Origin of the sequence: Parafrigoribacterium soli (assembly GCF_040227235.1) — a bacterium.
In the GTDB taxonomy this organism is placed as follows: Bacteria; Actinomycetota; Actinomycetes; order Actinomycetales; family Microbacteriaceae; genus Parafrigoribacterium_A; species Parafrigoribacterium_A soli.
On sequence record NZ_JBELNZ010000001.1, the window covers coordinates 565721 to 620571 of the forward strand.

The 54851-nt window shown below is 67.3% G+C and carries 59 protein-coding genes and 1 tRNA gene (2 of these 60 running past the window's edge); 30 read left to right on the forward strand and 30 right to left on the reverse strand.

What is annotated here, in order from left to right; genetic code table 11:
• From ABUA37_RS02690 to ABUA37_RS02705, 4 genes are all read left to right on the forward strand, one after another.
• On the forward strand, positions 1-344 hold the 3' portion of the coding sequence (locus tag ABUA37_RS02690) for an FAD-binding protein (protein WP_349897572.1). Its footprint begins 910 nt before the window's first position; 344 of the gene's 1254 nt are visible here — the last part of the coding sequence; its start codon lies off the left edge, out of view; it ends in the stop codon at positions 342-344.
• 319 nt (positions 345-663) lie between these two features.
• On the forward strand, positions 664-864 hold the full coding sequence (locus ABUA37_RS02695) for a hypothetical protein (protein WP_349897573.1): 201 nt from the start codon (positions 664-666) through the stop codon (positions 862-864).
• The gene (locus tag ABUA37_RS02700; RefSeq protein ID WP_349897574.1) at positions 843-1247 is read left to right on the forward strand and encodes a hypothetical protein; all 405 of its coding nucleotides are present in this window, start codon (positions 843-845) and stop codon (positions 1245-1247) included. The genes ABUA37_RS02695 and ABUA37_RS02700 overlap by 22 nt, the downstream gene beginning before the upstream one ends.
• A gap of 77 nt (positions 1248-1324) precedes the next feature.
• Positions 1325-1789 carry a hemerythrin domain-containing protein gene (locus tag ABUA37_RS02705; protein ID WP_349897575.1) on the forward strand — a complete coding sequence of 155 codons (465 nt, stop codon included), beginning with the start codon at positions 1325-1327 and terminating at the stop codon, positions 1787-1789.
• A 10-nt stretch (positions 1790-1799) separates the two neighbouring features.
• Here the strand turns inward: ABUA37_RS02705 and ABUA37_RS02710 are convergent, their stop codons facing one another.
• Genes ABUA37_RS02710 through ABUA37_RS02720 form a run of 3 tightly spaced genes read right to left on the reverse strand, consistent with a single transcriptional unit; the run spans position 1800 to position 3894 of the window.
• On the reverse strand, positions 1800-2993 hold the full coding sequence (locus ABUA37_RS02710; protein ID WP_349897576.1) for a low temperature requirement protein A: 1194 nt from the start codon (positions 2991-2993) through the stop codon (positions 1800-1802).
• Between the two features lie 38 nt (positions 2994-3031).
• Entirely contained in the window at positions 3032-3517 is a 486-nt protein-coding gene (locus ABUA37_RS02715) for an SRPBCC family protein (RefSeq protein WP_349897577.1), read from the reverse strand.
• Positions 3518-3561: 44 nt separating this feature from the next.
• Positions 3562-3894 carry an ArsR/SmtB family transcription factor gene (locus ABUA37_RS02720; protein WP_349897578.1) on the reverse strand — a complete coding sequence of 111 codons (333 nt, stop codon included), beginning with the start codon at positions 3892-3894 and terminating at the stop codon, positions 3562-3564.
• A 130-nt stretch (positions 3895-4024) separates the two neighbouring features.
• On the opposite strand from ABUA37_RS02720, the gene ABUA37_RS02725 reads away from it, so the two are divergent.
• Positions 4025-4273, forward strand: a complete 249-nt coding sequence (locus ABUA37_RS02725; protein WP_349897579.1) for a hypothetical protein — start codon at positions 4025-4027, stop codon at positions 4271-4273.
• Here the strand turns inward: ABUA37_RS02725 and ABUA37_RS02730 are convergent.
• Positions 4270-4755 carry a DUF2000 domain-containing protein gene (locus ABUA37_RS02730; RefSeq protein ID WP_349897580.1) on the reverse strand — a complete coding sequence of 162 codons (486 nt, stop codon included), beginning with the start codon at positions 4753-4755 and terminating at the stop codon, positions 4270-4272. The two genes, ABUA37_RS02725 and ABUA37_RS02730, sit on opposite strands and share 4 nt — an antisense overlap.
• A gap of 100 nt (positions 4756-4855) precedes the next feature.
• On the opposite strand from ABUA37_RS02730, the gene ABUA37_RS02735 reads away from it, so the two are divergent.
• Positions 4856-5305, forward strand: coding sequence for an Lrp/AsnC family transcriptional regulator (locus ABUA37_RS02735; RefSeq protein WP_349897581.1), 450 nt, complete (start codon positions 4856-4858; stop codon positions 5303-5305).
• A 21-nt stretch (positions 5306-5326) separates the two neighbouring features.
• Entirely contained in the window at positions 5327-6217 is an 891-nt protein-coding gene (locus tag ABUA37_RS02740) for a dihydrodipicolinate synthase family protein (protein ID WP_349897582.1), read from the forward strand.
• A gap of 8 nt (positions 6218-6225) precedes the next feature.
• Here ABUA37_RS02740 and ABUA37_RS02745 read toward each other — a convergent pair whose 3' ends face one another.
• The 10 genes from ABUA37_RS02745 to ABUA37_RS02790 all read right to left on the reverse strand — a co-directional run bounded on the left by ABUA37_RS02745 (position 6226) and on the right by ABUA37_RS02790 (position 16164).
• Entirely contained in the window at positions 6226-7284 is a 1059-nt protein-coding gene (locus ABUA37_RS02745) for a branched-chain amino acid ABC transporter permease (RefSeq protein ID WP_349897583.1), read from the reverse strand.
• On the reverse strand, positions 7281-8141 hold the full coding sequence (locus ABUA37_RS02750; RefSeq protein ID WP_349897584.1) for a branched-chain amino acid ABC transporter permease: 861 nt from the start codon (positions 8139-8141) through the stop codon (positions 7281-7283). The genes ABUA37_RS02745 and ABUA37_RS02750 overlap by 4 nt, the downstream gene beginning before the upstream one ends.
• Complete coding sequence (locus ABUA37_RS02755) at positions 8138-8818, reverse strand: ABC transporter ATP-binding protein (protein ID WP_349897585.1); 681 nt, start codon at positions 8816-8818, stop codon at positions 8138-8140. Before ABUA37_RS02755 ends, ABUA37_RS02750 begins: the two co-directional genes overlap by 4 nt.
• Positions 8802-9602 (reverse strand): ABC transporter ATP-binding protein, encoded by an 801-nt coding sequence (locus ABUA37_RS02760; protein ID WP_349897586.1) that lies wholly within the window; start codon positions 9600-9602, stop codon positions 8802-8804. Before ABUA37_RS02760 ends, ABUA37_RS02755 begins: the two co-directional genes overlap by 17 nt.
• 7 nt (positions 9603-9609) lie before the next feature.
• The gene (locus ABUA37_RS02765; RefSeq protein WP_349897587.1) at positions 9610-10839 is read right to left on the reverse strand and encodes an ABC transporter substrate-binding protein; all 1230 of its coding nucleotides are present in this window, start codon (positions 10837-10839) and stop codon (positions 9610-9612) included.
• Positions 10840-11095: 256 nt separating this feature from the next.
• Positions 11096-12277: an acyl-CoA dehydrogenase family protein gene (locus tag ABUA37_RS02770; RefSeq protein ID WP_349897588.1), complete on the reverse strand. Its 1182-nt coding sequence runs from the start codon at positions 12275-12277 to the stop codon at positions 11096-11098.
• Positions 12274-13164 (reverse strand): amidohydrolase family protein, encoded by an 891-nt coding sequence (locus ABUA37_RS02775; protein ID WP_349897880.1) that lies wholly within the window; start codon positions 13162-13164, stop codon positions 12274-12276. Before ABUA37_RS02775 ends, ABUA37_RS02770 begins: the two co-directional genes overlap by 4 nt.
• Positions 13155-14765 (reverse strand): AMP-binding protein, encoded by a 1611-nt coding sequence (locus ABUA37_RS02780; RefSeq protein WP_349897589.1) that lies wholly within the window; start codon positions 14763-14765, stop codon positions 13155-13157. Before ABUA37_RS02780 ends, ABUA37_RS02775 begins: the two co-directional genes overlap by 10 nt.
• Positions 14766-14770: 5 nt before the next feature.
• Positions 14771-15697, reverse strand: coding sequence for an SDR family NAD(P)-dependent oxidoreductase (locus ABUA37_RS02785; RefSeq protein ID WP_349897590.1), 927 nt, complete (start codon positions 15695-15697; stop codon positions 14771-14773).
• Entirely contained in the window at positions 15694-16164 is a 471-nt protein-coding gene (locus ABUA37_RS02790; protein WP_349897591.1) for a MaoC family dehydratase, read from the reverse strand. The genes ABUA37_RS02785 and ABUA37_RS02790 overlap by 4 nt, the downstream gene beginning before the upstream one ends.
• A gap of 110 nt (positions 16165-16274) precedes the next feature.
• On the opposite strand from ABUA37_RS02790, the gene ABUA37_RS02795 reads away from it, so the two are divergent.
• Positions 16275-16754 carry a MarR family winged helix-turn-helix transcriptional regulator gene (locus ABUA37_RS02795; protein WP_349897592.1) on the forward strand — a complete coding sequence of 160 codons (480 nt, stop codon included), beginning with the start codon at positions 16275-16277 and terminating at the stop codon, positions 16752-16754.
• Positions 16755-17046: 292 nt separating this feature from the next.
• Positions 17047-19173: a GMC family oxidoreductase gene (locus tag ABUA37_RS02800; protein ID WP_349897593.1), complete on the forward strand. Its 2127-nt coding sequence runs from the start codon at positions 17047-17049 to the stop codon at positions 19171-19173.
• Here the strand turns inward: ABUA37_RS02800 and ABUA37_RS02805 are convergent.
• From ABUA37_RS02805 to ABUA37_RS02825, 5 genes are all read right to left on the reverse strand, one after another.
• On the reverse strand, positions 19170-20708 hold the full coding sequence (locus tag ABUA37_RS02805; RefSeq protein WP_349897594.1) for a multicopper oxidase family protein: 1539 nt from the start codon (positions 20706-20708) through the stop codon (positions 19170-19172). The genes ABUA37_RS02800 and ABUA37_RS02805 overlap by 4 nt on opposite strands.
• Positions 20705-22357, reverse strand: a complete 1653-nt coding sequence (locus ABUA37_RS02810) for a SulP family inorganic anion transporter (protein WP_349897595.1) — start codon at positions 22355-22357, stop codon at positions 20705-20707. The genes ABUA37_RS02805 and ABUA37_RS02810 overlap by 4 nt, the downstream gene beginning before the upstream one ends.
• On the reverse strand, positions 22354-22722 hold the full coding sequence (locus ABUA37_RS02815) for an ArsR/SmtB family transcription factor (RefSeq protein ID WP_349897596.1): 369 nt from the start codon (positions 22720-22722) through the stop codon (positions 22354-22356). Before ABUA37_RS02815 ends, ABUA37_RS02810 begins: the two co-directional genes overlap by 4 nt.
• 189 nt (positions 22723-22911) lie before the next feature.
• Positions 22912-22984, reverse strand: a tRNA-Ala gene (locus ABUA37_RS02820).
• A gap of 51 nt (positions 22985-23035) precedes the next feature.
• Entirely contained in the window at positions 23036-23962 is a 927-nt protein-coding gene (locus tag ABUA37_RS02825) for a hypothetical protein (protein ID WP_349897597.1), read from the reverse strand.
• A gap of 180 nt (positions 23963-24142) precedes the next feature.
• Here ABUA37_RS02825 and ABUA37_RS02830 point away from each other — a divergent pair, with 180 nt between their 5' ends.
• The 4 genes from ABUA37_RS02830 to ABUA37_RS02845 all read left to right on the forward strand — a co-directional run bounded on the left by ABUA37_RS02830 (position 24143) and on the right by ABUA37_RS02845 (position 26753).
• A complete protein-coding gene (locus tag ABUA37_RS02830) occupies positions 24143-24772 on the forward strand; it encodes a hypothetical protein (protein WP_349897598.1) in 630 nt (209 codons plus the stop codon).
• Complete coding sequence (locus tag ABUA37_RS02835) at positions 24769-24972, forward strand: DUF6186 family protein (protein ID WP_349897599.1); 204 nt, start codon at positions 24769-24771, stop codon at positions 24970-24972. The genes ABUA37_RS02830 and ABUA37_RS02835 overlap by 4 nt, the downstream gene beginning before the upstream one ends.
• 138 nt (positions 24973-25110) lie before the next feature.
• The gene (locus tag ABUA37_RS02840) at positions 25111-26142 is read left to right on the forward strand and encodes an LLM class flavin-dependent oxidoreductase (protein ID WP_349897600.1); all 1032 of its coding nucleotides are present in this window, start codon (positions 25111-25113) and stop codon (positions 26140-26142) included.
• A gap of 314 nt (positions 26143-26456) precedes the next feature.
• The gene (locus ABUA37_RS02845) at positions 26457-26753 is read left to right on the forward strand and encodes a GNAT family N-acetyltransferase (RefSeq protein ID WP_349897601.1); all 297 of its coding nucleotides are present in this window, start codon (positions 26457-26459) and stop codon (positions 26751-26753) included.
• A 95-nt stretch (positions 26754-26848) separates the two neighbouring features.
• On the opposite strand, the gene ABUA37_RS02850 is transcribed toward ABUA37_RS02845, so the two are convergent.
• The 3 genes from ABUA37_RS02850 to galU all read right to left on the reverse strand — a co-directional run bounded on the left by ABUA37_RS02850 (position 26849) and on the right by galU (position 29002).
• On the reverse strand, positions 26849-27343 hold the full coding sequence (locus ABUA37_RS02850; protein WP_349897602.1) for a pyridoxamine 5'-phosphate oxidase family protein: 495 nt from the start codon (positions 27341-27343) through the stop codon (positions 26849-26851).
• A 104-nt stretch (positions 27344-27447) separates the two neighbouring features.
• Positions 27448-28104 (reverse strand): GNAT family N-acetyltransferase, encoded by a 657-nt coding sequence (locus tag ABUA37_RS02855; RefSeq protein WP_349897603.1) that lies wholly within the window; start codon positions 28102-28104, stop codon positions 27448-27450.
• Positions 28105-28108: 4 nt separating this feature from the next.
• Entirely contained in the window at positions 28109-29002 is an 894-nt protein-coding gene (galU, locus tag ABUA37_RS02860; RefSeq protein WP_349897604.1) for a UTP--glucose-1-phosphate uridylyltransferase GalU, read from the reverse strand.
• Between the two features lie 39 nt (positions 29003-29041).
• Here galU and ABUA37_RS02865 point away from each other — a divergent pair, with 39 nt between their 5' ends.
• From ABUA37_RS02865 to mscL, 3 genes are read left to right on the forward strand one after another with little or no spacing between them, the layout of a single operon-like run.
• Positions 29042-29617, forward strand: a complete 576-nt coding sequence (locus ABUA37_RS02865) for a 5-formyltetrahydrofolate cyclo-ligase (RefSeq protein WP_349897606.1) — start codon at positions 29042-29044, stop codon at positions 29615-29617.
• Between the two features lie 29 nt (positions 29618-29646).
• Positions 29647-29988 carry an FmdB family zinc ribbon protein gene (locus tag ABUA37_RS02870; protein WP_349897607.1) on the forward strand — a complete coding sequence of 114 codons (342 nt, stop codon included), beginning with the start codon at positions 29647-29649 and terminating at the stop codon, positions 29986-29988.
• Between the two features lie 56 nt (positions 29989-30044).
• On the forward strand, positions 30045-30494 hold the full coding sequence (gene mscL, locus ABUA37_RS02875; protein WP_349897608.1) for a large conductance mechanosensitive channel protein MscL: 450 nt from the start codon (positions 30045-30047) through the stop codon (positions 30492-30494).
• A 115-nt stretch (positions 30495-30609) separates the two neighbouring features.
• On the opposite strand, the gene ABUA37_RS02880 is transcribed toward mscL, so the two are convergent.
• Positions 30610-30828: a hypothetical protein gene (locus ABUA37_RS02880; protein WP_349897609.1), complete on the reverse strand. Its 219-nt coding sequence runs from the start codon at positions 30826-30828 to the stop codon at positions 30610-30612.
• Between the two features lie 3 nt (positions 30829-30831).
• Positions 30832-34590, reverse strand: coding sequence for an AAA family ATPase (locus tag ABUA37_RS02885; RefSeq protein ID WP_407075330.1), 3759 nt, complete (start codon positions 34588-34590; stop codon positions 30832-30834).
• 106 nt (positions 34591-34696) lie between these two features.
• Here ABUA37_RS02885 and ABUA37_RS02890 point away from each other — a divergent pair, with 106 nt between their 5' ends.
• Positions 34697-35986: a hypothetical protein gene (locus ABUA37_RS02890; RefSeq protein ID WP_349897611.1), complete on the forward strand. Its 1290-nt coding sequence runs from the start codon at positions 34697-34699 to the stop codon at positions 35984-35986.
• 21 nt (positions 35987-36007) lie between these two features.
• On the opposite strand, the gene ABUA37_RS02895 is transcribed toward ABUA37_RS02890, so the two are convergent.
• A complete protein-coding gene (locus tag ABUA37_RS02895) occupies positions 36008-36868 on the reverse strand; it encodes an SDR family oxidoreductase (protein WP_349897612.1) in 861 nt (286 codons plus the stop codon).
• Positions 36865-37305, reverse strand: a complete 441-nt coding sequence (locus ABUA37_RS02900; protein ID WP_349897613.1) for a nuclear transport factor 2 family protein — start codon at positions 37303-37305, stop codon at positions 36865-36867. The genes ABUA37_RS02895 and ABUA37_RS02900 overlap by 4 nt, the downstream gene beginning before the upstream one ends.
• A 36-nt stretch (positions 37306-37341) precedes the next feature.
• Between ABUA37_RS02900 and ABUA37_RS02905 the strand changes: the two genes are divergently transcribed.
• From ABUA37_RS02905 to ABUA37_RS02935, 7 genes are all read left to right on the forward strand, one after another.
• Entirely contained in the window at positions 37342-38025 is a 684-nt protein-coding gene (locus tag ABUA37_RS02905) for a TetR/AcrR family transcriptional regulator (protein WP_349897614.1), read from the forward strand.
• A gap of 4 nt (positions 38026-38029) precedes the next feature.
• The gene (locus tag ABUA37_RS02910; protein ID WP_349897615.1) at positions 38030-38899 is read left to right on the forward strand and encodes an alanyl-tRNA editing protein; all 870 of its coding nucleotides are present in this window, start codon (positions 38030-38032) and stop codon (positions 38897-38899) included.
• Positions 38900-38946: 47 nt separating this feature from the next.
• Complete coding sequence (locus ABUA37_RS02915; RefSeq protein WP_349897616.1) at positions 38947-39393, forward strand: nitroreductase/quinone reductase family protein; 447 nt, start codon at positions 38947-38949, stop codon at positions 39391-39393.
• Between the two features lie 122 nt (positions 39394-39515).
• Entirely contained in the window at positions 39516-40562 is a 1047-nt protein-coding gene (locus ABUA37_RS02920; protein WP_349897617.1) for an iron-containing redox enzyme family protein, read from the forward strand.
• Between the two features lie 3 nt (positions 40563-40565).
• Positions 40566-41561 (forward strand): glycosyltransferase, encoded by a 996-nt coding sequence (locus ABUA37_RS02925; protein WP_349897618.1) that lies wholly within the window; start codon positions 40566-40568, stop codon positions 41559-41561.
• The gene (locus ABUA37_RS02930; protein ID WP_349897619.1) at positions 41554-41781 is read left to right on the forward strand and encodes a CDGSH iron-sulfur domain-containing protein; all 228 of its coding nucleotides are present in this window, start codon (positions 41554-41556) and stop codon (positions 41779-41781) included. Before ABUA37_RS02925 ends, ABUA37_RS02930 begins: the two co-directional genes overlap by 8 nt.
• Positions 41782-41923: 142 nt before the next feature.
• A complete protein-coding gene (locus ABUA37_RS02935) occupies positions 41924-42370 on the forward strand; it encodes a hypothetical protein (RefSeq protein ID WP_349897620.1) in 447 nt (148 codons plus the stop codon).
• A 6-nt stretch (positions 42371-42376) separates the two neighbouring features.
• Here ABUA37_RS02935 and ABUA37_RS02940 read toward each other — a convergent pair whose 3' ends face one another.
• From ABUA37_RS02940 to ABUA37_RS02950, 3 genes are all read right to left on the reverse strand, one after another.
• Complete coding sequence (locus ABUA37_RS02940; protein WP_349897621.1) at positions 42377-44443, reverse strand: ABC transporter ATP-binding protein; 2067 nt, start codon at positions 44441-44443, stop codon at positions 42377-42379.
• Positions 44440-46173, reverse strand: coding sequence for an ABC transporter ATP-binding protein (locus tag ABUA37_RS02945; RefSeq protein ID WP_349897622.1), 1734 nt, complete (start codon positions 46171-46173; stop codon positions 44440-44442). Before ABUA37_RS02945 ends, ABUA37_RS02940 begins: the two co-directional genes overlap by 4 nt.
• Positions 46174-46434: 261 nt before the next feature.
• Entirely contained in the window at positions 46435-47301 is an 867-nt protein-coding gene (locus ABUA37_RS02950) for an aldo/keto reductase family oxidoreductase (protein WP_349897623.1), read from the reverse strand.
• A 134-nt stretch (positions 47302-47435) separates the two neighbouring features.
• On the opposite strand from ABUA37_RS02950, the gene ABUA37_RS02955 reads away from it, so the two are divergent.
• A complete protein-coding gene (locus ABUA37_RS02955) occupies positions 47436-48302 on the forward strand; it encodes a helix-turn-helix domain-containing protein (RefSeq protein ID WP_349897624.1) in 867 nt (288 codons plus the stop codon).
• A gap of 12 nt (positions 48303-48314) precedes the next feature.
• Here the strand turns inward: ABUA37_RS02955 and ABUA37_RS02960 are convergent, their stop codons facing one another.
• Positions 48315-49082: an SDR family NAD(P)-dependent oxidoreductase gene (locus ABUA37_RS02960; protein WP_349897625.1), complete on the reverse strand. Its 768-nt coding sequence runs from the start codon at positions 49080-49082 to the stop codon at positions 48315-48317.
• A 215-nt stretch (positions 49083-49297) separates the two neighbouring features.
• Here ABUA37_RS02960 and ABUA37_RS02965 point away from each other — a divergent pair, with 215 nt between their 5' ends.
• The 5 genes in view from ABUA37_RS02965 to ABUA37_RS02985 are tightly spaced (at most 14 nt apart) and all read left to right on the forward strand, a layout consistent with a single transcriptional unit that may run on beyond the window.
• Complete coding sequence (locus ABUA37_RS02965) at positions 49298-49756, forward strand: hypothetical protein (protein WP_349897626.1); 459 nt, start codon at positions 49298-49300, stop codon at positions 49754-49756.
• Positions 49753-50409 carry a gluconate 2-dehydrogenase subunit 3 family protein gene (locus tag ABUA37_RS02970; protein WP_349897627.1) on the forward strand — a complete coding sequence of 219 codons (657 nt, stop codon included), beginning with the start codon at positions 49753-49755 and terminating at the stop codon, positions 50407-50409. Before ABUA37_RS02965 ends, ABUA37_RS02970 begins: the two co-directional genes overlap by 4 nt.
• The gene (locus ABUA37_RS02975; protein WP_349897628.1) at positions 50406-52049 is read left to right on the forward strand and encodes a GMC family oxidoreductase; all 1644 of its coding nucleotides are present in this window, start codon (positions 50406-50408) and stop codon (positions 52047-52049) included. Before ABUA37_RS02970 ends, ABUA37_RS02975 begins: the two co-directional genes overlap by 4 nt.
• Entirely contained in the window at positions 52046-53881 is a 1836-nt protein-coding gene (locus ABUA37_RS02980) for a thiamine pyrophosphate-requiring protein (RefSeq protein WP_349897629.1), read from the forward strand. The genes ABUA37_RS02975 and ABUA37_RS02980 overlap by 4 nt, the downstream gene beginning before the upstream one ends.
• Before the next feature lie 14 nt (positions 53882-53895).
• On the forward strand, positions 53896-54851 hold the 5' portion of the coding sequence (locus ABUA37_RS02985; protein ID WP_349897630.1) for a sugar porter family MFS transporter. The gene runs 430 nt beyond the window's last position; only the first 956 of its 1386 coding nucleotides appear in the window; its start codon is at positions 53896-53898; its stop codon lies off the right edge, out of view.

Sequence of the window (54851 nt, forward strand, 5' to 3'; positions counted from 1 at the left end):
TCCGCGCACTGGGGCCGCGCATCGCCCCGCACCTCTATATCAGCGAGATCCGCACCATGAAGGCGGATTCGCTCTGGCTGAGCCCGAGCTTCGGTCGCGAGACCGTCGCCATCCATTTCACCTGGAAGCGCGAGGATGCGGTGCTCGCGCTGCTGCCACTCATCGACGCTGCACTCGCGCCGTTCGACGCGCGGCCGCACTGGGGCAAGGTGTTCGAGATCGATGCCACGCGCTTCGATTCGCTCTACCCGCTGCTGCCCGCATTCCGGCAGCTGGCCGATCGGCTCGATCCCTTCGGCAAGTTCCGCAACGACTTCCTGCGCCGCACGATCTTCGCCGACTGACCCTTCGGAACGCTGCTTCGGAACGCTGGCACGCGTTCTGTTTACGCGAGCGTTACCACGTGGGTCATTGCCCGTAACCCGCGCCCCCTAGGCTCGACGCAGGGCGCCGTGAACACATTGTTCTACCCAAGTTCTGAGGCGAAAGCAACCCCTTTCGGGGGACAAGCCGGCGCAGATAGGTTTGCGTCACAGTCGAAAACGGGGAGAAACGATTATGAAGGTTACGGCCAATCGGGTTTCCAACGAAAGCGCGCTGTCTCGAGAGGACCTCCTTGTCCATCCTCTCTCGGCCACCGAGTGGAGAATCAGCAACTCACGGTTGTCTCCGGAAGACGCGTTCAGCCTTCTGGGCTTCATCGAGAAAAAGGGCGACTACTTCGAGGCCATGCAACTGGGCCGCGGATTCGAGTGGTTCTCCTTCTCCAGCCTTCAGGATGCAATAAACCACTTCCTCGAGATCGATCGCAGCGACTGCGCACCCGACGAATACGTGCTCTCATGGATGCCGTCGTTCGCCTGAGCGATGGGGCGGCGGCCCGCAGACCCGCCGTCTCACCGGTGCCCGCGCAGGCCGAGGCCAAGTCGGAGGAGAAGGCCGGTGTCGTGCTGGTGTACCGTCCGCGCGCTGCCGTGCCGGCATCCGAGGCGGCCCCAGCGTTGCCGGACGCCGCTCGACGCAGCAGCCGAACGCGTGCTGCGGAGCCGTGTGTCGTCATCCATTTCGCGGGTCGCGAGTTCGTCACCCGGGAGAGCATGGCCGACCTCTTCCTGCGCAGCGCCGGTCGCGTCGTCGTCGACGGAGCATCTCAGTCGGTGCCGCTGCTGCACGAGGGCGGCATCGATCTGCTCTTCATCACGCCGAACGCCCGGGTGCAGGTCACCCGCGCGACGAACGAGGCCTAGCCACCCCTTCCTCTCCGCCTCATTGCGAGGAGAATGAGGCGGACCGGATCATTCGGTCACCAACGAGAGAAGAGGACATGAGCGAGACGCTGGGCGCAGCCCTGGAGCGCGAACACCGTGAGATCGACGGCGGCATCGAGGCATTCATCGGGAGCCTCCCGGATGGGCGCGGCACAACCGAACCGTTGCTACGGTCGATAAGCGGCCTGCGCCGCCACATCTACCTCGAGGAGGAGTTCCTGTTCCCGCCGCTGCGCGAGGCCGGCATGATGGTGCCGCTGTTCGTGATGCTGCGCCAGCACGGCGAGCTGTGGCAGTCGATGGACGCGCTCACCACGCTGCTCACGACGGACTCCGATGCCGAGGCGCTGCGCGCATCCTGTGCTTCGCTGCTCGACCTGCTCGATCAGCACAACTCCAAGGAAGAGCCGATCATCTATCCGCAGGCGGACAAGGTGCTGACCGCGGATGCGAGTGCCGAGCTCAGCGAATTCCTCGAGGCCGGCACCATGCCGGAGGACTGGACCTGCGCGAAGGCCTGAACCGCCGCGATCACTCCGCCGACATCGTCGCAGCGGGCAGGGCGCGAGCGCTCAGCACTGTGCTGACGAGTTCGAGCACGGCGAGCGCGAGGGCGACGAGACCGAGTGTCGCCCACGCTGCGAACCCACCGCTCAACAGGCACGCGAGCACCGGCAGCAGCACGCCGGGAACGAGGAGTGCGATCACCCCGTCGATGCGGCGGCCCAGCCGAACCCCGATGATCGCGTTGACGAGGTAGAGGACGGCCACGCCGCAGGCCAGCAGCACGCGAGCCTCCTGCGGAAGCGACGCATCCGGATGCCGCACGGCGATGCCGATGGAGGCCGCGACGAGCGTGAGCCCGGCGACGAGGAAGAACGGCAGGTACATGATCACGTCGCGCATCGCGCCGTAGGAGTGTGCGCGCTGGGCGATGCTGAGTCCCGCCTCCGTGGTGGGCAGGCCCCAGCGGAAGAAGGTGCGGGCAAGCAGCGCGCAGACGAGGAACCCGCAGAGAGCGGCCACTCCCCCGCCGAAGCTCGGGTGCTCGGTGAGACCGGTGATCGCGAGGTACACCGCCTCCCCGATGACGATGACGATGAACAGGCCGACCCGTTCGAGCGCGTGAGAGACGGATGCCCGCTCGTAGATCTCGAAGGCGAAGCGGCTCCGCACGGCGAGCAGCAGCACCTCGGCCACGACGGCGAGCGCCCAGACGAGATACTGCCAGGGCTGCGGGATGCCGAGAGAGACCAGCCAGACCGCGGCCGTTCCGAGGTTGTAGGCGAACGGTCGCCATAGCGGTGCGGAGGACGCGCCGCTTGCGCGGGAGACGAGCCACATCGCGAGCAGCACGAGGCGGATCCAGATCGCCCCCGCAACGTAGAGCCAGGCCTGTTCCGCGATGCCGCCGGCGATCGCGATCGCCATAGCGGCCGGACCTGGCATCGCCGCGATCACGAGTACCCCCATCGAGGCGAAGCGAGCGCCGAACAGGTTGTTTGTGACCATGAGGTTCACCCAGGCCCACCACAGCGGGAAGAGCAGGAGCAGAAAGCTGAGCACCGCGCCGAGGCTCGTGTCACCCTCGAGGATCTCCGCCGAGATTGCGATGACCACGACGAAGACGAGGTCGAAGAATAGCTCGTACCAGTCGGCGACGCGTCTGGGCGTCGAACCCTGGTCGTGCTCGGGAGCGATGGCGCCTGCGGACTCGGTCGTCATCCGACCATCATCCACCCGCGGCACTCGCTCGGTGAGCCCTACTCGGCGAGAATGGCCTCGATCTGGCCCATCGCGAGCTTCATGCCCTCCTCCATGCCCATCTGCAGCATCTGCTCGAGCTGTTCCGCGCTCTCGAAGATGGTGCGCAGGGTCATTCTGGTCTGCTCCCCCTCGGCTTCGAGCGTGAGGGTCATGTGTGATTCGCCCAGGTCACCCGTGGGATTGCCCTCCTCATCGGCGAATCCGTCGTCGAGCTTGAGGCCGTGCGGAGCATCGACCGAGGTGATCCTCCACCAACCGTGGCCCTTCTCACCTTCGGGACCGGTCATGTAATAGTGCGACATCGCGCCGGGCTCGAGAGCGTGTTCAACGAAGGTCGCCGGCCACTCCGGCGGGCCCCACCAGCGCTCGAGCTGCCGCGGGTCTTCCCAGATCTGCCAGACGCGCGGCACTCCGGCGTCGAAAGTGGCGGTCATCGTCATGGTGAGGGCGTCGAGATCTTTCTCGCTCGTGATTGTCGTCATCGTCTTTCCTTCCGTTGGGCCATTCTTCTTCGGTGTCGTGCGTTTCAGTCTTCGCTGAGGATGTCTGCGATGCGCCCCGCGCGTTCCCGCCAGAGCTGCTCGTACCGGTCGAGCAGGTCGCTCGCCCGTCGGATGGTGTCGAGATTTCCGCGCACGATCTGCTGCCGCCCGCGTCGTTCCTTGGTCACGAGTGCCGCCCTCTCGAGCACCGCGATGTGCTTTTGCACGGCAGCGAAGCTCATTGCATACGACTGTGCGAGCGCAGTGACCGACTGCTCGCGCTTGATCGCCCGCGTGACGATGTCACGACGGGTGCTGTCTGCCAGAGCGTGGAAGATCAGGTCCACCTCGGCGTCACTCAATTCATGTACAACCATTTGGTTGTACATTACCCTTATCATCCGCGTCCCACAACCCCGCGTGACATTTCGTGAGATGCCAGTTGTGGGGGTTACCTGTGCGGAATGAGCCCCACAAGTGGCATCTCGCGCACGTAGGCTACGGGGTGTGAGCACCGTGAACGACCCGGTCGACCTCATCCGGGAGTCCCCGCTCGGCACCCGGATGACCGTGCGGCGTCGCATCGAGGGCGGCCACACGGATGCCGTCGGCTACCTTCGCGAACGCAGCGACACCGAGTGCGTGGTCGAGACCCGTCGCGGCCTCGTGACCATCGCGCTCGCCGATGTCACCGCGACGAGGGCCGTGCCGCCCCCACCGCCGCGACGCGCACCACGCTTCCCGCCGCTCGGCTAGGGCATAAGGGGAAGCCGGTTCACGATCCTGTCGATGCGGTTGCGTGGCCCGACCAGGCTCACCGCGTAATACTCGAGAGCGTCGCTCGAGGTGTCCGCGACCGCGGCGAGGTACTCGTCGTAGACGCGGGTCGACTGCGCCTCGGCGGGCATGTCTGCCACCAGCACGGCCTCTGAGCCGCTCGCCTTCTCGCGGATCGCGGTGAGTTGCGCAGCGGTCGCGGTCAGGATCGTGCAGCCAGCCCAGGGCAGGCCGGAGTGAGTGGCGCCCGAAGCGTCCACAGCATCCGGCCCGAGTAGCCCGCGCGTGCGCGACGAGACGGATGCCGCCACGCACGCGACGGCGTTGGCCGCGCGCCCGGCCGGGAGTGCCTCATTCACGACGATGACCCACTTCAGCCGAGCGGATCGGGTGGGCGCTGCGGTGTCGATCTCCTCGGGCGCGAAGCCGAACGGCTCCTGGGACTCGTCGATCGTCTCCATGTCGAACTCCTCACGTGTGGATGCCCTCAGGCTAGGCTTTGATGCGACATCGCGGCGCCGCATCCGTACTTTGTACGCCAGAGGGAGCAGAGGGAGCACGATGGACGAACTTGACACGGCGATCCTGCGGGAACTGCAGCGAGATGCACGGCGCACCAATCGCGACATCGCCGCCGCCGTCGGGGTCTCCCCCACCACCGCGCTCGACCGCACGCGCGCCCTGTATCGAAGAGGCGTCATCCGGGGTGCCCGGCTCGACATCGACCTGCCATCGATTGGGCGCACCGTGCAGGCGCTCATCGCCGTGCGCATCCGACCGCCGTCGCGCGAGAACATCGACGCCTTTCGCAGTTGGACCATCACCCTGCCGGAGACCGTCGGCGTCTTCGTCGTCACCGGGAACGAGGACTTTCTGCTGCACGTGGCCGTCGCCGACAACGACGCCCTCTACTCCTTCGTGATCGACAAGCTGACCGAACGCGACGAGGTGGCGGATGTGCGCACGAGCGTCGTCTACGAACACGTGCGCGCGGCAGTGATCGAGCCCTGACCAGGCGCTAGTCTGACCCCTATGTTCACCGGCCTCAGCGCGTTTCCGCTCACTCCCATCACCGGGAACGGTGTCGACGAGGGCGCGTTCGCGAGGCTCATCGACCGGCTCGCCGCGGCGAAGGTCGATTCGATCGGGGCGCTCGGCTCGACCGGCAGCTACGCCTACCTGACCCGTGACGAGCGTGCGCGGGCCGTGGAGATTGCCGTCGAGCACGCGGGCGCCGTGCCCGTCATCGTCGGGGTCGGCGCGGTCTCCACCCGCCAGGTGCTCGCTCACGTGGCCGATGCCCAGGACCGCGGGGCGGCCGCCGTGCTGCTGCCCGCCGTCACCTACCAGGCGCTCAGCGATGACGAGGTCTACGGGCTGTATGCCGATGTCGCCGCCGCCGCGTCCATCCCGATCGTCGTCTACGACAACCCGGGTACGACGCACGTGACCTTCAGTGACGACCTCCACGCGCGCATCGCCCAGCTCGACGGCATCGCCTCGATCAAGATTCCGCCCGTCTCGTCGGACCTCGCAGAGACTCGCGACAGGGTCGCGCGCCTGCGCGAGCGCGTGCCCGAGCACGTGACCATCGGCATCAGCGGTGACACCGTCGCACCCGTGAGCCTTCTCGCCGGATGCGACGGCTGGTACAGCGTGCTCGGCGGCATCCTGCCCGAACTCTGCCTCGCCATCGCGCGCACGGCTCTCGCGGGCGACGCCGAGGAGACGCGCAGGATCACCGCATCACTCGACGCGATCTGGTCGCTGTTCCCGCGTTTTGGCAGCTATCGCACGGTGTCTGTGATCGCCGCACACCTCGGTCTCACCGCGCCGCGGAACCTGCCGCGACCCGTGCGGGAACTCGAGGGAGCAGACCGCGAAGCGGTCATCCGTGCGGTTGAAATCGTCGGCTGGCGCTGAGCGCGCGACTACTCCTCGGGCGTGCTCACCACGGCCGGCTCCTTGCGCGCCGCGGATCGCGCTGCCGAGCGAGCCGACCGCCTCTCCCAGGCCGCCGTGATGGTGGGCACCAGGCCCTTCGGCATGAAGACCAGCACGAGAACCAGCACGAGCCCGTAACCCGCGTACTGCAGGGTTGGGCCCATGACCGCGGGCATGTCGGGGAGGGTCGACAGCATGTTGAGCAGCTTGAGCAGGATTCCCACCGCGATGGCGCCGACCAGACCGCCCCACAGCGTGCCGACGCCTCCGACCACGGCCATGATCACGTACTCGAACGACTGATCGGGAGGAAACGATTCCGGGTTGATGAACGGAAAGTAGAACGCCCCGAGCGCCCCGACCAACCCCGCGAACACGGCGGCAAGCACGAAAACGCGCAGCTTGCTTCCGAGCACCGGGACACCGGCGGATGCGGCAGCGGACTCGCTACCCGCCAGCGCGCGGATGCCCCTGCCGAACCGGCTGGTGACGACGCGGTGCGAGAGTATGAGCGCCACGACGAGCAGGATCACGGCGATCACGACATAGATGAGCTTGAGCACGCTGTTCCGAGCCTGCGCGTCCTCGATCGGGAGCACGATCAATGGCGGGATGCCGTTGATGCCGATGCCGCGGCCGAACAGCGGGACGACTCCCATGAGCGCCTGCACCAGCAGGAGGATCGCGATCGTGCCGAACGCGAGGTAGTGACCCCGCAACCGAAGCAGTGGCCAGCCGATCAGCGCTGCGACGGCCGCGGTGAAGATCGGTGCGCACACCAGGGCCAGCAGGGGCGGCAGGTGCCACTGCACCGTGAAGACTCCGACGGTGAGAGCGCCCACCGCGACGAAGGCGCCCTGGCCAAGAGCGGCCTGGCCCGCATACCCCATGAACAGGGAGAGGCCGACGACGACTATCGCGGACATGAGCAGCTGCATATAGAAGGTGAGCTCCGGCAGCAGCAGCGGGATCACGAGGGCCACAATCGTGACCGCTGCAATCTCCGGATAAGGCGACCGTGCGCGCACTCGCGCTAGGACGTTCACTTGGCCTCCTCCTGAGCGTTGAGTGCTCGAGCTCGCACGATCAGAATCACCAGCATCAGGATGAGCGAAACCTGGGTCTGGAAGGACCCCACTCCGTAGCCCTGCAGCAGCTGCCCGACGACTCCGAGGAAGAGCCCACCCAGCAGGGTGAGCCACGGGCTCGACAGGTTTCCGAAAACTGCGGCCGTGAACCCGCTGATGGCGAGAGGGATGTCCTGGTACGGCGAGATCTGCTGGCTCGGCGCGATGAGCACGCCGGCGATGCCGCCGAGAAGGCCACCGATGGCGAAGGCGGCGAGTCCCATGCGCCTGTAGTTGATGCCGACGAGCTGTGCCGCGCGCCGGTTGCTTGCCGTCGCGGTCATCGCACGCCCGACATCCGTTCGCTCGAAGAACAGACCCAGGATGCCGAACACGACGAGCGCGATGGGCACGACGAGCAGACGCTGCCACTCGGTGTTCGCGCCGAGGATGTTCACGGACCCGGAGAGGATCGGCACGGAGGGCGCCGGGTTCTGGCCGAAGAGCAGAATGTTGATCGCGAGCCCGACGAAGACCAGCCCGAGGGTGATGAGCAGCGCGACGAAAGGTGGAGTGTCGCGCCGGGCGAGAACCACCGCGCCGACACCAAGACCGGCGGCTCCCGCCACCAGTACCGCGAGCAGCTCACCGACGCCGTGGGGCATGCCGCTCGTGATGAGTTTCGAGGCGAGCATGCCCGCGAGCACAGCGTAGGTGCCCTGCGCGAAGTTGACGACGTGCGTCACGCGATGGACGATGACGAACCCGGACCCGACCAGGGCATAGGCAGCACCCACGCCCAGTCCCGAGATGACGAAGGTGATGAAGAGGGTCACTGGGCGGTTCCTCGCTTCTCAAATCCGCCGAAGTACGCGGCAGTCAGCGCCGGGTCTTCGCGAAGGGTGGCTGTGTCACCGCTGGCGACGATCCGTCCCGCCTCGATCACGTACGCTCGCGCGCACAGGTCGAAGGCGAGGTCGACCTCCTGCTCGATCAGAAGCACGGTCGTTCCCCGCTCAGCATTGATGCGGCGCAGGTGCTCGACCAGCTTCTCTGAAATGAGCGGCGCCAGGCCGAGCGAGAGCTCGTCAATCAGCAGGAGGTCAGGGTTCGCCATGAGCGCGCGCCCGATTGCGACCATCTGCTGCTGCCCGCCAGAAAGCGAACCGGCGCGCTGCTTGCGGAGCGGCACGAGCTCGGGCAGCACGTCGTAGATGGCGTCGGTATCGCGCTTGCCTCGGCCGAGGCTCCACGCGCCCAACCGCAGGTTGTCGTCGACGCTCAGGTCGGGGAACATCTGCCGACCCTCCGGAACCTGTGCGGTGCGGCCGGCCAGTTCGATGGTGCCCGATGCCGGATGGATCATCCCGCTGATCGTATTGACCAGGCTCGACTTACCCGCGCCGTTGGGGCCGACGAGCGCCACCATCTCGCCTTCGGCGATGTCGAGGCTGACGCCGTCGACGGCGGTCGCCGCGCCGTAGCGCACGACGAGGTCAGCGATGTGCAGCATGACTCTCCTTGGTGCCCAGGTAGGCATCGATGACGCGCTGATTCTGTCGGATCTCCTCGGGCGAGCCATCCGCGATGACCGAGCCGAGATCGAGAACGGTGATGCGATCGGACAGCCGCATCACGAGTCCAACGTCGTGCTCGATGAGCAGCACGGTCATGCCCGTGGCGGCGAGTTCGCGGATCAGTTCCTCCAGCTCGCTTCGCTCCCCGGCACGAAGCCCGGATGCCGGCTCGTCGAGCAGCAGTAACTTCGGCTGCCCCACGAGAGCCCGAGCGAACTGCACCCGGCGCTGGACCCCGAGCGGCAGCTGGCCGGGATCGCGATCGGCCCAGGACTCGAGACCCACACGCCGCAGCGCCTCGTGGGAGTCATCGTAGATCTCCTGCTCCTCGCGTCGCTGTGCGGGCGTGCGCAGGGCCGCGGCAAAGATCCCCGCCCTCGTGCGTCCCGTTGCACCGACTGCGACGTTCTCCAGCACGCTCAGCTCGGGAAAGAGCCGGGCGCCCTGGAAGACGATCGCGATACCGCGCTTCGCCCTGCGATGGGGCGGAAGCCGGTCGATTCGATCGCCGTCCAGGTACACGTGGCCGGCATCCGGGCGAAGGTGTCCGCTGATCAGACCAAACAGTGTGGACTTGCCCGCACCGTTCGGCCCGATCACTCCTCGGAGTTCGCCTGGAGCAACCTCGAGGCTGACATCGTTGGTGGCCGCCACGCCGCCGAACGCCAACCGGAGATGATCGGCGACCAGCAGTGGGCGAGTGCCTTCTTCGCCTGCCACGGCGCAGCTACTTCAGGAGTTCTTTGAACTTGGCCACCGAGTAGTCCGTCGCGAGGAAGTTTCCATCCTTGATCGAGTCAATGGCGATCCAGTCCGGCGTGAGACCGACGTGATCCTTGGCCGAGTACTTGGTCTGGCCCGTGTAGGTCAGGATGTCGAGCCCCTCGATCGCGTCGCGCAGCTTCTTGTGATCGGTGGAACCCGCAGCCTTGACGCCGGCCGACAGAACCTGGATGGCCTTCGCTGCCTCGAACGCGAACTGGGGCGGGTACGAGTACTGATCGTTTCCGAGGGTCGACCAGCGCTTCGCGAAGTCGGCAACCATCGTCTTCAGGTCGCTGTCGGGCAGCTGAGGTCCGACGACGGCGATGTTGCTGCTCAAGTGCACGCCGTTCGTTGAAGCAACGGGCTTTCCGTCCTTGTACGAGTACAGGTTGGAGGCCTGCGACGCGGTCATGAACAGCTGCGTCTTGCTGTTTGCCGCCGCGGCTGCCCACTGGGCGGTGATGATCGACGGCGTCGGACCGGAGCCCCAGACCCAGAACGCGTCCGCACCACTGGCGAGAACATTCTGGATGAGCGGCGTGAAGTCGGTGGTCGCCGGGTCGAAGCCCTGCGAGAACACGGTGCTGATGCCGTACTTGGGACCGAACTTGGCCAGCGAGTCCTGGCCATCCTGTCCATAGGCGTCGCCATCAATGAAGGCGATCGCGACCTTCTTGAGACCCTCGTCCTTGAAGTACTTGATCTGCGCCTCGGCGTTCACTGCTCCCGTGGTGGGGATGACGAAGTCCCACGGGTTCGAGCCGTCAGCGAAGGCGTTGACGGGACCGAGAGCGAGCGTCGGGATCTCGTACTGGAGCGCCGAGGGGCCGACGGCCTGAGAGTTGGCGGTGCGAGACGACGAAATCATCGCGTCGTACTTGCCCGTCTCAGCGAGCTCGTTGTAGAGCTGCACCGAGACCGTCGGGTCGCTCGTGTCGTCGCGGAAGGTGAGCTTGATCTGGCGGCCATTGACGCCGCCCGCCTCGTTGACCTTGTCGACCTCGAGCTTGAGCGCTGCGGTCTGCGGAGCGCCGAGGATCGTGTACGGACCGGACTGGGGAAGGATGACTCCCACCTGAATCGGAGACTTATCTTTGGCTGAAGGCGCTGTGGCTCCGCCACCTCCGGTGACGCTGCATCCTGAGAGGACGAGCATGGCTGCGGCTGTGGCCGCTAGTGCGATCTTCTTCATGCAAAACACTCCACATTCTTCGTTGAACTATGGTGGCGGGAAACTCAGGGATACTGAATATCAGGATTCCTGTGTATTGAGATCATTGCCTCGACCTGGGGGCGGTGTCAAGGGCGGCGGCGAGCAGCTGATTCGATCCATTGCCCGCCTAACGTCTCTTCGTTGAGATGATGCAATTCGACGACGGAGCCGCCGAGGTGTGTCTCAGGTTACCTGAAACACCACGAAGCGGCAAGCCTTTTTGGAAAGCCCCGCGTCAGCGAACGAAAGCGCTCAGCCCGGTCACCGCGCGCCCCACTATCAGGGTGTTCATCTCGCGCGTTCCCTCGTAGGTGTAGATGGCCTCGGCGTCGGTGAAGAAGCGCGCGACGTCATGGTCGATAACGATTCCGTTGCCGCCGACGATCTCGCGCGCGAGCGCGACGGTCTCGCGCAGGCGGTCCGCGATCCACAGTTTTGCCATGGCGGAGTCCTCGTCGCGTTCCACGCCCTGCTGCCTTCGCTCGGCCAGCCGCACGGCCATTCCGAGCGATGCCGTGATGTTGCCCAGCATCCGGACGAGCTTGTCCTGCACGAGCTGGAAGCCGGCGATGGGACGCCCGAACTGCTGCCGCTCGAGCGCATAGGTGAGAGCGGCCTCGTAGGCGCCTGCCTGCGCGCCCGCCGCGATCCAGCCGATGTCGGGCCGGAGCGTGCGAAACAGCGCCGAGACATCCGCGAAGGATTCGATCTTCTGCAGGCGGTGCGACTCAGGCACGGAGACGTCGACGATCTCGATATCGGAGTTCGTCACGGTGCGAAGCGCGGCCTTACGCTCGATCGTCGTGAGCGTCATCCCCGCGGCGTCCGTGCGGGCCAGAAAGACCTTGACCTGCTCGTCGGCAATATCCCTGGCGAACACGGCGACGTACTCCGAGTGAGCCGCGTTGCCGATCCAGCGCTTGTGGCCATCGAGGATCCAGCGGTCGCCATCCCTCCGCGCGGTCGTCGCGAGTCCGCGCGCGACGTCGGAGCCATGGTCGGGCTCGGTGAGGGCGAAGCATCCTGTCATCTCGAACGCGACGATCGGCGCGTCCCAGGCCGCGACCTGCTCGGGGCTCCCGCCCTGGCGCACGAGCTCGCGGAACATCGCGACCTGGCCGTGGTAGAGCATGCCGGTGCCGACATCCGTGCGCGAGAACTCGAAGTTGCGGAAGCCGTTGTAGAGGGAGCGCGCGCGACCATCCGGCCCCAGGATCGACGGGTCGTCGACGAGTCTGAGGTCACGCAGCGCCGGGCGCAGCTGCACGGGCGACTCCGCCCGCTCCCAGTGCTCGGCGAGCACCGGCCTCAACCGAGTATCGAGAACCTCGCGCAGGGCGCGGAGCTTTGCCACCTCGGCCCCGGTGAGCAGCTCCTCGAATCCATAGAGGTCAGACACCGGATAGAGCGCGGTCATGACAACCCGAGCAACCGCACCGCGTTCTCTTTCAGGATCTTCGGCCGGGCCGCATCCTTGATATCGAGGGCAGCGAAGTCCCCCAGCCATCGCTCCGGCGTGAGGGCCGGATAGTCGGATCCGAAGAGCATCTTGTCTTGCAGGATGGTGCCGGCCTGGCGCACGAGCGCCGGTGAGAAGTACTTTGGCGACCATCCGGAGAGGTCGATGTACACGTTCGCCTTGTGCGTGGCCATCGCGAGAGCCTCGTCCTGCCACGGCACGGACGGGTGGGCGAGGATGATCGTGAGACCGGGGAAGTCGGCGGCGACGTCATCGAGCAGGATCGGGTTCGAGTAGCGCAGCTTGAGGCCGTAGCCACCGGGGAGCCCGGCACCCACGCCCGTCTGCCCCGTGTGCACAACGATCGGCACTCCAAGCTGCTCGATCGCCGCCCACAGCGGCTTGAACTCGTCTGCGGAGGGGTCGAAGCCCTGCAGGGTGGGGTGGAACTTGAAGCCGCACACGCCGTGGTCGTTGACGAGCCTGGTCGCGAGGTCGATCGCATCCGCGCCGGTGCGCGGGTCGACGCTGCCGAAGGGAATCAGAACATCCGGATGCCGTGCGGCACCCTCGGCGATCTCCACGCTGCTGTTCGGCTCGACGCCGGTCTGCGTGCGCGCGTCCACCGTGAAGACGACCGCGGCCATCGACTGCTCGCGGTAGTAGTCCGCGAGTTCGTCCACAGACAGTGCCCGCGGCGAGTGGCCGAAGTAGGCGTCCATGGCGTCCAGGAGGTCATCCGGCAGTGCGCGGCGACCGGTCGAGTCGAACTGCACGTGCACGTGCGTGTCGATCGCGGTAATGCTGTCGGGGTTTACTGCAGTTTCATAGCGCGTCACGCCGATACTCCATCCTCGAGGGTGCGTTGCCGAAGCTTGGCGAGGTCGACTTTACCTGTGCCGGTGCGCTCCAGATCGCGCAGGACGAGAACCCTGCGCGGCTTCTTGTAGCCGGCAAGTTCCGCGCCGACGTGGGCAACGAGGGCCGCAACATCGAAGGATGCCGGGTCTGCGACAGCGACCGCGGCCGAGACCAGCTCGCCCCAGCGCGCATCCGGAACACCGAACACCGTGGTGTCCGCGACGCCTGGAAAACGCAGGATCGACTCCTCGACCTCGGCCGGATAGATCTTCTCGCCGCCGGAGTTCACGACGGTGGCACCGCGGCCGAGCAGTTCGATGCGGCCCTCGTCGTCGACGATCCGCACGAGGTCGCCGGGGATGATGTGCCGCTTACCGCGGATCTCGACGAAGTTCGCGGCCGTCTTCTCGGCATCCTTGTAGTACCCCTTGGGCATGCCGCCGGTGAAGGCGATCTTGCCGACCGAGCCGGGGATCCCCTGCACCTCGTCCTGGTTCTCGTCGAGCACGACGGTTCCCGGGGTGAGCTGGAACAGCGCGGGAACTTCGTCGGCCGAGCGGGTGATACCGAGCCCGACCGCCCCACCCTCGGTCGAGGCGAGGATGTCGGTGATGATGAGGTTGGGCGCGAGGGCATGCAGCTGCTGCTTCGTCGAGTCGCTGAAGCGCATGCCCGAGGAGAGCACCGAGGTGAGGTGGGGCAGCTCCGTGATTCCCGCCGCCTCCGCTGCCTCGAGCAGCGGGATCGCGATCGCATCGCCCGCCACCGCAACCCGCGTGACGCCCTCATCGACGATCGCGCGAATGGCCTGATGCGGGTCGAAGCGAGCCGTCGGAAGCACGACGACCGTGCCGCCGACCAGCAGCGCATTGATCACCGTGGTGAGCGCGGTGCCGTGCATGTACGGCGAGAGTGCGAGGGCGACCATGTGCCTCGCCTTCGGTCCAGTGGCAAGCCGCACGACGTCATCCGCGTTCTCGGGCAGCGGCAAACCGGCCGTGACGTAGGCGTTATGCACCTGCATCGTCAGCATCTGCTGCACACTCCAGACGGCGGCCCTGGGCTTGCCCGTGGTGCCACCGGTGTACATGAAGAAGTCGCTGTCGACCGGATTCTCATAGGGCAGGGGTTCGCGACTCGCGTACTCGGCGAAGTCGAGCGCTCCCGGCAGCAGCGGGGCGTCGACGTCCTGCACCTGCAGGAGCGCGATCGGGCGGTCGAGCACCTCGACCGCCTCGGCCACGACCTCCGCGAGGCTCGCGGCGTAGACGAGCACCGTGGAGTCCGAATCGTCGAGCAGGGCCGCCACCTCGCGAGCGCGATAGCGGAAGTTCAGCGAGACCGGCACGACACCGACCCTGATGGAGCCCGCGAAGGTGACGAGCCACTCCGGCTGGTTGTGCAGCAGAATGGACACCTTGTCATCGCGACCGATGCCGAGCTCCGCCAGCAGTGCGGCGAACTTCGCGCCGGCCTCATCGAACGCGGCCCGGCTGAGCGTGCCCTCCCCCACCGTGACGACCGCGGGCTCGTCGGGTTCCTCAAGCGCGATGCGGTGCCACAGGTCGGCGTAGTGCCCGTCCATCGCGCTCAGTCCAGCGGAGCGAAGGTCGGACCGGAGTGCTGCGCGTGCGGCGCGAGCTCACTGTTCCACACGTCGCGGATGCCCTCGGCGCTCCAGCCGCCGTCGGCATCCCGGGTCTCGAGCACCGAGGGGTGCGCGTAGAGGGTGAGGCGGTCGCCGCCGAGTCCGATCGCCTGGCCGGTGACCGAGGCGGAGTCTGCGGACGAGAGCCAGACGATGAGCGCGGCCACGTCATCCGGGGAACCGAGCGCGTGCTCGCGCCGTACGATCGGCGGCAGCGGCTCGCCTGCGAGGAACTTCTCGTAGACCTCGGCGTAGATCGGCATGGTGCCCGTCATCGCGGTCATGGCGGTGGGGATGACCGCGTTCACGGTGACCTCCGCTCGAGCGAGTTCGAGCGACCAGGTGCGCGCCATCGCGACGATGCCGGCCTTGCAGGCCGCGTAGGCCGTCTGCCCGAAGCTGCCGAACTGCCCGGCGGGCGAGCCGATGAGGATGATGCGCCCGCCCTCGCCCGCTTCCTTGAAGTGCACGGCCGCCGCGCGACCGCAGGTGAAGGCGCCGCGCAAGTGGGTGGCGACGACCAGGTCGAAGTCGTCGTCGCTCATCTTCCACATGACCCGGTCGCGCAGCACTCCCGCGTTGGCGATCATGACATCGAGCCTGCCGAACTCGGCGACGGCGGTGGAGACGAGGAGGTCGGCGGTCTCGGAGGAGCCGACCGCGGCGACGACCACTGCGGCCCGACCGCCTGCCGAACGCACGAGCTGCGCGGTCTCTTCGGCGGCATCCGCGTCGACGTCGTTCACGACCACGGCGGCGCCGGCGCTCGCGAGTGCAACCGCATAGGAGCGGCCGAGGCCTCGACCGCTGCCCGTGACGACCGCGACGCGACCGCTGAGGTCGATGGGAGCGCCCTCTGCGGCGCTCACCGGTAGTACCTCAGCACCATGTCGACGACGCAGGCGGGCTTTGCGCCGCCCTCGATCTCGAAGGTCACGCGCGGAGCCACCTGGAAGCCGCCCGCGACCTCGTCGACCGAGAGAACCTCGCCGACGACGCGAATGCGGGAGCCCACGAGCACCGGGGCCGGGAAACGCAGACGGTCGATCCCGTAGTTGATGCCGACGCTCATCCCGGTGACCTCGAACACCTCGGCCATGAGCGGCACAACAAGGCTGAGCGTGAGATAACCGTGCACGATGGTGCCGCCGAACGGTGTCGACGCGGCGAAGACCGGATCGAGGTGCACGGGGTTCTTGTCGCCGGAGAGTTCGGCGAAGGCCGCCACCTCCTCCTGGGTGATCGTCCTCCACGACGAAGGTCCGAACGATCGCCCCACCACCGTGGGAAGCTCTTCGATCGGGACGGTCAGACTATCCTCAGTTGTCGAGGTCATGCGTCAACTCCTCTGCGCCATTGCAATAAGACTATGATTCAGGCTACCTGAAACACTGCCACAAGTCGAGACGGCTCGACCGAGTCGCCTTTCTCATGAACGGACCAGGCATGACCAACCCCCGCACGGGGTACCCAGAGGGGTACCTCATCTATCTCGTCAAGCAGGTCGAGTCCGGCCTGCGGCGGCCATTCGACGAGTACATTGCGGAGCAGGGCATCTCCACCGGGGGTTATACGGCGCTCACCGTGCTGCAGAGCAGGCCCGGCATCACTTCGTCGGAACTGGCCCGACGTTCCTTTGTTCGCGCGCAGACGATGGCCGAGACCGTGACCGGGCTCATCGATGCCGGCTTCGTCCGTCGCGAGAAGGATCCTGGCCACGGGCGGCAGTTCCTGCTCTACATCACCGAACTCGGCACGGAACGCGTCGCGGCGCTCGCGCCGGATGTCATGCGGCTTGAGTCGCAGATGACGCAGGCCCTCGGTGATGGCGAGACTGTGGAGCTGGTGCGCGTTCTGCGTGCGTGTCGGGACGCGCTCGTGGAATTGTCGCGCACCCCGTCCGACGTGAGTGCGGTCGACGCCTAGCGCACCGGTGCCACCCGCTGTGCGGCGGTGACGACGGTCACAACGACGACCAGGTGCATGAGCGCGAGCGCGAGCACCGCGGCGGGCCGTGCGGCACGCGAGCGCACGGCGCGCCATCCGAGGTATGCGAGCGCGTAGGCGATCAGGCTCAGTGGGGCGAACGTCGTACCGCCCCGCCGCGCCTACTCCCGCGAGAGCACGGGCGGATACGGCGGCTAACTCGTGACGAGGACTCCGCCGCGGTATCCTCGACCAACCTGGTCGGAGCTGTGATCAAAGGGGAACACGGAATATGAGGTCCGTCGAAAGCGACTGGTCGAACGACGCCACTCTTCGGGCGATCGTGGAGTGCATGCTGCCGGCCGACGGCTTCCCCTCCGGCACCGAGGCGGGAGTCGTCGAGTTCATCGCCGGCCAATTCGTCACAGACCGCAGCGATCGGATGCGCGCCCTCGCCGCCGCCATCGACGCGATCGGCGCCGAAGCGAGCGCCACGCGGGGCGTTCCGTTCGAGCGGATGGCGCAGCCCGAGCAGGACGAGCTTCTGCGCACCCTCGCCTCGGGAGACGGGCTCGTTGAGGCCATCGACCTGCTCGCGCTGCTCTGCGCCGAGGGCTACTACGCGGCGCGAGGCGCAGACGGTTCCGGCCCGGCAGGCTGGGCGGCGACCGGATTCCGCGTGCTGCCCGCAGGGGCCGAGTGGCCTGGTCCCGAGGAGGTGGTTGCGCCGACCATCGCCTTTGACGAGGCGGCCGAGCGCTACGACGCCGTGATCGTCGGAGCCGGCGCAGGCGGCGCGGCGGCGGCGCAGGTGCTCGCGGAGGCCGGCATGTCGGTGCTGCTCGTCGAGCGCGGCGAGTCCCTTTCGTCCGAGGAACTGCCGCTCGACCTGCTCCGCAGCGAGCGTTCCATCTCGGGCCTGCCGACGAGAACGGGCGCGGATCCGATGGGTGACCCCCGGGTGATCGAAACGTCCACGGGAAGGCAGACCGTGTATCCGCCCGACCCGCGTTGGAGCGCGAACGCGATGGCCGTCGGCGGCGGCACCCGCGTGTTCGGCGCGCAGACCTGGCGCTTCAGCCCCGAGGACTTCCGGATGGCGTCGACCTACGGCGTTCCCGACGGCAGCTCACTCGCCGACTGGCCGATCTCCTACGACGACCTCGAGCCCTGGTATGACAGAGCCGAGCGGGAACTCGGAGTGTCGGGCGAGCAGGGGCACGATCGTTTCGCCGGCCCTCGCGCCCGGGACTACCCGATGCCGCCGCAGGCGCAGACCCTGGATGGCTCGGTGCTGGCCACGGGTGCCGTTCGGCTCGGGATGCGCACGGGCCCGGTGCCGCTCGCCATCAATTCGGTGCCGCACAACGGCAGGCCCGCGTGTGTGCGGTGCGCGCTCTGCGTCGGATACGCCTGCCACGCGGCGGCGAAGAACGGCTCGTTCAACACCGCGCTCCCCCGCGCGATCACCACCGGCCGCTGCGCCATGCTGACGCGGGTGACCGCCGAGCGCATCCTCACCGATGCGGCGGGCGCCGCGGTGGGCGTGAGCGTGGTCGCGCTCGTCGCGGGCGAGGTGCGCCGCCGTGAGGTGTTCGCCGATCGGATCGTCGTCGCCGCGGGCGCCATCGAAACCGCCCGGCTGCTGCTCAACAGCGCACACGGTCGCGAGCCGGATGGCCTCGGCAACGCGCACGACCAGGTGGGACGCAACCTGCAGGCCCATGTCTACGCGGGGGCCGTCTCGCTCTTCGACGAGGTCGTGCAGGACGGTCTCGGGCCTGGCCCGTCGATCTCCTCCACCGACTTCCGCCACAACGTCCCGGGAATCATCGGCGGCGGCATGATCGCCAACGACTTCGTGCCCACGCCGCTCAACGTCTGGCACACGCTCTCGACGCTCGGCGTGATCGACCGCTTCGGCGCCGACAGCAAGCGCGGCATGCGCGAGCTGTTGTCGAGGATGCTGATGGTCTTCGGCCCCGTCCAGGAGATCCCGAACCCCGAGTCGCGCGTGCGCGTGGACCCGGAGGTGCGCGACCGCTTCGGTTCGCCCGTCGCGCTCCTGAGCGGCGACATCCACCCAGAAGACCGCCGCGCCGCGAACATGCTCGCCGACCGCGCCGCCGAGTGGCTCGAGGCGAGCGGTGCCGCTCGCGTGTTCCGGATGAACGCGGACGAGCGTCCGGAGGGACCGAGCGGTGGCCAGCATCAGGCCGGCACCTGCCGCATGGGTGACGACCCGAGCACCTCCGTGACCGACCGCTGGGGTCGCGTCTGGGGACATCCGAATGTGCTGATCGCCGACGGCTCGGTGCACGTGACCAACGGCGGCGTGAACCCCGTGCTCACGATCATGGCGCTGGCCTACCGCAACGCGACGAAGCTCGCGGAGGAGTGGCGCGCCGAGGCCGGCTAGTGTCCCCCGGCATGGTCCATGCTCATCGACGGTTCGCCCCCATCGGCGGTGATGACGTATTGGGCCATCATCCCCTGGTCCTCGTGCCAGAGCAGGTGGCAGTGATACATGTACGGAGTCGTCGGGTCGACGAATCCACTGAACGGTACGAGCAGTTCGGCGACGCCGCGCGGCGGAATGAACACCGTGTCCTTCCGACCCGAGTCCTTCGCCTGCGACGGCCGAGCATTCATCGAGTGCACGTGAAACTGGGTGCCGTGGATGTGGAAGTTGTGCGCGCGGCTCGAGGTGTTGGTCACGATCCAGCTCTCGACCGCTCCCGCGGCCACGACCGTGTCGATGCGGCTCATGTCCATGGTGCGACCGTTGATGGTCGTATCGCCGAGCGTGAAATGTCGAGTGACCACGACATCCGTGCGTGAAGGCGGCGTGACCGCGCGGAGCGACCGGGGAACGGCGATGCCTTGATCACTTGTCGCAGCACCCGTGATGCGCAGGATATCGAGATGGTCCTCCGCGCCCGAATAGATGTTGTCGCCCGCGCTCATCCCGAGGTCGTACGGGGCTGAGCGCAACACGATGTCGGCGTCCTTTGGAACGCGCACGAGGATCTCGGCGCGCTCAGCGGGCGAGAGCAGGAGCGAGTTCAGCGATCTGGGTGTCGCGAGCAGGCCTCCGTCTGTGCCGACGAGCATGAACGTGTCTCCGGTCGAGAGTTCAAGGTTGTAGCAACGCGCGGTCGATGCGTTGAGGATGCGGAATCGCACGAGGGTCGTGGTGGCACTGAACCGAGCATGGTGGGTGCCGTTGACTACGACGGTGTTGCCTAGCCGGCCGATCGGTGACTGGGTCGGCGTTCCCGCCTGCGTTCCGCCGGGCACGACTGTCACGTCCTGCAGGATGAGCGGAATGTCGTCGACGCCATACTCGGCGGGCAACCCGGGATCGGAAGCCGGATCATCGACGAGGAAGAGCCCGGCGAGTCCGCGCCCCACCTGCAATTCCGTCTGCCCGTGAGGATGCGGGTGGTACCAGAGCGTCGCTGCGGGCTGGTCGATGCGCCACGCAGCGGTCCAGGTGGCTCCCGGGATGATCGTCTGGTGCGGTGTTCCGTCCTGGCTGGCGGGAAGAATCATCCCGTGCCAATGCGCGGTGGTCGGCAGTTCCATGCGGTTCGTGACGTGAATGCGCACCCGCTCACCCCTCGTGGCGCGAATCGTCGGGCCGAGGTAGACACCGTTGAACCCCATCGTGGCGAAGGAGACCCCGGGAACAAGTTCGGCCGCACCCTGCTGCGCACTGAGTCTGAACACCCGTTCGTCTCCCACGCGCTCCGAGGGAAGCAGCGGCGGAATCGCCAGAGATGACGAGAATGAACTGCCCTCATTGCGCGGAATGCCGTCGGTGATCCACCACCCGCCGACTCCGACGAGCGCAAGACCACCGAGGCCGAGCAGTGCCGTCCGCCGACTGATCCGAACGGGTCCGGGGCCATCCGGTCCGGGGTGCACCGCGGGCGACTCGGTGGCGCTCATGTGTGCGTCGCGGCGGCACGCCGGATGTGCGAGCGCGCGTGATCGACGGCCGGCGCCAGTTCGGCAAACAGGTGGTTCGAGTGCCGCAGCGAACCGATGACGCCGAGCCGATCGAGGAGCTGGAGATGTTGCGGCCGCACCCCCTTGATCAGCACTGTGACGCCGCGCTGCTCGAGAGCGGCGACGAGCTCGCTCAGCGTGTGCGCCCCGGTCGCGTCGATGAGCTGAAGCTGTGACAGCCGCAGAATCACCACCTCGATGCCACCATGGCCCGCGATGCGCTCGAGCAGGCGCTCGGCGGCGCCGAAGAACAGCGAACCATCGATCCGGAAGAGGGCGATCCGTTCATCGCCGGGCTGGGGCTCGCCCGCAAGCTCCTCTCGATGCACGCCGCTCGCGGCGCTGAGTGCCCTCAGAGCGAAGAAGGCGGCGACGGCGATTCCGATGCCGACGGCGACGATGAGGTCGAAGCTCACCGTGATGATCGCGGTGACGACGAAGACGACAGCATCCGATCTCGTGGATCGCACGACCATGCGGACCACTCTCGGTGAGACCATCCTCGCCGCCGTCACCATCAAGACACCCGAGAGCGCTGCAAGCGGAATGATGGCAACGACGGTCGCAGCGAGGTAGACCACGAACAGCAGGGCGAGGGCGTGGACGACGGCCGCAAGTCGGGTTCGCGCGCCCGAACGCAGGTTGACGGCGGTGCGCGCGATCGCGCCGGTCGCAGGCATACCGCCAAAGAACCCCGAGACGATCGAGGCCAGGCCCTGACCGACCAACTCGCGATCCGCGTTGTACGGCCCGGTATCCGCCATCGACGCGGCCACCCTGGCGGACAGCAGGGACTCGATCGCGGCCAGAGCGGCCACGGCGAAAGCCGGACCCGCGAGCGCGGCGAGGCCACCCAGGTCCGCCCAGGGCAGGGATGGCGCGGGCAACGAGTGCGGCAACTCCCCGATCGTCGCGAGGGGAAGTACCAGGAGCGCGGCTGCCGTGGTCACGACGACGATCGCGATGAAGGATGCGGGAAGGCGCCCGCTCACCCGCCCCAGAACCACCATCACGAGAGCCACCGCCGCGACGACGGCGAGGGGAACCAGCGCGATGGGCCAGTCGGCCGCCGCGAGCGATTCAAACGCCGCCACGACCGCATTCGTGCTGCGGCCCGAACCGCTCACACCGACCGCGGCCGGAACCTGCTGCAGGAAGATGATGATGCCGATGCCGATGGTGAAGCCCTCGATCACCGGCCACGGAATGTAGCTCACGGTGCGGCCGAGACGCAGGACTCCGGCGACGAGCACGATGATGCCGGCGAACACGCTGACGATTGCCACCGCTCCGACACCGTGGCTGGCGACGATCGGCGCGAGCACCACGACCATCGCGCCGGTAGGCCCGGAAACCTGAACATTGGATCCGCCGAAGACCGCGGCGATCAGCCCCGCGACGATCGCCGTGACCAGCCCCGCTTCGGCTCCGGCATCGGAACTGACTCCGAATGCCAGGGCCAGCGGCAACGCGACGATGCCGACCGTGACACCCGCGATCACATCGCCGCGCCAACTGGAACGGAGTCCGCGGTAGTCTCCGGCGCTGGGCAGGAGGGCGCTGAGAGAGGCGCGGGCGGGCGGGCTCATGGAGCGCTGGGGATGGCGGGCAGGTCCCGCACCGAGGTGAGCTGTTCCTGGGACACGCTGAGCACCTCGGAGAGCAGTTGCCGGGCGACCCGCAGCAATTCTGCGACCTGGGGGAAAGCGAGGCGGTAGTAGACGACGCTCGCCCTGCGCTCGGACAGGACCAGCCGGTATCGGCGCAGCACACCGAGATGCTGCGAGAGGTGCGAGGCCTCGAGACCGGTGTCCGCGAGCATCTGCGCGACCGAGGCCTCATCGCAGGCAGACAGGATCTCCAGAATGCGGATGCGATACGGATGAGCGAGCCCCTTGAACAGGTTCGCTTTGATCTCGTAGAGCGGTCGCTCCTTGTCACCGAGCACGGTCACACCTCACGCTCCTCGCCTCGTGTTCGTCGAATGAATAGATGGAATGATGAATCCATCATATCGGACGGGACAGAACACGACGAAGCGCAGCCGCAGCGGGGACGTGTCACGGCGTCGAGTGTCGCGGCACGCAAGTGTCGCGGCGCCGAGTCACAGAGGCAGGCGCGCTGTCACGAGAGAAGCGCTGGGTGGACCCTAGGAGATTCGAACTCCTGACCTCCTCGATGCGAACGAGGCGCGCTACCAACTGCGCCAAGGGCCCTAGTGCGTAGCTACGTTATCACGCGCGCGGGGGCGAGATTTGACGTTCCGGTCAACCCGCTGCGGATGCACGGCGGCGTTGCAGCACGGCATCCAGATCGGTTGTCACCGACTCGACCTCGTCGAGGTAGCCCATGCGGGCGAAACGGCTCGGGGCTGCGGGCGCGGCGGCCGGACGGATGATCGGGGTCACCTCGGGAGACTCGTGAGCCTCACGAAGGCGGCGCTCGGCTGCGGCGGCCGCGTCGCGGAGTTCGGCAGCGGCATCCAGCGAGGTCTCGAGAGCACGGTCGGGCTGCGGACGCGAGAGGTAGAGCGGCTTCGGCAGCGGCACGGGAGTCCAGCTTGAGTTGCGCAGCGGTTCGGCCGGCGGCTCCTGCAGCTTCACCGTGACGCGCACGGGTTCGCTGCGCACGCGCATGCCGCGGGCGAGCTCGGCCCTGGCGCGAGCGACGGCGGACATCTGGCCGAGCATGGCCAGAGCGCCGAGCGCGACGACGGATGCCGAGGCGAGCAACAGCCAGCTGCCTGCCATCAGCGGCGCCACGCCGAAGCCCGCGGTGACGAGTGCGGCGAGGAGCACGAGCGAGGTGAGGGCCCTGGACCTGCGGAGCCGGCGGGACGCGGTCGAGCCGGGGGCGACATCCGCTGACAGTGCGGGGAGGCGCGCCGCGAGCTGGCGCGTCGCGGCGCGATCGGCGGCGGCGAGTTCTGCTCGGGCAGCGGCGGCCTCGCGCACCTGCTGCGCGCGCAGCAGCTTCTCCTGGGCCGCGGCGCTTCGGGCCGAGGTCTCGGCGCGCACCTGCTCGGGCAGCTCCGCTGTCTCGGCCATGATCCTCAGCGTCTGCTGCAGTCGCACCGCGTTGCGCTCTGTCGCCAGATACTCGCGGCGGCGGAACCAGGTGGGCACGAGGTAGGCGAGCCAGAGCAGCGCGGCGAGCGCAATGACGATGCTCGAACCGAATCCATCTACTCCCATGCACCTAAGGTACGAGGCCGTAGCGCTTATCGGCCGCCGCGCGGAGGGTGTGTCCGCACCCGACCGCCCCTCATTCCCGACGCGAGATGCCAGTCGTGGGGGTTATTCCCGCGCCATGGCACCCACAACTGGCATCTCACGGCCATAGGCCGGGCCCGAGAGCGGGCGTAGCCTGTGCGCATGCGTCCGGATGCGGCCCCTCGGACGGCGGGGAAATCGACAACCCTCCGCCGCCTCGCCCAGCCCTGGACGCTCATCCTCGTCACCACCGGACTCTTCCAACTCTTCCGCGGCGCCCCGATCGACGCGGCATTCTTCCTCTGCATCGCAGCCCTCCTGCTGGCGGATGCCCTGGGCTGGCTTCGCGTGTCCGGCGCAGCGAGGCCACGCGCGGCCTGGCTCCTCGCCGCGGGCATCCCGCTCACGATCGCTCTCGTGCTCGCCCCGCGCCACAGCGTCGTCGAGGGGATCATCGTCTCCGCGATCGGCCTGACGGTGCTGGTCTTCGCGTGGGGATCGGCCGCTGGCCCAACCGGCACCACGACCGAGGTCACGAGCACGCCCCGCACCACGATGTCCCCGGCCGTGCGACGAGCGGCGATCCTGTGGAGCACCGTGGGCGTGGTCTGCTGCCTGTGGGAGGTCACCTCGTTCCTGCTCGGCCTGCCGTCCCCTGCGGCGGCGAACGCTCATCCGAGCATCTCGGAGCTCTTCGATCCGATGCTCGACAGCTTCGAGGGACGAGCCGCTTTCACGGTGCTCTGGCTGCTTCTCGGGGTCTCCCTGCTGCGACGGCGGGGCCGACGATGAGAGACATCACTATCGCGGGATTCCTCGTCTGCGCCGTCGCCGCCGTCGTGCTTGAGCTGCTCGCCCGACGGAGGCCCGACGACCTCGCGCCCGTGGGCACCCTCCTCGAGCGGGTGATGGCGACCCGCTCGGCCCGCATCGGCATCCTGTTGTTCTGGTGGTGGCTCGGTTGGCACTTCCTCGTCGGCCAGACTGTGTGAAGCCCGTTCGACCCGCGAGATGCCACTTGTGGGGGTTATTCCCGCGCCATGGCACCCACAACTGGCATCTCGCATGAGTCAACGGGGCCGGGATAGCGCGGCGGGAATAGGGGGCAACGCGCGTACGCTGAACGGATCATGAAGCGCATCGGGTTCCTCTCCTTCGGCCACTGGCAGCCCTCCCCCGGAGCGCAGGCGCGAACCGCGAGCGACGCCTTGCTGCAGACCATCGACCTCGCGGTTGCCGCCGAGGAGCTCGGCATCGACGGCGCCTACGTGCGCGTGCATCACTTCGCGCGGCAGCTCGCCTCGCCCTTCCCGCTGCTGGCGGCCATCGCAGCCCGCACGAGCCGCATTGAGATGGGCACCGGCGTGATCGACATGCGCTACGAGAACCCGCTCTACATGGCGGAAGAGGCCGCGGCCACCGACCTCATCAGCGGCGGTCGACTGCAGCTCGGAGTGAGCCGCGGATCACCCGAGACCGCCCTGCGCGGCTACGAGTCGTTCGGCCACGTGCCCGATGCGGGCTCCGACGACAGCAGAACGGATGCCGACATGGCCCGCGCACACACCGCGCTGTTCCGTGCGGCGATCGCCGGTGCAGGCGTCGCCAACGCCAACCCGCAGATGACCGGCATGTCGGGCGCGCTCGCAATCCAGCCGCGTTCGGAGACCCTGTCCCAGCGCATCTGGTGGGGCGCGGGAAGCCGCGCAACCGCGGTCTGGACGGCCGAGCAGGGCATGAACCTCATGAGCTCGACACTGCTCACCGAAGACACGGGGGTGCCATTCGACGAGCTTCAGGCCGAGCAGATCGGCCTGTTCCGCGACACCTGGGCGAGCGCGGGCCACGACTTCGAGCCCCGGGTGTCGGTAAGCCGCAGCATCCTGCCGATCACGACCGAGGTCGACCGGGAGTACTTCGGCGGAATGGCCGACGGCGAGCGCAGCGACCAGGTCGGCTACATCGACGGCGGCATCGCGCGCTTCGGCAAGACCTATGTCGGTGAGCCCGATGCGATCGTCGAGGAACTGCTGAAGGATGCCGCGGTCGCATCCGCAGACACGGTGTTGCTCACGGTGCCCAACCAGCTCGGCGTCGAGTACAACACACACCTGCTCGAGACCATCGTGCGGGATATCGCACCGGCGCTCGGCTGGCGCTGAGCATAGACCTCGCGCTCGGGTGATTCCGAACCGTTCCCCACGCTCGGCGTGCCCGAAGATAGAGCGGTGGAAACCATCACCGTTCGCCCGATACGCGACCACGAGTGGCGCGAGGTTCGCGCGCTGCGACTGCAGGCCCTGCACGATGACGCCGCCACCATCGCCTTCGTAGACACCGTCGACGAAGCATTGTCGCGACCAGACGAGTTCTGGCAGCAGCGCACCAGTGCCGCGTCCGCAGACGCTGGGCCGGATGCGGAGGCCCGCCAGTTCGTCGCCGTCACGGAGGGCCGCGCCTGGGTCGGCACCGTAAGGTGCTCATCGAGCACGCCGGCGAGCGAGACTTCGAAGGACAGGAGGTCAAAACCTCGGGGGGAATGGTCGTCGGCGTCTATCTTGACCCGGAGTTCCGCGGCACAGGCACCATCGATCGCCTCCTCACAGGAGCACTCGCCTGGGTTGGTGAGCGCGGCCTGCACCGTGCGCGGCTCTACGTGCACTCCGATAACCTGCGCGCGCAAAGGGCCTACGAGCGGGTGGGGTTCCGCGCAACGGGCCTGACGATTGCGGGGTCGACCGGCCGCGAGAGTGAACTGGCTCGAGACCTCTGACCTCCTCACCGACTCGCGCCAGCGACAACGTCACCTTCACCACGCCACCGCCAAGCGCAGCCCGCCGCGCGACCGAGTACGGAGATCGAGCTTCATCAGTCGCGTGCACCCCGATAGCCGACGAGCCAGCTCGGCTCGATGCGGTACATGCGGATGTCGTCGCCCCAGGTGGTGGGATCGGTTCCGTAGTGCTTCGTCCAGTGCTCAATCGTCTCGGCCCAGTCGGCGTCGCTCGGGGTCAGCCGCACGGCCGTGCCGTGGCAGAACACAGCGAGCCGTTCACCGTCGATGTGCGCCGCGCTCACCGCAGGCCGTGCGGCGAGGTGCCGCGCCTTCGCGGCACCGCCATCCGTTCCGAAGGTCCAGCTGCCGTGCAGAAAGTGACCGTCGACGGCGCTCACGCGCGGCTCGCCCTTCGCCGTGACCGTGGCGAGGCTCAGCACCTTCATGCCGGTCAGGGAATCCACGACATCCTGCGCTCGCATGACGTGCTCGCCCGTGATGATCTCGCGAAGATGGTTCGTACCACCTGCGCGTGACACGTCGATGAGCGCGTCCAGCGCGGCGATCTCGCCTTCGGTCTCGTACATGACTGGAGCCTAAGCCGAGCGTCGGACATCGCTTCGACAGGCTCAGCGAACGTGAGCGCTTCGACAGGCTCAGCGAACGGGTGGCTGCTCAGCGAACGCAGCGACTAGCCGAGCTGCACTCCCGGCACCTGCGCGGCCGCGCGGTCGGCATCCGGAACCGTGCCCGCACCCTCGGGCACCCGGTGGTCCTTCCAGCGGCGCAGCACGCCCATCGGCAGCTCCTCCGCCACGAGGGCGAAACAGAAGTGATCGCACCACTGCCCGTTGATATGGATGTAGCGGCGCCGCAGCCCCTCGTAGCGAAACCCGAGCTTCTCGACCACCCGCAGCGACGGTGCGTTCTCCGGGCGGATACAGATCTCCATGCGGTGCAGCCCCACCTGGAAGAAGCAGTAGTCGGTCGCGAGCGCAACGGCCGTGGGCGTGACATCCTTGCCCGCAAAACGCTCTGACACCCAGTAGCCGATCGTCGCCGACGACAGCGAGCCGTAACTGATACCCGAGACGTTGAGTTGACCGGCGAGCTGCCCGTCGTACTCGATCGCGAACGGCAGGCCGAAGCCGGCCCGAGCGTTCGCCTGAAGACCGCGGATGCCAGCTCGCACGTCGAAATTCATCGGCCCGTGCGGGTTGGTCGCCTCCCACTTGCGCAACCACCCACGGTTGTCGAGCAGCTCGCGTTCCAGCGCGCGCGCATCCCGCAGCCGGATCGGCCGGATCGTGACGCGTCCCTCGTGGAGCGTCTGAATGGGAGTTGCCACGTATCTAGGCCAGCGTGCTCGCGAAATCCTTCAGCCACGGGCGCAGTTCCGGGCCCAGGTCGTCTCGCTCGACGGCAAGCTGCACGATCGCCTTGATGTAGTCGAGACGGTCACCGGTGTCATACCTACGGCCGCGGAAAACCACCCCGTATACGCCGCCGGCAATGGAAACGTCGGCGGCGAGCGTCTCAAGCGCATCCGTCAACTGGATCTCGTTGCCCTTGCCGGGTTCGGTCTTCTCGAGGATGTCGAAGATCTCGGGCTTCAGCACGTAGCGTCCGATGATCGCCAGGTTCGACGGAGCCTCCTCAGCGCTCGGCTTCTCGACCATTCCGGTGATGCGTACAACGTCGTCGTCGTCGGTGGCCTCGACCGTGGCGATGCCGTACAGGTGAACGAGCGAAGGGTCGACTTCGAGCAGAGCAACCACGGTGGTATCTCGCTGCGCCTGCACCTCGAGCATGCGGGAGAGCAGCACGTCGCGACTGTCGATGATGTCGTCACCCAGAAGCACGGCGAAGGGTTCGTTACCGACGTGCATCTTCGCCCGCAGCACCGCGTGGCCGAGACCGAGCGGGTCACCCTGCCGCACGTAGTGCACCTCGGCGAGCTCGGTGGAGAAGTTGACCTTCTCGAGCTTGGCGGTATCACCCTTCTCCTCGAGTCGTGCTTCAAGTTCGCCCACCCGGTCGAAGTGGTTCTCAAGTGCCGTCTTGTTGCGGCCTGTGATCATCAGCACGTCGTTGAGGCCTGCGGCAACGGCCTCTTCGACCACATATTGGATGGCCGGCTTGTCAACGACCGGCAGCATCTCCTTCGGCATCGCTTTCGTTGCGGGTAGAAACCGGGTGCCGAGGCCCGCGGCCGGGATTACTGCCTTCGTTATCGTGAATGCCATATCGCTAGGGTAACGGCATACCCTGCATAAGATGGCTGCATGAGCGGTGACGAAGGCCACCAGAAGCGCGCCCTGCGAGCGGAGTTACGCGAGCGTCGGCGCAACATGACGTCCTCAGAACGCGAGAGCGCGACCACGGCGCTGACCGGGCACCTCGCCGAGTTGACGCGCAGGATCGGAGCGCGGTCCGTCGCGGCCTACCTGCCGACCGCCGACGAGCCAAATGTGCGCGGTTTCCTCGAATGGGCGGAGCGCGAGGGCATCCGAGTGCTCACGCCGGTCTCACGCGACGACGGTCTGCTCGACTGGGTCGTGGCGACCGGGGACGAGACCGAGGGACAGTTCGGATGGCCTGAACCCGTGGGTGAGCTGCTGGGCCCGATCGTGATCAACGATGTCGATCTGATCCTCGTGCCTGCGGCATCCGTGGACCGCACGGGAATGCGAATGGGCTGGGGTCGCGGCTACTACGACCGCACGCTCGGTTCGATGGAGAAGTGCCCGCCGGTCTATGCTGTGATTTTCGACAGTGAGCTGGTTGACAGCGTGCCGAGCGAGGTCCACGACAAGCGGGTGAACGGTGTTGTGACACCGAACGCGATCGTCACCTTCTAGCTTTTCCCTTTCTGCATGGAGGTTTTTTCGTGCCCACCTATTCGTACCGCTGTGCGAACTGCGATTTCGCGTTCGACCAGTACCAGGCGTTCACGGATGACAGCCTCACCGTCTGCCCGAACTGCGGCCAGCCGCAGCTTCGCAAGGTCTTCAATTCCATCGGCGTGACCTTCAACGGCTCAGGGTTCTACCGCACGGACTCCCGCGCGAAGTCGAGCGACAGCGTGCCGAGTTCATCGCCTTCGAAGTCGAGCAGTTCCTCGAGTTCGACGTCATCAGGCAGCGACGGTGGCTCGAAGGCCGACAAGCCGAAGGCCGCCCCGGCGGCATCCGGCGGCGGAGTCGGCGCCGCTGGTTCCGCGAAAAAGTAGCTTCGGGCCGCTCCACACGTGACAATTGGTTCACTACGAGAGTAAGGACTGAGACCATGCTCAAGGGATTCAAAGAGTTCATCATGCGCGGCAACGTGATCGACCTCGCTGTTGCGGTCGTCATTGGTGCCGCGTTCACCGCAATCGTCAATGCACTCGTGGAAGGTCTGATCAACCCCGCCCTCGGTGCCTTGTTCAGCGCAGACAGCCTCAAGACGGCCTGGATCGTCGACATCCCTTCGCTCTCCGGCGGCAAGCCTGCGCACCTGCTCTTCGGTGCGCTCGTCGCAGCGCTCATCCAGTTCCTCCTGGTGGCCGCGGCCGTCTACTTCGCGCTGGTCATGCCGATCAACTACATGAAGCGACGTGCCGAGGCCAAGCGCAATGCGGGTGCCTCGGATGCCGAGGTTCCGCCGGACGAGCTGCAGTTGCTCGCCGAGATCCGCGACCTGCTCGCCAAGGGCACGACGGATGCGGCATCGGACGGGAAGCACGCGGCGCTGTGACGTCGCTGGTCAAGTAGGCCGCGACGGCTGCCGTTTGTCGCAAGGGCGCCTGATTGCGCGGCAGCCGTCGCGACAAACGGCAGCCCTCGGTCTAGACAAGCTCGACCGGCAGGGGCTAGAAGCGGTAGCCCCAGTGGGGCGGGGTGTCGCGCTTGAGGCGCTCGTCGTTCTCGTGCTCCGAGTGGCGCGGCGGTTCCTTCTGCGGAGTCGGGTCGCTGCCGGGCGCGGGCTCGGTCGTGACCCTTCGGCGCGCGCGACGGCGCGGCGAGGAGTCTGAAGCGGGAGCGTGCGGGAGGTCGGGGTCGCGCGGCTCCTCGTCGGCCGAGGGCGCCACGAGCTAACGCTGCTGCACGATGGCGATGGGCTCGGTGATCGGGGCCGTTGACGCACCGAGCATGGTGGTGATGCGGTCGGCCACGGCATCCGGGTCACTGAAAAGCTCGAAGGCGTGCACGCGCAGGTAGTGCCAGCCGAGGCGGCGCAGCATGTCGGGGCGCAGCCTGAGCGATTCGCGCAGACTCGTTCCGTGCAGGAGGCTGTCGGTCTCGATGCTGAGGCACATGCCCTCGTGCGACGCGACGAGCCCGAGCTTGCCGCGGTGACCGAGCGCGACGCGAAGGCCGCGGTACTCGAGCCGCTGCGCCAGGTCGACGAGCATCGGATCGCTGTCGTCCGGGATCGGCTCGCTCGCGGTGCGCGCACCGATGTCTTCGAGCACCTCGGCGAGGGCGATCACGCCATGGTGCATCCGGTCGCGGTCAATGTCCTCCGGGGTGAAGCAGGCGACGATCACGAGCGCGCGGCGGGCCCGAGTCATCGCGACCGCGAGCAGTCGCTCGCCCCCGGGCTTGCCGAGCGAGCCGAAGTCGGAGAGCATGCGGCCGTGCGGGGTACGGCCGAAACCGATCGAGAAGATCACGCGGTCACGGCTCTGCGCCACAGACTGCTCGATCGTCGTCACCGTGAACGGCTCCGCCCGATCGCCGAGGATGAAGTCGTTGAGCTCGGGGCGCGTCACGATCGCCGTGAGCACGGCCTGCTGCACGCGCACGGCGTGCTTGGCACTCGCGGTGATGACCATGAGCGACTCGTGCGGGCGCTTCTCGGCGTGATCGAGCACGAGGTCGACGACGCGCTCCACCTCTGCGTCAACGCTCTCGACCGCTCCGGTCTCTAGGTCCGGCATCCCCGACCCTGCCGCGACGTAGTCGAGGCGGATGCTCGGATGCCCGAGGAAGCTGCCAGCCCACGGGAGCGAATCGATCTTGCCCGCGTAGAAGCGGCGGTTGACGAGCTCGGCAAGGTCTTCGCCGCCCGCGCGGTAGCTGCGGGTGAGCGTGAGGGTGGGCAGCAGCGTGCCGAGGGTCGCCAGGGCCGAACCGGCGTGCAGCTCGTCGAGGAACTCATCGGTGACCTCCGCATCATCCGACTCGGTCTCGGAGATGGCGATGCTGAACGGCGCCGGAGTCTGCGTGACCGGGTCGCCGAAGACGACGGCCTGCTTTGCGCGACGAATGGCGCCCACGGTCTCGGCGAGCGTCATCGCGCCGCCATCCACGAGAATCACGGTGTCGAATCGGATGCGGTCGGTGATCGACGCGACCTCGTACGGCGAGGCGAGCCAGACCGGCGCGATCGTGCGCGAGAGGTGCGGTGCGGCCTCCTGCAGCGCTGCGGAGTCGAGGTGGTCGCCACGCAGGGCGCGCTTGAGCGCCGCCGCCTCATCCGGCCAGTCGACCAGCCCGATCTGCCAGTTCTCCGCGAGCTGCCAGCCCAGCAGGTGTGCGCTGCCCGCGGCGTGGGCCTCGTCGACGAGCCTGAAGTCGCTCTCGAGCCGGTCGAGAACGGAGGTGTTCGCACCGAGCAGTGCCCGGTCGGCCTCGAGCAGGGACTCGAGCGCCGACTGCCACCAGGCGAGTTCGAGTTCGGCGGCGACCTGATCGTCTGGCACGTGTCGCGCGGCGAGGTCGTCGAGCAGGGGGTCGAGTCGCAGTTGCTGCAGTGTGGTGCGAAGGATGCTGCGCTCCTGCAGGTTGTGCAGCACCTCCGAGTCCGCGGCGAGACCCTCGACCTTGCGCAACAGTTGCGCGATGGGCAGGTGGATGAGCTGCGCCTGCTGATCGGTTACGCCGAGCGGCTCGTCGAGGCTCGTGAGATCCTGCGACACCTGCTGGTACGCGACCTGCACGTCCGCGATGCCGACCGGCACCTCGGGTCCGACGCCCGCGGCGACGAAACGCTGCCACAGCATCCGCTGGTGTTGGATGCGCACGAGCGATTCGTTCACGTCGCTCACGTGCACGCCGGGTCGGATGTACTCACGTGCGAGTTTCTTGAGCCTGCGACGGTTCGCGCTCGACATCTCTGGCGCGTCTTTGCGGGGCGAGGTGGCGGCGATGAGCTCGCTCAGCGAGCGGTCGAAGACCACGGGCAGGAAGCGATCGAGGGTGTCGCGGATGTCGATGAGCAGTCGCAGGTACACGCCGAGTTCGAAGATGTTCTCGAACGGTCGCATGCGCGTGCGGTCGATGAGCACGTTGGCACGTTCGAGCAGCGCGGGAAGGTCTGTGGTGTGCAGCCGCTTGGCGAGCTGGTGCGCGCCCATCGCGTCGTCGCTACTGGCGAAGTTCGCGCGGTACCAGGGAGAATCCGCTGGGCCGTACTTGAACTCGCCGAGGGTTGCCGCCTTCACGATCGCTTCCGCGGCGCGGCTGCGATCGCGCGCCAGGAACTCCACGGAACTGCGGTCGAGTCGCGCCGTCGTTGCCGGAGGTTTCGGCAGCAGCGCGAGGCGCGAGAGCTCGGTGACGCAGTCGAGCACGGAGACCCCGAGGTCTGGGTCCTGGCGCACGATGGCACCGCGGTAGTCGACGAGCACCTTGCGCAGTCGCACGAGGGCGTCATCGACCTCGGTGAGCTGCGGCTGCACGGCCTTCTCGTTGCGACCGATCGAGCGGATGAGGTCGCGCCTGAGCGAGGCCGGTGCGACCGCGAAGCCGCCCAGTCCGACGTCGCCGAACCGCTGAGCGATGCCGGCGAGAGCCGCGCGACGCGGGCCGACGACGAGCACGCGCTTGTTCTGCGAGACAAGGCAGCCGATCGCGTTGACGATGGTCTGGGTGCCTCCCGTGCCCGGAAGCGTCTTCACGACTACCGAATTTCCGGCCGCAATCTGGGCGACAACGTTCTCCTGCTCGGCGTCCGCGTCGAGGAGCAGGGTGTCGGTCTCCGGCGTGCGCTGGTCCGGGTGCTGCGGCTCGACCGGTGCGTAGCCCTCCTGCACGGCCCACTTCGCCGACGCGTTTCCCGCGAGCGCATCGAGCACCGGGTGCTCGAGTTGCGCGGCATCCGTGTGCATCGCTGGGGCGACATCCGCAAAGGAGGAGACGACCAGTCGGGGCTGAACGCTGAACCACTGCAGGTGTGCGGTCAGTCCGCGCAGTCGGTCGATGACGGGGTTCGGCTTGAACGAGCCGTCCTGCTCCGCGAGCGCCACAAAAGCGTCTGCGTCGAGCTCGATCTGGAACTGCTCCTTGAGCGCGCTGGCAAGTCCCGGGTTGAGGAAGGGGGCGCCCCGCAGCTTCACCTTGAAGTCACGGCCGTAACGACGGATGGCGAGCGGACGCAGCAGCACCGGCGCCCGGTATTCGACGTCGTCGTGCTGCCATTCTGCGATGCCAATGCCCAGGTGGATGGCATCGATGCCGCGCGCCGTGGCGAGTTCGAGCCCCTTCGAGGCGATCTCCCCGGCAGCGATCTTGGCGGCCCTGAGCGCGAGGTCGTCGCGGATGAGGCTCGAGAGCAGGGTGGTCTTGCCCGTGATGAACTGCGCGAGCCCACCCGGATGCGTTGCGCTGAGTTCGATGCGCGTGCGAGGGGTGTCGACGAAGTGCAGCAGCGGCGAGGTGCCACCGATGGCGGCGAGCTGGTCGCGCCAGCTCTGCCTGATCGGGTCGGCCACATTAGCCGCCGTGAAGTTCGGATCCCCGAGACTGAGTGCGTGTGGTGCTGTCACCTGATGCTCCGCGTGGGCAGCGTTGTTCTCGGACCCCGGTAGATCGTCTTCCGGTACACGTTGTCTATCCGCACGCCACACACCGTTACCTTAAAGGTGCAGCCTTGTATTTGCCGGGATGCGCGCGGGGTTTCGCGGATAGTGCCCGTGCAGCGGCTGCGATGCCCGCTCTCGTAAACTACGGCCCATGAGCTCCGCCGCCGAGGCTGTCGACCTGCTGGGTGCGGGGTCGATCGCCCTTCTCACGTTCGTCGTGATCTTCGTCGCAGCAGTGGGCACGGGATTCGCGATCCTGTTCCGCCGCCGGGGCACCGTTGCGGCGCAGGGCAATGACCCGCGTGCGCTCGCGACGCGGGCGAGCATCCTGCTGGTTCGGGTGGATGACGCGGTGAAGAACGGCGCCGACGAGCTCGGCTTCGCGGTCGCCCAGTTCGGCGAGGAGGAAACCCGGGAGTTCGCCGCCGTGCTCTCGGATGCGAGGGCGAAACTCATCGAGGCTTTCACGCTGAAGCAACGCCTCGACGACTCGACACCGGACACGGCGACGCAGACCCACGACTGGAACGCTCGCATCGTGCACCTGTGCGAGGCGGCACAGTCGAGTCTCGACGAGCAGGAGCGCGCGTTCGGTGAGCGGCGCGCGCTCGAGAAGGATGCGCCGGCGAGCCTCGCCGCCGTGCGCGGAGCCATTGCGGCGACATCCGCCCGGCTCCCGGCTGGCTCGAAGACCCTCGCGGAGCTGCGCCAGCGATACTCCCCCGCGGCGATCGCCCCGGCGAGCGACAGCGTCGAGCGGGCGCAGGCGCTGCTGGCGTCCGCGCGCAGCGCTGCGGATGAGGCGGCCTCTCGACTCTCGGGCAACGCTGGCCCGGTGGCCGAGTCGATTCGCTCGGCGCAGCAGGATGTCGCCCAGGCCGCGCAGACGCTCGACGGTATCGAGCGGTTGTCGTCCACTCTCGCCACGCTCAGCGAGCGCCTGCAGAAGCTCGTCGACGGCACCCGCGACGACCTCACCGAGGCGCGTGCCGTGCGCGACACCCCGCCCGACCCGTCGACCGGCGCCGCCGTGAACGAGGCGATCGGCGGCGTGGAAGCAGTCGTCACGGAACTGGGGGCGCCGACATCCGTGGGCGACCCGGCCTCAGGCATCCAGCGCCTCGAAGCGGCGCTCGCGTCCCTCGACCTCGCGCTGGGCACGGCGCGCAACCAGGCGCAGCGGCTGGAGCACGCGCGCACCGCGCTCGTCGGCGCCCTGCTGACCGCTCGGAGCCAGATCGCCACGACCGCCGACTACATCAACGCCCGCCGCGGTGGGGTAGGGGCGGATGCGCGCACCCGGCTCGCCGAGGCGCAGCGGTTGCTCACCATCGCCGAGGCCGAGTCCGACCCGGTGACCGCGCTCGACACGGCGCGCAACTCGGCGACGTACTCTCGCGACGCGGACGCCCTCGCCCGGTACGACGCGATGAGTCGCTGAGCTCCATAGACGTTCCCGATTTCAGCGCCCGTACGGCTGGGAAGCTATCGCGCCCGTGAATCCATCGGCGGTCGAGTCGAAGGTGAAGTCCCCGCTGTCCATCGCGAGGGCCATTCGCGCCTGGCGACCAAGCTGTGGCTTCATGCGCCCGATGGTGTTGGCGGTCAGCGACAGCGCCAGCGGGGGCACGTGCCGCACCGTACCGCGGCGTGCCGCTTTGGCCTGGACCGCCGCTGCGAGCTGGTTCAGCGTGCGGTCGTTCGGGCCTCGAATCTGAAGTACCGAACCACGGGTTGACGGGTCGACGACCACTCGCTCCACGAGCTCGGCGACGTCGCCGACACTGACGAAGCTGATCGGATTGTTGCCTCGCCCGAAGACGAGTGGGCGACCCGATCGGACAGCGGTCGCTTCGAGAATCTCGACCCATGTGTCCAGAAAGGGCGCCGCCCGGATCACGGTCGAGCGCACGCCGCTCCGGCGCAACTCCTCCTCGGCGGCAAATTTCATCCTGGAGAGTTCAATCGGGCTCGCAGCGGCCGCGCCCAGCACAGACATCATGATGACCTCGGCGTCGACCGCACGCGCGGCGGCGATCAGCCTAAGGTTGCCATCGCGGTCAACGGTGCTCGGAGTAACCTTCCCCGGCCCGATGAACCCCTGCACGGCAGACACCACGATCTCGACCCCGGCCATGGCGAGGGCGAGGGCGAGGGAGGCGTCATCTCGGACATCTCCCGCGACCACCTCGACCCGATCATCGAGCAGCGGCCGGGCATGCTCGACGTCGCGGGTGAGTACCCTGACGGCGAGTCCGCGACCGACCAGCCGATCCACGATCATGCGACCGAGGCGCCCTGTGCCGCCGGCAACGAGAATCACGGCGCACCGGCGGCGGAAACCTGTCGGGCGACCGCGACATCCACGTTCACGCCGCCGTCGTCGACCGGCTCCAGAAAGAACCGCGCCCACTCGGCCAGTCCGTTGGCCACGCCAAAAATCAATACCCCGCGCATGTGGTGGCGCGAGCCGTCGGTTCGAGTGCCCGAGTGCTCCCACTCGGACCAGACGGTATCGCCATCCACGGCAGAGCCCACGAGTTCGACGGCCACGTCGGGGACCAAGGCGAAGATCTGTTCCCAGTTGCGGCGCACCTGATCCCGTCCGACGAACCCACGGGCCGGATGCGCGGGTGTCTCATTGCGGTAATCGGAAGCGAAGCACGCGACGAGAGACTCGATGTCGTGCTCATTGGTTGCGCGCAGCAGCCGCTTAATCAGACTTCTGGGCCCGTCACGCGGGTCATCGTTTGCATCCATGACCGTCCTTTTGTTACAGTTCACTGTACTGAAAGTATGAATCTAAGGAGCAGCACCGTCAAGCCCACACGACCCTACGTTTCCCCGCAGCGCGGGCTGCAGGCGCAAACCACCCGCGCCCTCATTGTCTCCACTGCAGAAGCGCTCTTCCTGCGTGACGGATTCGCCGGAACCACCGTTGCCGCGATCGCCTCCGCCGCTGGAGTGTCGGTCGAGACGATCTACAAGGCGTTCGGTGGCAAAGCCGGGATGATTCGCGCGATCTGCGAGAAGGGCCTGGCAGGCAGCGGCTCGATTCCCGCCGAGACGCGGTCTGACGAACTCCAGCACTCGGCGCGGGACCCGCGCAGCATCATCGAAGGCTGGGGCCTGCTCACCGCCGAGGTGTCACCCCTGGTCGCACCGACCCTGCTGCTGTTGCGCGACGCTGCAGCCACCGACTCGGGGATGGCCGAGTTGCTGGAGGAGCTGAGTTCTGCGCGGCTGGCACGCATGACCCGGAACGCCAGTACTCTCGCCGCAGCAGGGCACCTCCGGGCTGGCATCACCGTGGACCACGCCGCCGAAGTCCTCTGGACGTACAGCTCCCCCGAGCTCTACGAATTGCTGGTGATGAAGCGTGGATGGTCGCTCGATCGGTACGGCAGCTTCATCGCCGAGGCGATGATTGCGGCCCTCCTCCGCGAGTGCCACCACCCGCAGCCTTCGCCCGCAGAATAGAGGGATGCCTCTCCCCAGCACCGACACCGTCGTCAGCTACCCCTCCGGTGCCGTTACCGGCTCAGCAACCGTCGTGCACCTCGAGCCGCGGGGAGATGGGCGCACCGCCGTGCTGCTGGATGCCACTCCCTGCCATCCAGTGGATGCCGCTTGGCCGGACCAGGGCCCCGATCGCGCGACCCTGCGATGGGAAGGCAGCACTCTCCCCGTCGTGGACTGTGTCGTCGCCGCCACCGACGGCAGCGCCCTCCACCTCGGTTCGGACATCCCCGTGCGCAAGGGCACCGAGGGCTGGTCCTTCGTGGTGGCCCACATCGTCGAGGGCGCCGCGCCGGCGGTCGGCGCGGAGGTCACGGTCGAGGTCGATGCCGAGTACCGCCGCTCCCTGTCGATCGGGCACACCGGCTGCCACCTCGTCTCACTCGCGCTCAATCGCGCTCTTGCCGAGCGCTGGACGAAGGAGGCCTCCACCGACGCGCTGGGCGCGCCCGACTTCGACAAGCTCGCGATTGACTCCTCCACGATCGTGCCGTTCGGGTCGGTCGACACCTTCCGTCTCAACAAGTCGCTGCGCCGCAAGGGCTTCGTCTCCGATGGCCTCGCGGATGCCCTGCCCGCGATCGAGGCCGCGGTGAATGCGACTCTCGCCGACTGGATCGCCACGGAAGCCGAGGTGAGCATCCGGCGCGAGGGTGACCTGCTCACCGATCGTCGCTACTGGGAGTGCGCACTGCCGGACGGTGACGCGAGCATCCCGTGCGGAGGCACTCACGCCGAATCGCTGGGCGCGCTCGGCGATCTCCGTGCGTCGCTCGCACTCTCCGACGACGACGGAACCACGGTGCTCACCATGACGACTGCGACAGGGCACTGACGCGGCCTCTCACTCGCCGACACGTCGCGGCGGGTAGGCTCCCGATTATGCCGAGCGATTTCTCCCTCAAGGCCATGAATTCCGCACACAGGGCACTGCAGTGGGTCACTCGCGGCAGGGCCGGCTGGAACTTCGGCGGAATGCCCGTGATCGAGCTCACGACGATCGGGCGGCGGAGCGGCGAGGCGCGCACCACGATGCTGACGTCTCCCCTGCGCGACGGTGACGCCTACGTGGTGGTGGCGTCCCGCGGCGGCGACGACCGGCATCCGGCCTGGTTTCTGAACCTCCGCGCCAACCCCAACGTCGACGCGGTGATCGAACGCGGTCCACGTACCGCCATGCTCGCGCGAGTCGCGACGTCCGAGGAGCGTGCGCGCTTGTGGCCGATCATCACGAACCGGTACTCCAACTACGCCGGCTACCAGACGCGGACGAAGCGCGAGATCCCGCTCGTGTTGCTGGAACCCGTGCACAGAACCGCCGTGCACTGAGTCACTCCGCGGGCACGAATAACCGACGCCACCTGTGGAGTCAAGCCCTTGTCGGTTCACCGTCCTCCACGTTGACTCGATGCAGCTCGCCTGTTGCGTTGGCGTACACCACGGAGGACGACATGAAGGCACCCGAAGCCCGAGGGCCCATCAGCTCACTGCTGTTGCGGTCAGTCAGCCAGCGGCCAGACACCGCTGGGTCCACAGTGGATGGCGACCTCGCCAACGCGCTTGCCCAGACGCGCGCCGCGCTCAACGCAACAGGCGAGCTTCTCTTCGACGACGACCTGCAGCTCACGCTGTTGTGCCTGTACGAGCTCCACTACCTGGGCATCGACGGAGTGGACGAGGCGTGGGAGTGGCATCCGATGCTGCTCACGATGCGCACGGAGATCGAGTCACGGTTCGAGCGGGTGCTTCGCGACAGGGTGGCCGTGCCAGAACGTCCGCCGGTGACCGCGGATGCCGTGGCCGAGACGCTCTTCGCGCTCACGGCAGAAGACGCGGGCCCCAGTCTCTCCCGGTTCGTTGCGCAGAAGGCCACGCGCGAGCAACTGGCCGAGTTCCTCATCCAGCGCTCCATCTACCAGCTGAAAGAGGCCGACCCGCACAGCTGGGCCATCCCCCGGCTCACCGGCCGCGCCAAGGCGGCGCTCGTCGAGATCCAGGCCGACGAGTACGGCGGCGGTGACCCCGGCCGCATGCACTCGGTCATCTTCGGCATCACCATGCGCGGGCTCGACCTCGACGACAGCTATGGCGCCTACATCGATGACGTGCCCGCCATCACCCTGGCATCGGTGAACATGATGTCGATGTTCGGCCTGCACCGCAGGCTGCGGGGCGCTATCGCCGGGCACCTCGCCGCATTCGAGATGACCTCCTCGATCCCCAATCGGCTGTACGGCAACGGCTTCCGGCGGCTCGGCTTCGACAGCGAGGTCACCTGGTACTTCGACGAACACGTTGAGGCGGATGCGGTGCACGAGCAGATTGCGGCACGAGACCTCGCCGGCGGACTGGCCGAGGCGGAGCCGACGCTTCTCGACGACATCCTGTTCGGTGCCTCCGCCTGCCTCACCGTCGACGGCATGGTGGGGGCCCAGATGCTGGACGCGTGGGCGAACGGTCGCTCGTCCCTGCGCATCCGGCAGCACACGCTGGTATGAGCCATGCCGGCCATTTCCGACGCGGAATACGTCCTGCCGCTGCGCTGGTCGGATGACGCCGGGCTCGCCGAGTTGACCGACTACCTCGGGCGACTGCGCGAATGGGTGCCCGTCACGGTCGTCGATGGTTCGCCGCAGCCGCTGTTCGACGCGCACGCCCTCGCCTGGTCCGGTGGGGTGCGCCACCTCGCGCCCGAACCGTGGCCCGGTCGTAACGGTAAGGTCGCGGGCGTGATGACGGGCCTGCGGCATGCCAGGAGTGAGCGTGTGATTCTCGCCGATGACGACGTGCGCTACACGCTCGACGGGTTGCGGCGAGTCATCGACCTGCTCGAGCGCGCGGACTGCGTGCTCCCCCAGAACTACTTCTCTCCCCTGCCGTGGCACGCCCGCTGGGATACCGCTCGTTCGCTGATCAATCGTGCGTTCGCGTTCGACTACCCGGGAACAGCCGCGGTGAACCGGTCCACGCTGCTGAACGCGGGCGGCTACGACGGCGACGTGCTCTTCGAAAACCTGGAACTCATGCGCACCCTGCGCGCGAACGGGGCGAGAGTTCTGCATGCCGACGATCTCTTCGTCAGCAGGCGGCCGCCATCGGCCGACCACTTCTGGCGACAGCGGATACGGCAGGCCTACGACGACTTCGCTCAGCCCGCGCGGATGACCGCGGAACTGGCGCTGCTCCCCCTCGTAGCGTGGTGCACGGCCGCCCCAGCGCGGCTGGCGGCACTCGGGCTCGTCGCGATCGGTGTGGCGGAAGCCGGGCGTCGACGCGGTTCCGGGCGCGAGGTGTTCCCAGCGACGGCGAGCCTGTGGGCGCCGGTGTGGATTCTCGAGCGAGCCGTGTGCGTCTGGCTCGCTGTGGCGGCCCGCCTGCGGGGAGGGGTGCGCTACTCGGGTGCACGCATACCCGCGGCCGGTTCCTCCAGGCGCACGCTCGCCGCTCGGCTCGCCTCCCCGAAGCGCGGCCACAACGAAGGAGTACTCCATGGATAGTCCGATATCGCACCCGCGGCCGGTGCAGATCGTCGCCTGCCCGAACGGACCGTTGCTGGTGCGCGGCCCCGCCGAGCTCACCACACCGGATGGCGACCCGGTCGAACGCCGACGCGAGACTGTGGCCCTGTGCCGCTGCGGCGTCTCGAACATCAAGCCGTATTGCGACGGCACACACAAGAGCATCGGCTTTCGCACGGAGCCACCGGCCGCGCAGTAGCGCGGCTAACGGACGGTGAACCACGAGTCAAGCCCTTGTCGCAGGGGCGTTTCTGGCGTTCACTGAGAATGGCTGCCAGAGCAGAGCAGCGAGGCACCATCACAGCGCCGCGGCCCCCGCCGCACAACAGAAAAGAGACCCCATGGGAGAAATATTCTTCGGCGATACGGGGCCGATCCGTTTTCATCCACCCGTGCCACCCGCGTCTTCTGAGCGCCGGGTGGAACACCTCGAGTTGCAGCCCATTTCGCTCACCGAATGGCGGGTGCGCGACGTGAGGCTCGGCGAGGACGACCCGCGCAAGCTCGTGGGATTCATCGAACAGAACGAGGCCGGGTTCGGCGCGATGCTGCTCGACGACGGGCACCCGTCATCGTGGGTGAGCTACCCGGTGCTGGAGGAGGCGCTTCTCCACTTCGAAACGGTGGATAGCGCGCCGCTCTCCGCGACCATGGCAACCGCCGCCACGCCGGTCACTCCGGACGAGGGTCACGAGTTGGCCAGCATGACAGCGGCCGCCACGCAGCGCGATGCGTCGACCGGCAACTCTCGTTCCGGCCACCACCCCAGGCACTCGGCGAAGAAGTAGCGCGTCCTAGGCCCGGTCCGGTTCGAGAGCGGCGTCATCTGAGTCCGCGTCGAGGACTTCCTGCGGCCCCTCGTGCGCCACATCCGCGGCATCGAGATCCGTCGCTGCCTGCTCGAACTGCGAGTTGTACAGGCGCCAGTAGGCGCCCTTCCGCTCGATGAGTTCAGTGTGACTGCCGTGCTCCACGATGTCACCGTGCTCCATCACGAGGATGAGGTCGGCGTCGCGGATCGTGGACAGGCGGTGGGCGATCACGAACGAGGTGCGACCGGCCCGCAGCGCGGCCATCGCCTGCTGCAGCAGCAACTCGGTGCGCGTGTCAACCGAGCTCGTCGCCTCGTCGAGGATGAGCACGCTCGGCCGCGCGACGAAGGCGCGAGCGATCGTGATGAGTTGCTTCTCACCCGCGGAGACGTTCGACGCCTCCTCGTCGAGCACGGTGTCGTAACCGTCGGGGAGCGAGTGCACGAAGCGATCGACGTAGGTGGTCCTCGCCGCGTCGAGCACCTCCTCGTCCGTGGCGTCCTGCCGGCCGTAACGGATGTTCTCGCGAATCGTTCCGGCGAACAGCCACGGGTCCTGCAGCACCATGCCGGTGCGCTCGCGAACATCCCTGCGGCGCAGGTCGGCGATGTTCTGCCCGTCGAGCAGGATGCGGCCGCCGTTCAGTTCGTAGAAGCGCATGATGAGGTTGACCAGTGTGGTCTTGCCCGCACCGGTTGGTCCCACGATCGCCACGGTCTGGCCGGGCTTGACCGAGAAACTCAGGTCGCGGATGAGCGGTCGCTCCGGCGTATAGGAGAACTCGACGTTCTCGAAGATGATGGTGCCGTCGTCGTTCGCCGGCGCGGGAGCGTCCGCCGAGTCCGCATCCTGCTCATCACTATCGAGCATCTCGAAGACGCGCTCGGCGGATGCGGTGCCCGACTGCACGACCGCGGCCATGCCACCGAGCTCCGACAGCGGCTGGGTGAACTGCTGCGAGTACTGGATGAACGCCTGCACGTCACCCAGTCGCACTTGGCCGCTCGCGACCATGAGACCACCGAGCACGGCGATGCCGACGTAGGTGAGGTTACCGACGAACATCATGGCGGGCATCATCATGCCGGAGAGGAACTGGGCCTTGAACGAGGCCTCGAACAACTCCTGGTTCTCTGCCTTGAACTTGGTGAGCGCATCTTCTTCACGACCGAACACCTTGACGAGCGCGTGGCCAGAGAACGACTCCTCGACGCGCGAGTTGAGCCGGCCGACCTTCCGCCACTGGATGCCGAACGCCTTCTGCGACTTCGGCCCGATGATGCCGAAGATGACCGCCATGAGCGGCAGGCTCACGAGGGCGACAAGGGCGAGCTGCCACGAGATCGTGAACATCATGATGAGCACGCCGAGAACGGTGAGCACATTGGTCAGGGCGGTGGAGAGCGACTGCTGCATCGTCTGGGTGATGTTGTCGATGTCGTTCGTCACGCGCGAGATGAGCTCACCGCGCTGCACCCGGTCGAAGTAGCTGAGCGGCATGCGGTTGATCTTCGCCTCGACGTCTTCGCGCAGCTTGAACATCGTGGTCATCATGATCGCGTTGATCACGTAGCCCTGAAGCCAGCTGAGCACGGATGCGGCGGCGTAGAGAGCGAGCACCCACATGAGGACGTGACTGAGTGCGATGAAGTCGACGCCCTGACCGGGCGTGATGTGCGCGGCCGAGACGATGTTGGCCAGGTCGTCCTGGCCGTTCGCGCGCAGAGCCGCGACCGCCTGCGCCTTGGTGCCGCCGGCCGGGATCATCTTCGAGATGACGCCCTCGAAGATGATGTTGGTGCCCTCACCGAGCACCTTAGGTGCGATGACGGAGAGCACGACGCCGACCGCTCCGAGGAGCGAGACGAAGGCGAAACCGATGGCGTGCGGCTTGAGCAGGCCGATGAGGCGCCTGAAACTCTTGCCGAAGTTCTCCGCCTTGCCGGGCTTCACGCTCGACCAGTCGTCCGCTCCGAGGCGCGCCTGTTCGGCGAGCTCGAGTTCGAGTCGCTCCTCTTCGGAGAGCGGGGTGGGCGTGCTGGTGCTCATGCTTGGGCCTCCACTCCGAGTTGGGATTCGACGATCTCGCGATAGGTCTCGCAGGTCTCGAGCAGTTCGTCGTGGGTGCCGAGGCCGACCATGCGGCCGTCGTCGAGAACCACGATGCGGTCCGCGTCCACGATCGTGGATACCCGCTGAGCGACGACGATCTTGGTCACCTCGGGCAACTCTCGCCAGAGCGCCTGCCGCAGCCGGGCATCCGTCGTCAGGTCGAGCGCCGAGAACGAGTCATCGAAGACGAGCACGGTCGGCCGGTGCACGATGGCACGGGCGATGGCGAGGCGCTGACGCTGGCCACCGGAGACGTTGGTGCCGCCCTGCGCGATCCGTGCATCGAGGCCGCCCTCCATCTCGGCGACGAAATCGCGACCCTGTGCGATCTCGAGTGCGTGCCAGAGCTCCTCGTCCGTCGCCTCCTCGCGGCCGAAGCGGAGATTGGATGCGACGGTGCCGCTGAACAGGAACGGCCGCTGCGGCACGAGCCCGATTCCGCTCCAGAGCCGGTCGAGGTCTGCCTGGCGCACGTCGACGCCGCCGACGAGCGCGGCACCCGCCGTCACGTCGAAGAGTCGAGGGATGAGCGAGACGAGCGTGGTCTTGCCCGCGCCGGTCGAGCCGACCACCGCGACCGTCTCGCCCGGAGCCGCCGCGAAGGTGACTCCCGCGAGAACGGCGTGCTCCGCACCGGGGTAGGTGAAGGTGGCGTCGCGGAACTCGACGGTGCCGGGCGTCGGAAACTCGGTGACGGCATCCGTGGGGCGCGTCAGCGTGGACTCGCTCACGAGCACCTCGGTGATGCGATCCGCGCTGACTGCGGCGCGAGGGATCATCATGGTCATGAAGCTCGCCATGAGCACGCCCATCAGGATCTGCATGATGTAGGCCATGAAGGCGAAGAGCGTTCCGACCTCGATGTCACCGTTGTCGACGCGGATGCCGCCGAACCAGATCACGCCGACCACGGTGACGTTGAGCACCAGCATGGCTAGGGGGAAGAGCAGCACGAACAGTTCTCCGACCTTGCGGCCGATGACCATGATGTCGCGGTTCGCGCCCTCGAAGCGCTTCGCCTCGATGTCTTCGCGAACGAAGGCGCGCACCACGCGGATGCCGGTGAGCTGCTCGCGCATGATGCGGTTGATGGTGTCGAGCTTCTGCTGCATGCGGCGGAACAGCGGCACCATGCGCCCGATGATGAGCACGGCCATGAGCAGCAGCGCTGGCACGGCGACGGCGATGAGCCAGCTGAGCCCGACATCCTGGCGCAGCGCCATGATGATGCCACCGATCGCCAGCAGCGGTGCGCTGACGAGCATCGTCGCGCCCATCATTGCGAGCATCTGCACCTGCTGCACGTCGTTGGTGTTGCGCGTGATGAGGGAGCCCGGCCCGAATTGCGAGACCTCGCGCTCGGAGAACGCACTGACTCGCTCGAAGACACCATCGCGGATGTCGCGGCCCATGAGCATCGCCGCTCTGGCCGCGAAGAAGGTTGCGATGATCGCGGACACGATCTGCCCGAGGGAGATGACCAGCATCTCGACGCCGGTGGACCAGATGTAGCCGGTGTCGCCCTTGGCCACGCCGTTGTTGATGATGTCGGCGTTGAGGCTCGGCAGATAGAGGGATGCCATGGCCGAGCCGAACTGGAACACCAGCACGCCCAGCAGCAGCCACTTATAGGGCTTCAGGTAGCGGATGAGGAGTTTTACGAGCATGGTGTCTTTCGTCGATGGGGTCGTCGAGCCGCAACGCACCAGAGGTCGGGTGATGGTTGCTGTTGAAGATGTGGTTAGCCCGGGCAGGGCTGCCGAACCGTGCCGATCGAGCCCTACTGTGCCCGTCGCCACCGACATTCGCTGAGGTGGCGCAGTCGCTCGCGCACGCTCTCGTCGTCGTCCCGTGAGAATGCGCAGCCGCCCAGTATGGCAGGCGGCTGCGCAAACGTCAACGATCGATCTTGATCCTCCTCGCGACCGCTACCGGCCGATCGCGTCGAGCTCGGCCACGACATCCGCGGGCAGTTCGAGCGCGGCCCCGGCGACGTTCTCGCGCAGGTGCGCCACGGACGAGGTGCCCGGGATCAGCAGGATGTTCGGCGAGCGCTGCAGCAGCCAGGCGAGCGCCACAGACATGGGCGTGGCCTCGAGCCGCGCCGCGACGGAGTTCAGCGCGTCCGACTGCAGCGGAGCGAAGCCGCCGAGCGGGAAGTACGGCACAAACGCGATGCCCTCCCCCGCCGTGTATTCGACCAGCTCATCCTCATCCCGGTGGGCGAGGTTGTAGTAGTTCTGCACGCTCACCACCGGCGCGATGGTTCGCGCCTCGGCGAGCTGCTCCGCGGTGACGTTGCTGACGCCGAGATGACGGATGAGACCCTGCTGCTGCAATTCGGCAAGCGTCTCGAACTCCTCGGCGAGCGATCCCTCCACGGGAGCCTCGACCGCGCCGACCCGCAGGTTCACGAGATCGAGTGCGTCCAGCCCCAGGTGTGCGAGGTTGTCGCGCACGTGCGTGCGCAACTCCTCCGGAGTGCGGGCATGCGGCCATCCGCCCTTATCATCGCGTCGGGCACCCAGCTTCGTGACGATGTGCAGCTGCTGAGGGTAAGGAAAGAGCGCCTCGCGGATGATCTCGTTCGTGACGTGCGGTCCGTAGAAGTCCGCGGTGTCGATGTGGGTGATGCCGAGGGCGACCACCTCGCGCAGCACGGCGATGGCCTCATCGCGATCCTTGGGTGGCCCGAAGACTCCGGGGCCGGCCAGCTGCATCGCGCCGTAGCCGACGCGGGTGAGGTCGAGATCGCCGACGCGGTAGGTGCCGCCGGCGAGTGTCTGTGTTGTCATGATGTCCTCCCGTGCCTCGCGGTCGCGAGGCGCACATCCACTGTGCTTCGGCCGCCGCGGCACAGACAGTGCCCGCGCGATCCTGGGGGTAGCAGGACCAGTGTGGGTGAACGCGACACGCATAAAGTGGACGGATGGCCGTGTCGAATGCATTGGGAGAGTATCTGAAGGCTCGACGCCAGCTCGTCGACCCCGCCGACGCCGGCATCCGGGTGACCGGGGTGCGCCGCACCCCAGGACTACGACGTGAAGAGGTCGCGACCCTCGCAGGCATCAGTGCCGACTACTACCTGCGACTGGAGCAGGGCCGCGATCGCAACCCGTCGTCCCAGGTGCTCGAGTCGCTCGCCCGCGTGTTCGGGCTCGATGCGCCAGCCACGCAGTTCCTGCTCAGTCTCTCCGGCTCCAAGCGCGCGCCTTCGAGGCGGCCAAAACGAGAAGTGGTGCCGGTCGGCATCCTGCAGTTGCTCGACACCATCGGCCTGCCCGCGTTCGTGGAGGGCTCACTCTTCGAGGTGCTCGCCACGAATCCGCTCGCGACCGCGCTGTCACCGACCATCCGCGTCGGCCAGAATCGCATTCTCGCGATGTTCCTCGACCCGGCGGAACAGGACCTGTATCCCGACTGGGATCAGGCTATCGAAGGGATGATCGCCGGGTTCCGCACCTCCGTGGGCGCTCGCCTCGACGACCCCGCGGTGGCACAACTCGTCGGCGAGTTGTCGCTGCGCAGCGAGCACTTCCGCCAACTGTGGGCGCGCCACGACGTGAAGCCGCTCGCCGGCGCACCCGTGCGGATGCGGCATCCGGAAGTGGGGATGCTCGAACTCCGGCGAGAGAAGCTCCCCGTCGGCGATGCGGGCCAACTGCTCGTGATCTACCACGCGGAGCGCGGCTCGGAGAGCGAACGGTCGCTCGCCCTGCTCGGCTCTCTCGCCGCAACCTCGTCGGCGACCTCGTCCGGGCCGGGCTTTGGCTCCGACGCCGTGCGACTGGGCTAAGCCCGAACTCGGCTAGAGACCGACGCTGCCCTGCATGAGACCGCCGTCGATCACGAGGGTCGTCGCCGTGAGGTAGTTCTGTCTGCCGGAGGCCAGGTACATCACGAGGTCGGCGATCTCCGCCGCCTTCGCCATCCGGCCGAGCGGAATCGCCTTGTCGAGCGTCGTGAGCTTCTTCAGGTCCTTCATGGTCGAGGCGTTGATGGGCGTCTCGACGGCACCCGGGGCAACGTTCACGACGCGGATGTCGTGCTCGCCCAGTTCGACGCCGGCGGTGCGGGTGAGCATCCGCATGCCGCCCTTCGACACGCAGTAGGCGGTGTTGCCGGGCATCGGCCAGTCCTCGTGCACAGATGACATGTTGATGACGAGGCCCGGAGTCTTCTGCGCCAGGAACTGCTTCGCGGCCAACTGCGTGCCGAAGAACGCGCTCTTCAGGTTGATGTCCATGACCCGGTCGAACTGCTCCTCGCTCGTGTCGAGGATGGAGGTGCGGGTCTCGATGCCCGCGTTGTTCACGAGCACATCCAGCTGCCCGAACGACGACACCGCGGCATCGATGAGCGCCTGGATGCCCGGAAGTGTGCTGACATCGGCCTTCACTCCCACGGCCTTGCCGCCGAGTTTCTCGACCGTGGCTTCGAGTTCCTTCGTCTCGTCCGGGTTGGCGACGTAGTCGATCACAATGCTCGCGCCCTCCGCCGCAGCCGCAAGAACGATTGCCTCGCCGATGCCACTGTTGCCGCCGGTGACGATGATGCTTTTTCCTTCAAGAAGCACGTCGGCCTCCTTTCTGACACCGTGCAGGGTACGCCCGCTGGATGCGAATCGTGCGATGTCTGGGAACGCGGTGCGAGCGAGCCGAAAGTCTGCTTCGCATAGACCGTTGCGGGGTTGAGCTACCCCGCAAGTCGGGCGCAGGGTGAAAAAGCAGGCCGTGTCGATGACCGGACGAAACGCTCGCCCCTCCCATGGTCGGAAGGCGAGGACTCAGGGTGCGAACGCGACAGGCACGACCGGTGGGACAGCACGGCATCGATCGTCTCGTGCGAAATGTGCGAACCGGCCGCTTCGAGCGCAGCCTGTCAGCACTCACCGCCGGCGGTGCCGTCGTCACCGCGGCCGAGATCTTCTTCGAACACGACAAGGCGAGCTTCGGCAACAAGTGGATGTGGGTCCCGGTGGTGCTCGGGCCCGTCGGCGCCGCCGCCGGCGTGCTCGGCGTCGTGAGCCACCGCGCCGCGAAGACCGTGCTGCCCGTCGTCTCTGCGACGATCATCGCGAACGGACTGCAGGGACTCTGGCTGCACGGCCGCGGCATCCGGCAGAAGCCGGGCGGGTGGAAGAACTTTCGCTACAACATGGAGATGGGGCCACCCCTGATGGCGCCCCTCCTCGTCACGCTCGTCGGCGGCATGGGCGTGCTCGCCGCGATCCTGCGGCGCGAGAAGTGACCGCGCTGCCGCTGGGGCCGACGAACGGCGGAGCCCGCTTTCCCGGCTTCGACGTCACGAGCCAGGCCCAGCACTGGGACGGTCGAACCCGCGAAACCGTGCTGGCCCGACTGCGCCCGCTCCCGCATCCGCGGTTCTTCAGCGAGACGGAACAGCACGCGGCGAGCGCCCTCTTCGACCAGTTGCTCTACCAGCCCGAGGAGCCGCGCGTGCCCGTGATGAACATGGTGGATGCGCGCATCGCCGCGGGCGAAACGGACGGCTGGCACTACCAGACCATGCCTCCGGATGCCGAGGCCTGGCGCCAGACGCTGGCCGCCCTCGACGACGACAGCACCGATCGCTACGGCCAGGTCTTCGCCGAGTGCAGTTGGGATGAGCAGAGCGACCTGCTGCGGGCGATTCACGAGCTCGGCACGGAACTGTGGCACGGCATGAGCGCACAGCAGGTGTGGAGCCTGTGGACGCGCTATGCCTGCACGGCCTTCTATTCGCATCCGCTCGCCTGGAACGAGATCGGCTTCGACGGCCCCGCCTACCCGCGCGGGTACAAGAACCTCGGCGTCGACCGACTGGAGGGCATCGAGGTGCACGACGCGCATCCCGCGGACCCGATAAGGCACGACGACGCGAGGGGAGGTGCCGGGCGATGATGGACGTCAGGGAACGCAACGAGTCCGCCTGGCTGATGACCGCGGACGGTGCCCGCATCGAGCCGCGGCTACGCCAGAACATGCGCCACTATCGCGACGATGACGAGGTCGACCTGGTCATCGTCGGCTGCGGCGCGGGAGGCTCGACCCTGCTCCAGCGGATGGCGAGGGCCGGAGCGCGCGTCGTCGCCCTCGACGCCGGGCCCTTCTGGGACCCCGAGGCGGACTGGGTGAGCGACGAAGCCGGCTCGCACGGCCTCTACTGGACCGAGCCGCGCGAGATCGGCGGCAACGACCCCGTCCCGCTCGGCTCCAACAATTCCGGCCGCGGCGTCGGCGGCTCGATGATCCACTACGCCGGCTACACGCCCAGGTTCCACCCGAGCGACTTCCACACCAGAACGGGCGACGGCGTCGGCGCCGACTGGCCAATCGAGTATCCGGACCTCAAGCCGTACTACGAGGCGATCGAGGGCGAACTGCCGGTGGCCGGCGACCACTGGCCGTGGGGCGACCCGCACGACTATCCGCAGCGCCCGCATCCGGTCTCGGGCAACGGTGAGCTGTTCCAGCGTGGTGCTCTCGCCGCCGGAATCGGCGCGCAGGTTGGCCCCGTCGCGATCTCGAACGGTCGCTTCGGCAATCGCCCGCACTGCATCTATCGCGGATTCTGCCTGCAGGGCTGCAAGGTGAATGCGAAAGCCTCTCCGCTCATCACCCATATTCCGGATGCCCTGGCCCACGGCGCGGAGGTGCGGCCCGATTCCATGGTCACCCGCATCGAGATCGACGAGCGCACGGGTCGAGCGACGGGTGTGCGCTACTGGCGGGACGGGGTGGAGCACGTTCAGCGCGCGGCCATGGTGGCCGTGGCCGGATACTCGATCGAGACGCCACGACTGCTGCTGAATTCCACCTCTGCCCGCTTCCCCCGCGGCCTCTGCAACGACTTCGACCAGGTCGGCCGCAACCTCATGGTTCAGGGTGCGCCGCAGACCGCGGGTCGCTTCGAGAGTGAGGTGCGGATGTGGAAGGGGCCGCCGCCCGAGGTGAGCTCCGAGGAGTTCTACGAGACGCAACCCGGCAAGCCCTATAAGCGCGGCTTCTCGATCCAGACGGTCTCACCGCTGCCGATCACCTGGGCGGAGCACGTGATGGCCCAGGGCTACTGGGGTGCGGACCTGCGCAAGTACATGAGCGACTACGTGCACTGGGCCTGCCTCGGTGCGCTGTGCGAGTTCCTACCACAGCCCGACAACCGCGTCGTGCTGGCGGAGGAGAAGGACCGCCACGGCATGCCGATCGCGCGCTTCGACTACAGCCAGTGCGACAACGATCGCGCCCTCGTGAAGGCCGCGACCTCGGTGATGGAGGACATCCTGAGGGCCGCCGGTGCCGACGAGGTGATCACGATCAACCGCTACGCGCACCTCGTGGGCGGTGCCCGCATGGCCGCGAGCGAGGAGGAGGGCGTGGTGGATGCCGACTGCCGCAGCTTCGCGGTGCCGAACCTGCTCATCGTCGACGGAAGCGTGCTGCCCACCCAGGGCAGCGCAAACCCGGCACTGACCATCATGGCCGTCGCGGCGCGCGCCGCCGATCGGCTGATCGAAGCATCGAACAAGGGAGTTTTACCGTGACGAACGTCAGCGATTTTGTCATCCAGCGGATCAGGGAGTGGGGCGTGAGCCGCGTCTTCGGCTTCCCCGGCGACGGCATCGGAGAGTTCGACGGAGCCCTCGGGCGAGCGGAGCGCGAGGGCGAGGGGCTCGACTACATCCGGCCGACCCATGAGGAGATCTGTGCGCTCATGGCCACCGCGCACGCGAAGTTCACCGGCGAGGTCGGAGTCTGCATGGCCACCTCGAGCCCGGGTGCCTTCCACCTGATCAACGGGCTGTATGACGCAAAGATGGACAACCAACCCGTCGTCGCCATCGTCGGCCAGCAGGGACTCAACGCATTCGGCACCTCCAACCAACAGGAAAGCAACCTGGAACGCGCGCTCTCGGATGTCGCGGTCTACGTGCAGACGGTCGTCTCGCCGGAGCAGGCGCAGGCGGTCGTCGACACCGCGTTCCGTATGGCGCGGGTCGAACTCGGGCCCGCGGTCGTCATCCTGCCGCACGACGTGCAGGGCATGGAGTTCGTGCCGCCCACCCCCGAGAACTGGGTGTCACGATCGAGCGCCGTGGCCCCGTCGATCAGGATCACGCCGCCAGATGACGACATCCGGGCCGCCGCGGCGATCATCAACGCGGGCTCCAAGGTCACATTCCTGGTCGGGCATGGGTCGAACGGCGCAACCGAGGAGGTGCTGCGCGCGGCCGAGCTTGCCGGTGCGGGCATCATCACGACGCTGCGGGCGAAGCAGGTCGTTCCGGCGGATGTGCCATACCACTCGCAGCAGGTCGGCCTCCTCGGCAGCCTTCCGAGCGTTCACCAGATGAGCGGATGCGACACCCTCGTTATGCTCGGAACGAACTACCCCTACGGTCAGTTCCTGCCCGCGACGGGCCAGGCTCGCGCCATCCAGGTGGACCTCAAGCCCGCCCAGATGGGGCTGCGCTACCCGACCGAGCTGAACCTGTGGGGCGACGTGAAGCACACGCTCGCCGCGCTCACCCCGCTGCTCGAGCAGAAGTCCGATCTCGCCTGGCAGCAGGAGGTCGCGGACGGGATGGTCGAGTGGCGCAGCGAGATGGAAGCCCAGGCGATGGCGAGCTACGACGACGGCGTGAACCCGCGCAGGGTCTACTTCGAGCTCAATAAGCGACTGCCGCCGCGCGCTATCGTCACCGCGGATGCCGGCTCAACCGCCGACTGGTACGGCCACCACATCCTGCTGCGCGAGGGCATGCTGGGCGACCTCTCCGGCAGGCTAGCCACCATGCTCGCGGCGATGCCGTATGCCACCGCGGCGAAGTTCGCCTATCCGGAGCGCTGCGTGGTGTGCACGATCGGCGACGGCGCCTTTCAGATGCTCGGCATGAACGAGCTCATCACGATCAAGAAGTACCTCGACAAGTGGGGCGACAATCCGCAGTTCATCATCATGGTGCTGCACAACGACGACCTCACCCAGGTGTCGTGGGAGATGCGCACGGAGGATGCGAATCCACTGTGGTCGACCTCTCAGAACGTCGAGTCTGTGGACTACGCGGGGTGGGCCGAACTGCTCGGCTTCACGGGCATCCGAGTGACGACGGATGACGAGGTTGCGCCCGCCTGGGACGCCGCGTTCGCCAACCGTGGCGTCACCCTCATCGACGCGCACACGAGCAAGAACGTGCCGCCGCTGCCGCCGCACATCGCCCTCGAGTACGCGAAGAACACCGGGCTGGCGCTGCTGAAGGGCGACCCCGAGGGACTTGCCGTGATCAAGGACACCGCAAAGTCGCTGTTCGTGGAGGGCGTGGAACGCGTGCGGGGCACGCTCGGGATCGGCCAGGAGGACGAGCCCGCCAAATAGAGAAGGAGCAGATCATGAGCAACTTCATCAGCGGCATGCGTGCCAGCGGCAACGGCATGCTGCTGCGCATCTCCATCATCGCTGCCATCGGCGGCCTACTGTTCGGCTTCGATACGGGGGTGATCTCCGGCGCCCTGCTCTATCTGAAGAAAGACCTGCACGCGAACGATGTCGCGCAGGAGTGGATCGTCTCGGTGCTTCTGCTCGGCGCTATCGTCGGCGCGATTGCCTCCGGGTATCTAGCCGACCGCATGAGCCGCAAGTGGACCAAGGTGATGTCCGGCTGCATCTACGTGATCGGTGCCCTAGGCTGCGCCTTCGCCGTTTCGATCCCGATGCTCATCTTCTTCCGCTTCCTGCTCGGACTCTCCGTGGGCACGGCATCCTTCGTCGCTCCCCTCTATATCTCCGAGGTCTCTCCCCCGCGAGTGCGCGGCGGCCTCGTCTCGTTCAATCAGCTCGCGATCACTTCCGGCATCCTGCTCGCCTACCTCGTGAACTTCGCGTTCTCGTCGGTGCCTGACGGCTGGCGGTGGATGCTGGGGGTCGGTGCCATTCCCGGTGCGGCGCTCGCGGTCGGGATGCTCATGGTGCCGCACACGCCCCGCTGGCTGCTGGAGCACGGCCGGGAGGACGAGGCGCGCACGGTGCTGCAGAAACTGCGCGGCAGCGATCCGGACGCCGACATCGAGCAGGAGATAGAGGAGGTGCGCGATGCGCAGCGCAAGGAGAGCTCGACGACCGTTCGCGACCTGCTGAAGCCGAACATCCGCCCGCTCATCTGGGTCGGCGCGGGGCTCGCGATCTTCCAGCAGTTCGTGGGCATCAACACGGTCATCTACTACGCGCCGACGATCCTGTCGAAGACCGGGCTCACCAACAGCGCCTCGATCACCCAGACGGTGTTTGTCGGGGTCACGAACGTCGTGTTCACGATCATCGCGGTGCTGCTGCTTGATCGCATCGGGCG

What these genes read in the sequence shown, in the direction of transcription:
- ABUA37_RS02700 (WP_349897574.1), top strand. Translation starts at nt 843, where the DNA reads ATGGATGCCGTCGTTCGCCTGAGCGATGGGGCGGCGGCCCGCAGACCC.
- ABUA37_RS02705 (WP_349897575.1), top strand. Translation starts at nt 1,325, where the DNA reads ATGAGCGAGACGCTGGGCGCAGCCCTGGAGCGCGAACACCGTGAGATC.
- ABUA37_RS02710 (WP_349897576.1), bottom strand. Translation starts at nt 2,993, where the DNA reads ATGACGACCGAGTCCGCAGGCGCCATCGCTCCCGAGCACGACCAGGGT.
- ABUA37_RS02715 (WP_349897577.1), bottom strand. Translation starts at nt 3,517, where the DNA reads ATGACGACAATCACGAGCGAGAAAGATCTCGACGCCCTCACCATGACG.
- ABUA37_RS02720 (WP_349897578.1), bottom strand. Translation starts at nt 3,894, where the DNA reads ATGGTTGTACATGAATTGAGTGACGCCGAGGTGGACCTGATCTTCCAC.
- ABUA37_RS02730 (WP_349897580.1), bottom strand. Translation starts at nt 4,755, where the DNA reads ATGGAGACGATCGACGAGTCCCAGGAGCCGTTCGGCTTCGCGCCCGAG.
- ABUA37_RS02735 (WP_349897581.1), top strand. Translation starts at nt 4,856, where the DNA reads ATGGACGAACTTGACACGGCGATCCTGCGGGAACTGCAGCGAGATGCA.
- ABUA37_RS02740 (WP_349897582.1), top strand. Translation starts at nt 5,327, where the DNA reads ATGTTCACCGGCCTCAGCGCGTTTCCGCTCACTCCCATCACCGGGAAC.
- ABUA37_RS02755 (WP_349897585.1), bottom strand. Translation starts at nt 8,818, where the DNA reads ATGCTGCACATCGCTGACCTCGTCGTGCGCTACGGCGCGGCGACCGCC.
- ABUA37_RS02765 (WP_349897587.1), bottom strand. Translation starts at nt 10,839, where the DNA reads ATGAAGAAGATCGCACTAGCGGCCACAGCCGCAGCCATGCTCGTCCTC.
- ABUA37_RS02770 (WP_349897588.1), bottom strand. Translation starts at nt 12,277, where the DNA reads ATGACCGCGCTCTATCCGGTGTCTGACCTCTATGGATTCGAGGAGCTG.
- ABUA37_RS02780 (WP_349897589.1), bottom strand. Translation starts at nt 14,765, where the DNA reads ATGGACGGGCACTACGCCGACCTGTGGCACCGCATCGCGCTTGAGGAA.
- ABUA37_RS02790 (WP_349897591.1), bottom strand. Translation starts at nt 16,164, where the DNA reads ATGACCTCGACAACTGAGGATAGTCTGACCGTCCCGATCGAAGAGCTT.
- ABUA37_RS02795 (WP_349897592.1), top strand. Translation starts at nt 16,275, where the DNA reads ATGACCAACCCCCGCACGGGGTACCCAGAGGGGTACCTCATCTATCTC.
- ABUA37_RS02800 (WP_349897593.1), top strand. Translation starts at nt 17,047, where the DNA reads ATGAGGTCCGTCGAAAGCGACTGGTCGAACGACGCCACTCTTCGGGCG.
- ABUA37_RS02805 (WP_349897594.1), bottom strand. Translation starts at nt 20,708, where the DNA reads ATGAGCGCCACCGAGTCGCCCGCGGTGCACCCCGGACCGGATGGCCCC.
- ABUA37_RS02810 (WP_349897595.1), bottom strand. Translation starts at nt 22,357, where the DNA reads ATGAGCCCGCCCGCCCGCGCCTCTCTCAGCGCCCTCCTGCCCAGCGCC.
- ABUA37_RS02825 (WP_349897597.1), bottom strand. Translation starts at nt 23,962, where the DNA reads ATGGGAGTAGATGGATTCGGTTCGAGCATCGTCATTGCGCTCGCCGCG.
- ABUA37_RS02830 (WP_349897598.1), top strand. Translation starts at nt 24,143, where the DNA reads ATGCGTCCGGATGCGGCCCCTCGGACGGCGGGGAAATCGACAACCCTC.
- ABUA37_RS02835 (WP_349897599.1), top strand. Translation starts at nt 24,769, where the DNA reads ATGAGAGACATCACTATCGCGGGATTCCTCGTCTGCGCCGTCGCCGCC.
- ABUA37_RS02840 (WP_349897600.1), top strand. Translation starts at nt 25,111, where the DNA reads ATGAAGCGCATCGGGTTCCTCTCCTTCGGCCACTGGCAGCCCTCCCCC.
- ABUA37_RS02850 (WP_349897602.1), bottom strand. Translation starts at nt 27,343, where the DNA reads ATGTACGAGACCGAAGGCGAGATCGCCGCGCTGGACGCGCTCATCGAC.
- galU (WP_349897604.1), bottom strand. Translation starts at nt 29,002, where the DNA reads ATGGCATTCACGATAACGAAGGCAGTAATCCCGGCCGCGGGCCTCGGC.
- ABUA37_RS02865 (WP_349897606.1), top strand. Translation starts at nt 29,042, where the DNA reads ATGAGCGGTGACGAAGGCCACCAGAAGCGCGCCCTGCGAGCGGAGTTA.
- mscL (WP_349897608.1), top strand. Translation starts at nt 30,045, where the DNA reads ATGCTCAAGGGATTCAAAGAGTTCATCATGCGCGGCAACGTGATCGAC.
- ABUA37_RS02890 (WP_349897611.1), top strand. Translation starts at nt 34,697, where the DNA reads ATGAGCTCCGCCGCCGAGGCTGTCGACCTGCTGGGTGCGGGGTCGATC.
- ABUA37_RS02900 (WP_349897613.1), bottom strand. Translation starts at nt 37,305, where the DNA reads ATGGATGCAAACGATGACCCGCGTGACGGGCCCAGAAGTCTGATTAAG.
- ABUA37_RS02905 (WP_349897614.1), top strand. Translation starts at nt 37,342, where the DNA reads ATGAATCTAAGGAGCAGCACCGTCAAGCCCACACGACCCTACGTTTCC.
- ABUA37_RS02910 (WP_349897615.1), top strand. Translation starts at nt 38,030, where the DNA reads ATGCCTCTCCCCAGCACCGACACCGTCGTCAGCTACCCCTCCGGTGCC.
- ABUA37_RS02915 (WP_349897616.1), top strand. Translation starts at nt 38,947, where the DNA reads ATGCCGAGCGATTTCTCCCTCAAGGCCATGAATTCCGCACACAGGGCA.
- ABUA37_RS02920 (WP_349897617.1), top strand. Translation starts at nt 39,516, where the DNA reads ATGAAGGCACCCGAAGCCCGAGGGCCCATCAGCTCACTGCTGTTGCGG.
- ABUA37_RS02925 (WP_349897618.1), top strand. Translation starts at nt 40,566, where the DNA reads ATGCCGGCCATTTCCGACGCGGAATACGTCCTGCCGCTGCGCTGGTCG.
- ABUA37_RS02930 (WP_349897619.1), top strand. Translation starts at nt 41,554, where the DNA reads ATGGATAGTCCGATATCGCACCCGCGGCCGGTGCAGATCGTCGCCTGC.
- ABUA37_RS02935 (WP_349897620.1), top strand. Translation starts at nt 41,924, where the DNA reads ATGGGAGAAATATTCTTCGGCGATACGGGGCCGATCCGTTTTCATCCA.
- ABUA37_RS02940 (WP_349897621.1), bottom strand. Translation starts at nt 44,443, where the DNA reads ATGAGCACCAGCACGCCCACCCCGCTCTCCGAAGAGGAGCGACTCGAA.
- ABUA37_RS02945 (WP_349897622.1), bottom strand. Translation starts at nt 46,173, where the DNA reads ATGCTCGTAAAACTCCTCATCCGCTACCTGAAGCCCTATAAGTGGCTG.
- ABUA37_RS02950 (WP_349897623.1), bottom strand. Translation starts at nt 47,301, where the DNA reads ATGACAACACAGACACTCGCCGGCGGCACCTACCGCGTCGGCGATCTC.
- ABUA37_RS02955 (WP_349897624.1), top strand. Translation starts at nt 47,436, where the DNA reads ATGGCCGTGTCGAATGCATTGGGAGAGTATCTGAAGGCTCGACGCCAG.
- ABUA37_RS02975 (WP_349897628.1), top strand. Translation starts at nt 50,406, where the DNA reads ATGATGGACGTCAGGGAACGCAACGAGTCCGCCTGGCTGATGACCGCG.